Below are 55,712 nucleotides of genomic sequence, written 5' to 3'. Positions count from 1 at the left end.
CGGTGGCCGATAGGCGCGCTGCGCCCACGCGTTCCAGCCGATGATGTGCAGGTCGGTGCCGCAGATCCCGGCCTTGCGGATGCGCACCAGCGCCTCGCCCGGACCGACGGCGGGAAGCTCACGCACCATGAGCTCCACCGCGTCCCGCTCCGGGCGGGCGAGAACCAGACTGCGGGTTTCCATCGCCGCTCCTCCTCGGATGGTCACGATCGCCACCGGCGAACCGATCGCGCCGCGATTCTTCTTGTTGCCCCCCTCCCGCGCCAAGGGCGCGAGGGGTGTCGATCTCGCTCTCGCCGCGCGGCTCGCGGGCCAGAGCCTTCGGCGCGTCGCGTCATGCCGTTTTCGTCGCCCCCCGCTTGGCGATCCGGGAGTTGATGATGACGGAGGCGTCGGCCTCGATCTTCGCCGCCGCCTGCTTCAGGAGCCCGACCACCCACGCGAGCCGCTCGCCGCCGAGGCGGTCGGCGATGGCGGCGAGGCTGAGCGCCGCCACTGCGCGCCCGTCGGCCCGGCAGATCGGCACGCCGACGCCCGACATCCCCTGGATGAGACGCCCGTCGTTCATCGTGTAGCCGCGCGCACGCGCCTCTTTCAGCGCCGCTTCGAGCCACGCGTCGTCGATGCCGTAGCTCTGCCGGCGCGCCCGGTCGCGCGCGAGAATGTCGGCGATGAAGGCGTCCTCCTGGAAGGCGAGCAGCGCCATGCTGCCGCCGCCGACGCCGAGCGGCCGACGGTCGCCGAGATTGAGCGTCAATGTGCGGATCGGGAAGGAGCCCTCGCGGCGGTCGACGCACACCGAATCGTCGCCCGACGGCAGGCTGAGATAGATCGTGTCGCCCGTCTCCTTGGCGAGCTGTTCCAGCGGCCCCTCGGCGCAGCGGGCGATGCCGTGGCGCTCGGTGGCCCCCGCCGTCAGCGACAACAGCTTGAGCCCCAGAAAGTACCGATTGGTCTCCGCGTCCTGGTCGACCAGCCCATAGGCCACCATGCCGGCGAGGAGGCGGTGGGCGACAGCCACGCTGAGGCCCGACGCCTCGACCACATCGATGAGCCGCAACCCGTCGACCGACGCCGCCATCAGCGTTTCGAGCACCAGCACCAGGCGCGCGGTGTTCTGGTGCTCGCCCTTTCGCACGGAGGGTTTGCTGGGGTCGTTCGGCATTCGGCCCTCGTCTCGGCGCGCTTGGCGGATGGTTGACAGGTCGTCGGTTGGCAGATTATTTTCATCTAAACGATAATAATATCCGGTCAACGGAAATGAAATCCCCCACCGCCACCGATCTCAGCGTTGTGACCCCCGCGCCGGCTTTGAGGAGCCGGGACCGTCGCCGGGGTGACCAAGCCTTGACGCGCATCGATCGGCGACACGCGGGCGACCGGGGAACACCGTCCGCTCCCCCAGCGACGACGCTGCCGCGCGAACGCCTTGCCGGCGCGGCTGCGCACCCCGCCACGACGATCGCCGAAGCAACCTCGAGGGCCTGACCGCATGAACGCTCCCGTCCCCATCAACTCGAGCGTCACGCTCACCGGCGGCGAGGCGATCGTCGAGATCCTCGAGCGCGCGGACGTCGGCCCGATGTTCGGCATGGGCGGCTTTCAGCTCCTGCCCTACTACGACGCCGTGCGGCGCAAGAATCTCGCCCACCATCTCATCAACGACGAGCGCGTCGGCTGCTTCGCAACAGATGCGTGGGCGCGGATGACCGGCAAGCCCGGCGTGTGCGACGCGACGCTCGGCCCCGGCGCCACCAACCTCGTGACGGCGCTCGTGGAGAGCACCAACGCCGGCATTCCGCAGATCGTCTTCGTGGGCGACACCCACCGCGACTACTCCTGGCGGAACATGACGCAGGAGGCGCGCCAACTCGACATCCTGCGCCCGGCGGTGAAGGACGTGATCCGCATCGAGAGCGCCCGCCGCGTGCCCGAGCTCGTGCGCCGCGCCTACGCGGTGGCGACCTCGGGGCGGCCGGGCGCCGTCGTCGTCGACGTTCCCGAGGACGTCGCGCACGGCACCTTCGACTTCGACGCCGACGACCTGTGGATCGACCCGAGGACCACCCGCTATCCGGCCTATCGCTCCCGGCCGGACGGCACGGCGATCGAGGAGGCCGCCGCACTCATCGCGGGTGCGGAGCGTCCGCTCATCCTCGCCGGCGGCGGCGTCCACATCAGCGACGCCACCGCCGCCCTCCTGGCGTTCGCCGAGGCGCACGCGATCCCCGTCGCCCACACCCTTTCCGGCAAGGGCGCGATCCCCTGCACCCACGAGCTCTCCGCCGGCCTCTTCGGCCGCTTCGCCCGCATCGCCAACGAGCTGATCGAAGCCTCGGACTGCCTGATCGTCGTCGGCTGCAAGCTCGGCGAGATCGCCACCAAGCGCTTTCAGCTCTTCAACGACCGCACGCCGCTGATCCATCTGGAGGTGACGGCCGAGGAGATCGGCCGCACCACCCACGCCGACCACCCGCTGGTGGGCGACGCACGGCTCGGCCTCGAAGACCTCGCCGCCGCGCTTCACGGCGACGCCGCCGCGGCGCGGGCGAAGCGGGCCGGCTACGTCATGGAAATCGGCCGGCGCATGGCGAAGTGGCGCGACGGCGCCCACGAGCGCCTCCACTCGAGCGAAAGCCCCATCAACATGGGGCGGATGCTCAACGAGCTGAACGAGGTGATGCCGGCCGACAGCGTGCTCATCGCCGACGGCGGCTTCGCCGCCCACTGGGCCGGCCTCTTCTACGACACCAAGAAAGCCGGCCGCAGCTTCCTCGCCGACCGCGGCTTCGCCTCCATCGGCTACGGCCTGCCGGGCGCCATGGGCGCGCAGCTCGCCGTGCCCGATCAGCCCGTGGTGGCGATCACCGGCGACGGCGGCTTCAACATGGTGATCGGCGAGCTCGAGACGGCGCGGCGGGTGGGAACCCCGTTCACCCTCCTCATCGTCAACAACGCCGCCTCCGGCTACATCAAGTCGCTGCAGCACGCGATGTATGGCGGCTACCAGTCGAGCGACCTCATCGAGATGGACTATGCGGTGCTCGCGCGCGACTTCGGCTGCCACGGCATCCGCGTCGACGATCCCGACGCCCTCGCCCCGGCGCTGCGCGAAGCGATCGAGGAGCGCTCCCGCCCGTCGGTGATCGACGTGGTGGTGACGCGCGATCCCGCCAAGATGCTGCCCGCGGCCGACAGCCGAACGCTGAAGGTCACCAAAGGCGACAGGCCGGTGTAATCCGATGGCAGTCGTCGACCGCATATTGCGTGCCGTGGAGGCCGTGCTCGTCTGGATCGCGGCGGCCACGACCGCCGTCATTCTCGCCCTCGCGACCGCGGAGATCCTGGCGCGCGGCCTGTTCAACGCGCCGATCCGGGGTCAGCTCGACCTCATCACCCTCGCGATGCCGTTCGCCGCGATCCTCGGCATCTCGCGCGCCCTGACGCGCAACGCCCACGTGCGGATGCCGCTGGTGGTCGACGCCCTGCCGCAGCGGGCCCGCCACATCGTCGAGGCGGCCGGGATGGGGCTCGGCGCGTTCATCTGCGCGGTGCTCTCCATCGGCGCCTACCAGTTCTTCGAGCGTGCCCTCGCCTACTCCGACAACACCCCCGACCTGCGCATACCGACCTGGCCGGTGAAGCTGATGATCTCGGCGAGCCTCGCCCTCCTCGCCGTCCGGTTCGCCCTCTACGCGCTCGTCCACCTGCGCCTCGTCCGCGATCCGGCCGACGCCGCCGCCGAGGCGCTCCTTCCGGCGCATCGCACGCTCGAGGATGTCACCGAATGAGCCTCACCGATCCAGCGATCCTCGGCGTCCTGAGCGTCGTCCTGCTGCTGACGCTCGTCGGCCTCGGCGTCCGCATCTTCGTGGCGGCCGCCCTCGTGGGGTTCGCCGGGCTTGCGGCGATGCGCGGCTTCGGCACGGCGATGGCGCTCGCCGGCCTCACCCCTTACGCGAAGACCGCCACCTACGAATTCAGCGTCCTGCCGATGTATCTCCTCCTCGGCTTCCTCGCCTTCTATGCGGGGATGACGCGTCAGGTGTTCGAGGCGGCCCGCATCTGGGTGGGTCAGCTGCGCGGCGGCCTCGCCCTCGCGACGGTGGTGGCGACGGCCGGTTTCTCCGCCGTGTCCGGCGCGAGCACCGCGACGTCGGCGGTGTTCACCCGCATCGCGCTGCCGGAGATGATCCGCGCCGGCTACGCGGTCTCGATCTCGGCGGGCGTCGTCGCCGCGGGCGGAACGCTCGCCTCGCTCATTCCGCCGAGCGGCATCCTGGTGATCTACGGCATCATCGCGGAGACCTCGATCGGCAAGCTGCTCCTCGCCGGCTTCATCCCCGGCGCGCTGTCCGCCCTCGTCTACGTCGCGACGATCGCGGTGCTGTTCCGCCTGAAGCCCGAGCTCGGGCCGGTCGGGCAGTCCTATACGCTCCGGCGCAAACTCGCCGCCACGCGCAACCTCGCCGGCATCGCCCTCGTCATCGCGATCGTTCTGGGCGGCCTCTACTCGGGCTGGCTGACGCCGACCGAGACCGGCGCGGCGGGCGCCTTCGTCATGCTCGTCTTCTGCGTGTTCAAGACCGGCTTCCGCCTCGCCAACCTGCGCGACGCGCTGATCGAGACGGCGCAGGTCTCGGCGATGATCTTCGCGATCATCTGGGCCGTGCTCATCTACGTGCGCTTCCTCGGCTTCACCGGGCTGCCGGGCGACATCGCCGAATGGGTCCTGGGGCTCGACGCCAACCGCTACGTGATCCTGATCGGGATCCTGCTCGTCTACGTGGTCCTCGGCATGTTCATGGACGCGATCGGCATGCTGCTTCTGACGCTGCCCTTCGTGCTGCCGACCATCGACGGCCTCGGCTTCAACGAGATCTGGTTCGGCATCATCCTCGTGAAGATGGCCGAGATCTGCCTCATCACGCCGCCGATCGGGCTCAACGTCTTCGTCGTCCACGGCGTGCGGCCGGACATTCCGGTCAACACCATCTTCCGCGGCGCCTTCCCCTTCTTCATCGCGGACGTCGTCACTGTGATTCTGCTCATCCTCATTCCGGACATCGTGCTTTGGCTGCCCAACCAGATGTCCGGATAACAAAGCAAAACGGGAGGAACGACCGATGAAACTGCGCACCATCGCCTTTGCCTGTCTGACGGTGTTCACGGCAGGCGGGGCAACCGCCCAGGAGGTGGTCGAGGGGCCGAAGGTGACCTGGAACGTCTCGCTCTGGGGCAATCCGCGCGCCTTCACCCAGCCGGCCGAGGACTTCAAGCGTCTCATCGCGGAGCGGACCGACGGGCGCTTCACCTGGGAACTCTTCTACGGCGGCCAGCTCTCCGGCCCGCGCGAGAACCTCGACGGCCTGCAGATCGGCGCCTTCGAGGCGGCCTACTACTCCTCCGCCTTCTCGCCCGACAAGAACCCGATCGCGATGGGGCTCGACCTTCCCTTCCTGCCGATCCCCGACCTGCCGACGCGCGAGAAGGTCATCGAGACCTACTTCGCCCAACCCGCGGCCGCGGCCGAATGGGACGGGCTCGGCGTGAAGCGCCTCTATACGGTGCTCGTGCCGCAGTTCGAGTTCATGGGCGTCGGCGAGCCGCCGATCGAGCTCGAGGACTGGAACGGCAAGCGCATCCGCGCGCTGAGCGGCCTCGCCGATGCGATGTCGGCGCTCGGCGCCTCGTCGAGCTCGATCTCTCCGCCGGAGGTCTACACCTCGCTGGAGCGCGGCGTGATCGACGCGGCCTCCTTCCCGTTCAGCTATGCCCACGGCGCCTACGGGCTGCACGAGGTGTCGGACTGGTACACCGCGAACCTCAACCCCGGGGTGAACCACGCGCACATCTTCGTCAGCAAGGAGGCGTGGGCGGCCCTTCCCGACCAGTACAAGACGCTGATCGAGGAGGTGAAGCAGGAGGTCTACGCCCTCAACATGAAGGCGATGGACGACGCGGACGCCAAGTGGATCCCGATCTTCAAGGACGCGGGGCTCGTGGCGATCGAGTACACCGACGAACAGCGGGCGCCGTGGATCGAGAAGGTCGCCCGCCCGGTGTGGGACCGCTGGGTGGAGGAGCAGGAGGCCGCCGGCCGGCCCGGCAAGGAGCTTCTCCAGGTGATCCTCGAGACCGCCAACGGGTCCTGACCGCCGCCATCCCACAGGCGGCGACGCCGCTCGGCGCCCCGGCCGCCGGCGTCCGCGACGTCCGGGCCGGGGCGAGAAGAGAGGACATTGCGATGCTTCAAGACGTCACCGTGGTGACGGGCGGCTCCAACGGCATCGGCCGCGCGATCGTACAGCACCTCCTGTCGCGCGGTCGGGCCGTCGTCAACGTCGACCGCGCGGCCGAAACAGAGCCGTCCGGCGCGCATTACATCGAGGCCGACCTGTCGGACGCCGACACGATCGGCCGCGTCTTCGACGACATCGCCGGGCGCTTCGCCATCGTCGGCCTCGTGAACAACGCGGGACGGGCGATCGCCCACAGCCTGGAGGACACGACGCCGGACGACTTCAACCGCCTCGTGCCCATCAACATGGTGGCCCCGACGATCTGCGCCCAACGCGCCGCCCGCTCGATGAAGGCGCGCGGCTGGGGACGGATCGTCAACATCGCGAGCCGCGCGGCGACCGGAAAGGAGCTGCGCACGGCCTATGGCGGCACCAAAGGCGCGCTCCTGTCGATGACGCGGGTGTGGGCGCTGGAGCTCGCGCCCCACAACATCACCGTCAACGCCATCGGACCGGGGCCGATCGCGACCGAGCTCTTCCGCGCCGTCAACCCGGACGACAGCGAGCGGACGCAGGCGCTGAAGCGCTCGATCCCGCTCGGCCGGGTCGGCTCGCCGGACGACATCGCCAACGCCGCCGGCTTCTTCCTCGCCGAGGAGAACGGCTACGTGACCGGCCAGACCCTCTTCGTCTGCGGCGGCCTCACGATCGGCGTCGCCGGGATCTAGGTCGCCGGGATCTAGGTCGTTGGGATCTAGGTCGTTGGGATTGGGCGGAGACCGCCGGGCGGAGCCGCCCGACGGTCGATCGCGTGATGCGGCGGCGCGCTCAGGCGCCGATCTTGCCGCCGCCCCGCTTGGTGATCGCGACCACGGACGGGCGCACCGGCATGTCGTCCCGGAAGTCGGGCCAGCGGGTCGACAGATCCTCGTAGTAGGACGGGCGGCCGAACCCGTCCCAGTCGTCGCCGCCGTCGCCCGGGTGCTGCACCGCCACGAAGAACGTGGTGAGGTCAGGCGTCGGCCGCGGGCCGCACATCTCGGCACCCACCGGCACGCGGTAGAAGAGCTTCGAGGTGCCGCGCGCCGCACCGTCGATGTCGACGGCCCACAGACCGTCGGTGCGGCCGGTGGCCTTCGGCGAGTTGCCGTCCGTCGACACCCAGAGGCGCCCGTCGCTGTCGACGGCGCAGTTGTCGGGCATGCCGAACCAGCCGTTCTCGGTCGTCGCCGTGGAGAAGGTGGCGCCCACCTCGGCGACCGACGGATCGCCGCACTGGAGGAGGACCTCCCAGGTGCCGCGCGTGGCGGCGAAGTCGCCGTCCGCTTCCGCGATCTCGATGATGTGGCCGAACGCGTTGTCGACGCGCGGGTTGGCCGCGTTCGCCTCCTTGCGCTTGGTGTTGTTGGTCAGCATCACATAGACGCGGCCGTTCTCGCCGTTCGGCTCGATGTCCTCGGGGCGGTCCATCGGGGTCGCGCCGAGGAGGTCGGAGGCGCGACGCGTCTCGATGACGACGTCGGCCTGGCTCGCGAAGCCGTTCTCGGCGGTCAGCGGACCCTCACCGTGGAGGAGCGGCAGCCACGTGATGGAGCCATCCTCGTCAAAGCGGGCGACGTAGAGCGTGCCCTCGTCGAGAAGGTCGAGGTTGGCGGCCCGGTTCTGCGGATCGTAGGTGCCGGCGGTCACGAACTTGTAGACGTAGTCGAAGCGCTCGTCGTCGCCGAGATAGAACACCACCTGGCCGCCGGGAGCGACGATCGATTCGGCACCCTCGTGCTTGAAGCGGCCGAGCGCGGTGCGCTTCTTCGGCGTCGACGTCGGGTCCTCGATGTCGACCTCGACCACCCAGCCGAAGCGGTTCGGCTCGTTGGGCTCCTTGGCGAGGTTGAAGCGGTCGTAGACGTTGCCCCACTCGTAGGAGCCGCCCGGCACGCCGTAGCGCTTGTAGTTCGCCGCCTCGGGATGGCCCTCGGGCAGCTCGCCGAGGAAGTATCCGTGGAAGTTCTCCTCGGACATGATGTAGGTGCCCCAGGGCGTCACGCCGCCGGCGCAGTTGTTGAGGGTGCCGAAGACCGCGCGGCCGGTGGCGTCGGCGCTCGTCTTGAGGCGATCGTGGCCGGCGGCCGGGCCGGTGATCTCCATCGGGGTGGTCGCGGTGATGCGGCGGTTCTGGCGGCCGTCGAGCACCGGCGTCCAGTGGCCGTCTTCCTTGCGGATCTCGATGATGGTGCCGCCGTGCGCCGCCATCTCGATGTCGACACGGGCCTTGTCCGCCGGCGCGATGGTCGGCTTGCCGTCGGTGATGGTGACGATGCCCGGGAACATCAGGTGTTCGTTGGTGTACTCGTGGTTGACCACGAGGATGCCGTGCTCGGACGAGCCGTCGATGGGCACGAAGCCGACGAAGTCGTTGTTGTAGCCGAACTGGCGCTCCTGCGCTTCCTTCGACTGGTTGGTCGGATCGAACTCCGGCGCGTCGGCGAACACCTTGTCGCCCCAACGCAGGAGGACGTCGGCATCGTAGCCCTCGGCGACGTGATGGTCGGCGTCGACACCGGCGGCGACCTCGGAGAAGCTGAAGGCGGACGTCCCGTCCTGCGCCTTCGCCTCGCTCGCCGCCATGAGGGCGATGGGGCTGACGGTGGCGGTGATGGCGGTGGCGGCGAGGGAGCCCTTGAGGAGGCCACGACGGGAGAACCGGGCGGCGATGATCTCGCCCATGGTGCGGTTCTGGGTCGGGTTGGAGCCCGGCCCGTCGGCCTCTTCGAGAAGGCTGGTCTTGAAGTCGTTGTGCGCCGACATGGCGATGCTCTCCTGCTGGAAAGGCAGCCGGCGTCCGCGGTCGGGAGATCGATGCACCCGGCCGCGGCAGGCAGGCTACTCTGGAACAGGAGCAATTAAATTATACAACATAACAGCCGAATGACGGTCCCGGCGCGTTTCCACCTGCGCGCCGACCGGCGCGGGTTTCCGCCCTGGCATGCCCTCACTTCGACAACCATCTGCTATAGGATGGGTTGCGGGGACGATTGACGGGGGATCAGGATGAAGCGGTCTCGAGCCGGCGGCCGAAATGTCGAGCAGGTCTACGATGCGCTGCGCTCGTCAGGCCGGCCGATGAGCGCCTATCAGGTGCTCGACAGCGTGCGCGAGCACGGCATCTCGGCGCCGCCGACGGTCTATCGGGCGCTGGGACAGCTGGTCGATACGGGGCAGGTGCATCGGCTCGAATCGATGAACGCCTACGTCGCGTGCTCCGATCCGGGCCACCAGCACGACGTCGCCGTCTTCGCCATCTGCACGCAGTGCAAGGGCACGGAAGAGCTGAACGGCGGTGTCGTGCGCGCGGTGCTCGACGACCAGGCGGAGCGCGTGGGCTTCGCCGTCGAGCACGCGACGGTCGAGCTCAAGGGCCACTGCGCCCGCTGCCGCACGGACACTTAGGCCGCAGGCAACGGCGGAGCCGATCCAAGATGATCGGCCATCGTCACAAATGTTATATTGTACATGGAGACGTGGACCGCTACGGATAGACCGGAGCGCAGCTCCCCTTAGGCCCAAAACGACCGAGGACGCCCTTCATGTCGATCAAGCTCATCCTGTCCGCCGCAACCGCCCTCACCGCCATGACGCACTTTGCTGCCGCACAGGAGCACCGCGAGCTTGGCGCGCACGTCCACGGCGTCAGCACCCTCGAAATCGCCATCGAGGGCGGCGAGATGACGCTTAACCTCCTGTCTCCCGGCATGGACATCGTCGGCTTCGAGTACGAAGCGACGAGCGATGAGGACAAGGATGCGGTCGAGGCGGCCATCCGCCAGTTCACCCGCCCCGAAGAGCTCTTCGTGCTCGACGAGGGTGCCCACTGCCGGCTAGCGGAGGTTCTCACCCATCTCCATTCCGGCGACCATGACCATGCGGACACGGACGAGCACGCCGCCCACAGCCACGAGCATGAAGAGCATGCCGACGAGGCCGAGGAGCACGATCACGACGGCGAGGAGGAAGAGCACGAGCACGGCGAGCATGAGCACGAGCATGGCGAGCACAGCGAGTTCCATGCCCGCTACGAGTTCGCCTGCGACCATCCGGACGAGCTTCAGGCGATCGCCTTCCCGTTCTTCGACATCTTCGCCAACGCGCAGGAGATCGAGGCGACGATCGTGACCGACACCGGCGCCTCGGCCGTCGAGATCGGCCGCGACACCCCTACCCTGTCGCTGCCCTGATCGCAGGCTGAGCGCGCCCCCGCCGGCCGCCGCCCGTCAGCCGGCGAAGCGGGCGAACACGCTGCCCCAGCCCGTCACCCGGCTGGGGTCGAGGCCGACGAGGCGCATCGTCGCCGCCGCCGTCACCGACACGCTGTCGATCACCGGGATGCCGGTCTCGGCCTCCAGCGCCTGCGCGAGCGGCGCGCCGCGGAAGTTGGTGCAGATGATGGCGATCGCCTCCGGCTTTGCCATCGCCACGCGGCGCACCAGCTCTGCGACGCGCTCGGGCGTCACCTCGGCGAAGGTGAAGTTCTCGCTCGTCTCCAAGTGCTCCTCGGCGACGACCTCGACCCCCTGCCCCGCATAGTTGGCGACGATACGGTTCTGGATCTCCGCGAGGTAGGGCGTCACGAGACCAAGACGGGAGAGCCCCATCGCCCGCCACAGCTCGTCGTAGGCGAGCATCGTGGAGAAGGCGCGCACCCCTGTCGCCGCCTCGATCCGGGCGCAGAGCTCGCGGTCGGTGTCGAGCCCCAGCCAGCCTGCCGACGTGCCGTTCCAGGCGATCAGGTCGACCCGCGCCTCGGCGAGGCGCTCGGCGGCCTCGAGGATCGGATCGAGCGCGAACTGGTTCTGCGAGGCCGCCGACATCGAGATCTCGACCACGCGGAAGCGGGCATAGTGCACCGAGCCGGTCTCGCCGAACGGTGCGAACATCGCCGACGTATAGGGTTCGAGCACGGTGTTGGACGATGGCGTGAGCATGCCGACGCGGCGCTGCGTCATGGGGCGTCCTTTCCTGTCATCCGCGGGGGGATCGAAACAGCGTCTTGAGATCGACCTCGCGCTCCACCGGCTCGACGAGGTCGAGGTGGGTCTCGATCTCGTCGAGATGCTCCGCCAGGGCGGCGCCAAAGGCGTCGGCATCGCGCCTTTCGAGGATGTCGACGAGGTGGGCGTGGATCGCGTGCGAGCAGTGCTCCACGCCGGGCCGCTCGTAGATCGCCGTCACCAGCGCGGAGCGAACGAGAAGCTCGGCGAGGAAGCCCTCCACCACGCTGTTGCCGGCGAGGCGGGCCACCTGCATGTGGAAATCGTGCGACGTCTTGAGGCCGCGATAGCGGTTGGGCGCGAGCTCCGTCTCCCGCTCCAGCGTTACGTGGGCGCGCAGGTGGGCGAGAGCGGCCTCGTCGAGGCTGTCGACCACGGCGGGCGCCAGCGCCACCTCGATCAGCCGACGCGCGGCGAAGATCTGCCGCGCCTCCTCCGGCGAGGGCTTGGCGACGAAGGCGCCGCGGTTGGGCTCGAGCACCACCACCTTGTCGTGGGCGAGCTCCTGCAGCGCCACCCTCGCCCGCGCCCGGCTGACGCCGAACACCTCGGCGACGTGCTCCTCCGGCAGCCGCGTGCCGGGCGGCAGGCGACCATCGGCGATCGCGTGATGGATCTCCTCGCGCACCCTGTCCTCGGGTCGTTGCGGCGCGCGCGCCGGCAAGCGCCGCTTGGTGGAAGGCCGGGAGCGAACCGAGGCAGTCATCGAATCCCTATACTGCAAGCGCCCGGTCGGCGGCGACCGCCATCCACGACACACGGCAAGCAGCCTTGGAGCACCGTCTTCATCCGTGCAAGAGGCTCGGCAGCCAGTTCACGAGCCCCGGGAAGGCCATCGTCAGCCCGACGAGGACGAGGATCGCCGCCAAGAAGGGCAGAACGCCGACGATCACCGTGCCGATCGACCCCCGCCCCCGCACGCTCTGGACCACATAAAGGTTCATGCCGACCGGCGGCGTGATGAGGGCGAGCTCGCACATCAGGACGAGGAAGATGCCGAACCACACCGCATCGAACCCCAGATGCTGCACCACCGGCCAGACGATGGGGATGGTCGCGATCATCATCGCGAGCGCATCGAGGAAGCAGCCGAGCACGAGGTAGAGGACGATGAGGAGCACCATCATCAAGGCGGGCGACACGTCGAGCTCTGAGATGGCGCTGGAGACCGCCGCCGGCACGCCCAGAATGCCGAGCACGAAGTTGAGGTAGAAGGCCGCCACCAGGATCAGCAGCGTCATCGCCGTGGTGGCGACGGTGGCGAGCATCGCGTCGCGGACGAGGCGCAGCGTCAGGCAGCGGTAGCAGGCGACGAGGATCATCGCGGCCACCGCGCCGACGCCGGCCGCCTCGGTGGGCGTCGCAAAGCCGGTATAGATCGACCCCATCACCAGGGTGAAGACGACGAGCGGCGGCAACAGGTCCGTCAGCCGCTTCCGGCGCTCCGGCCACGGGGCGAGCTTCTCGCGCTTGCCGGCGATCGAACTGTCGAGGCTCGACCAGACGATGATGAGCCCCATGAAGAAGGTCATCAGCAGGAGCCCCGGCAGGATGCCGGCGGTGAAGAGGCGTCCGATCGAGGTGTTGGTGATGGCGCCGTAGATGATGAGGTTGATCGAGGGCGGGATGAGGATGCCGAGCGTCGCCCCCGAGGCGACGGAGCCGACCACCCAGGCCTCCTTGTAGCCGCGCTGGCGGAAGGCCGGAAAGGCGACGGTGCCGATGGTCGCCGCCGTCGCGACGGACGAGCCGGAGATCGCCGCGAAGATCGAGGAGGCGGCGATGTTGGTGTGGAGGAGGCCGCCGGGGAGCGGATTGAGCCAGTCGGCGAGCGCCCGGTACATGCGCTCCGTCACCCCGCCGCGCACCAGGATCTCGCCCATGAAGACGTAGAGCGGGATCGCCACCAGGAGGAAGTTGTTGAGCGTCCCCCACATCATGGTGCCGAAGGGGCGGAACATCGCATCGCCGAAGAACCACCAGGCGCCGAGGGCGGCGACGAGGAAGATGGACGTCGCGATGTGGAGGCCGATGAACATCAGCCCGAGGAGGAGGACGAAGCCGAAGGCCGCGTCGGTGACGTCGAGCATCCTCAGACCTCCGAGCGCGGCAGCATGGGCTTGTCCTCGACATATTCGCCGACCTCGTCCTCCACGCTGAGCGGTCCGTAGACGGCTTCGACGGTGGCGGGGGCGAGGAAGAGGCGGCGCAGCGCGTCGAGGGTGAGGATGCTCGCCGTCAGCGCGAAGAAGCCGGTGCCGGCGACCCACAGCGCCTGCGGCCAGGCGAGCGGCGTCTGGAGCGGCGTGTTGGTGATGGTGCCGTAGGTGAGCGTCGTGCGCAGCTCCGCCACGGCGTGCACGGTCATGAAGATCGCGAACCCCGCGAGCGCGGCGTAGGCGAGGACGTGGAGCGCGGCACGGGCGCGACGCGGAAAGCGGCGCAGGAAGATGTCGACGCGGGGATGGCCGCGTCGCATCAGCGCGTAAGGCAGACCCAGCGAACCGACGAGCGCGAGCGTGTACCCGCCCAGCTCGTCGGTTCCCTGGAGCGAGTAGCGCAAGGCGGTGCGGCTCACGATGTCGACCACGATGAGCACGGAGAGGACGGCGACCGCGACGCCCGCGAGGAGCGCGCACAGCGTCGCGAGCCCATCGAGGCCGCGGATGACGAGCGGTTGTTTCACGACTTGCGCCCCGATCGCGTCAGTCGAGCGACAGCCCGCGCGCCGCACCCACGGTCTGCGACCAGATGGTCTTGCACTCCGGGTAGGCCGCGGTGCAGCGCTCGGCCCACTCCGGCAGGATCTTTTCCTTGGCGATGGTGGTGACGAGCGCCTTGTCGGCCTCCGACACCGGCACGAGCGTGTTGTCGTAGACGTTGTAGATGCCGCCGGGGCAGGAGTCCTGTCCGGTGGTGCAGGCGAGCGCGTCCTCGTTGGACTTCGTCGCGAGCTCCCAGAGGGCGGCCTCCATGTCGGCCATCGCGGCGTCGAGGGCGGCGCGCTTGTCCGCCGGCAGGCCGTTGTACCAGGCGAGATTGACGAGGTGAGCCTGGACCGAGCCGGACACCGACAAGGGCATCACGTGGGTCGTGACCTCGGGCCATTTGCCGGTGTTCGACGACGTCGGCGAGGTGACGCCGCAGGAGGCGACGCCGCGCTGAAGCGCCGGATAGACCTCCGGGAAGGAGAGCGTCACCGGCGTCGCGCCGAGTTCCGACAGAAGCGTCGACATCGAGGCGGTGAAGGAGCGCACCTTGAGCCCCTCGAGATCGGCGAGCCCGCTGATCTCCTGATTGCACAGGAAGACTTGGGGACCGAACGGCCAGATCGCGAGCGCCTTCACGCCGAAGCGCTCGGCGAGGCGATCGTTGAAGGCCGTGCGATAGGCTTCGACGGCGTCCTTCAGTTCGCCCATGTCCGTCGACACGCCGATGAGGTCGATGCCTTCCAGGAAGGGATCGTCCTTGGCGACGCTGCCGACCTGGGTCGACACGATCTGGAAGACACCAGTGCCCGCAAGGCGCAGCGCGTCGGTGAGATTGAGGCCGAGAGCCTGGAACTCGTTGCGGTCGACCGCGAAGCCGGCGGCGCCGACCGCCTCGACCGCCGCGGCCTCGGCCGGATACTGGGCCTGCTGCTGCTGCGTCTGGCTGAGCCAGCGCACATTCTGCGCCATGCCGGGACCCACACCCGCGCCGAGCGCCACTCCCACCAGTACAGCCGTCGTCAGTCGCTTCATCGCTTCACCCCCCATGCGGCCATCCGGCCCCTGCGGAGGCACCAAGCAATTGCAGTGCCACGGCGATAAACTTCTATTTTTCAAATAGTTGGAATGAAATCCTTCAATATCGTCGACAATCTAAACATGTATTGTTGGCAAAATAGACAAAAAATGGCGCCAATTCGCGCTTTGCCGGGGGCGGCGGAGCGTCCAGACTCGCGCCATGCGATTGCTCCTCCTCAATGCCAACACGTCCGCGGGCGTGACCGAGCTGTGCGCCGCCGCCGCGCGGACGGCGCTGCCGCAGGGGTGGGACATCCTCGCTCTCACCGCGCCCTTCGGTGCCAAGATCATCGAGAGCCGCGTCGAGAACGTCATCGGCGCCTACGCGCTCCTCAACATGTTGGCCGAGCACCACGCGGCGGCTGACGCGGTGCTGATCGCCGTCTCCTACGACACCGGCCTCGCGGCGCTGCGCGACGTCGCGCCCTGCCCGGTGGTGGGCATGAGCCAAGCGAGCCTCCTGACGGCGAGCCTCCTCGGCGACCGCATCGGCCTCGTGACCTTCGGCACGCCGCACCTTTATCGCGAGCTCGCCGCCTCCTACGGGGTGGGCGAGCGGGTCGCCGGCATCGAGGTCGCCAAGGCGCGCGCGGCCGAGGCCTACGGCGCCCCTCACAAGGTGCGCGAGGCGGCTCACGAGGCGATCACGCGCCTTGTCGAGCGGGACGGGGCCGACGTGGTGGTGCTGTGCGGCGCCGCCTTCGCCGGCATGGCCGAGGGGCTCGCGAGCGAAGTCGCCGTGCCGATCCTCGACGGGGTGACCTGCGGCACGCGGCTCTGCGCGATGCTCGCCGGCCTCGCCCTCCCCCGCGGATCCGCGAAGGCCCCCGTCACGGGACGCGAGGGGACCGGCCTTTCCGCCGCCCTCGCCGCAATGCTCTACGGCCCCGGCCGCTGAATGGATCGCCGACGATCCTCAGCGATCCGGCGACACCGACAGACGATCTCTACCACCCCCGCCGGCGACCGCCGGACGGGGAGACGCACGCCGACCGCAACCCGCAACCCATTCTTTTTTGGATGGCTGGAGAACGTTCATGACAGCACATTATCTCGGAACTCCCGAGCAACTGCGTGATCCGAACTATACACCACCGCTGACCCAGGCGATCCCGCTGGGCATCCAGCACGTCCTCGCCATGTTCATCTCGAACGTCACACCGGCGATCATCATCGCCGGCGCGGCAGGCTTCGGCTTCGGCTCGAACTCGCCGGACTTCCCCGCCCTCATCTACATGATCCAGATGTCGATGCTGTTCGCGGGGATCGCGACGCTGTTTCAGACCATCGGCTTCGGGCCGGTCGGGGCGCGCCTGCCGATCGTCCAGGGCACGAGCTTCGCCTTCCTACCGATCATGATCCCCCTCGTCGCCGGCAAGGGCATCGATGCACTTCCCGCGCTCTATGGCGGGGTTGTCGTCGGCGGCCTCTTCCACAGCCTGCTCGGCACCGTCATCGGCAAGATCCGCTTCGCCCTGCCGCCGCTCGTCACCGGCCTCGTCGTCCTCCTCATCGGCCTGTCGCTGGTGCGGGTCGGCATCCAATATGCGGCCGGCGGCGTCGCGGCGATGAGCCAGCCCGAATATGGTAGCTTCCTCAACTGGCTCGTCGCCATCACCGTGATCGTCACGACGCTGGGGCTGAAGTTCTTCGCCCGCGGCATCTGGTCGGTCGCGGCGATCCTCATCGGTCTGCTGGCCGGCTACGTCCTCGCCCTGCTATTGGGGATGGTGAGCTTCTCCAACGTCGCGAGCGCCGGCGTCTTCACCGTTCCGGTCCCCTTCAAGTACGGCATCGCCTTCAGCCTCAGCGCCATCGTGGGCTTCTGCCTGATGGCCTTCGTGTCGGCGGTGGAGACGGTGGGTGACGTGTCCGGCATCACCAAAGGCGGCGCGGGCCGCGAGGCGACCGACAAGGAGATCGTCGGCGCGACCTATGCCGACGGCCTCGGCTCGGCGATCGCCGGCGTGTTCGGCGCCCTCCCCAACACCTCGTTCAGCCAGAATGTCGGCCTCATCGCGATCACCGGGGTGATGAGCCGCATGGTCGTCACCTTCGGCGCGATCTTCCTCATCATCTGCGGCCTGTTGCCGAAGGTCGGGGCGCTGATCTCCACGGTGCCGATCGAGGTGCTCGGCGGCAGCGTCATCGTCATGTTCGGCATGGTGGCGGCGGCTGGCGTGCAGATGCTCTCCGACGTCCTGTGGAACCGGCGCAACATGGTGATCTTCGCCGTGTCGCTCTCCGTCGGCCTCGGGCTACAGCTCGAGCCGAAGGCGCTGCAATATCTGCCCGAGACGCTGCAGGTGCTGCTGGCCTCCGGCATCCTGCCGGGCGCCTTCCTCGCGATCGTCCTCAACCTCGTGCTGCCGCACGAGCTTCCGGGCGAGGCGCACGTCCCCGCCTCAACGGACGAGGAGAACCCCGTCGCGCCGGTCACCGCCGCCGAATGAAGCGCTGGGTCGCCGCCGAAAGGCTGCGGCCCATCATCCGTCCGCCGGCGCGAAAGCCGGCGGCTCGCCACGCGCCGATCGAGGCCGGGCCCGGCGGGGGTGCCGCAGGGCCCGGAAGCCCACTCAGTGGCTCAGGAGCAGCGGCAGATCGGACTCGCCGAGCATATATTCGGAGAAACCACCCACCAGCGATTCGCGCAGGACGCTGTGGCCGTAGGCACCCATCACCACATATCCGGCGCTGAGCTCGCTCGCCTTGGCGAGCACCGCCTCGCCGGCCTGGCGACCGTCGGTGTCCACCACGTGGAGCATCGCCTCGATGCCGTGGGCCGCGAGATAGGCGAGCGCGAGCTTCTGGTCCTCCGGGACCTCCGTACCCGACCCCTTCTCGGTGGTGACGAGATGGACCCGCGAGGCCTCGCCGAGGAGCGGCGCCGCGTTGACGAGCGCATGCATCGCTTCGGGGCTGTCGTTCCAGGCGACCACCGCGGGGGCGCCGGTCACGGTGGCGGGGGCGTCGTTGTCGCTCGGCCGCACCACCAGCACCGGACGGCGGGAGGAGAACAGCGCGAGGTCCGTCACCGACTGGGACAGGATGTCCCCCACCCCCTTCTCGGACGAGGTGACGATGAGGTCGACGAGGCTCAGCTCGCGCAGGAGGGTGCGGTTGTAGGCGTTGCGCAGGCTGACGAAGAAGAGGCTCGGCCCTTCCGTCGCGGTCGCGTCCAAGGTCAGCCCCTCGCGCTCGGCGACGGCCTCGGTCATCTTGCGGGCATTGGCGAGACGCGCCTCGTTCTGCCGCTCGATCTCTTCTTCCCAGCCCATGCCGGCCACCGACGCCTCGCCGAAGATGCCGGCGTAGGACTGGGCGATGGAGTTGACGTGGAGCACGCGAACGTGGCCGCCGCTCGCCTTGGCAAGCGCGATGGCGGTGTTGAGACCGCTCAGCTCGTGATCATACCCATTGAAGACCGCCAGTATCGACCGTGCCACCATGTTTGCTCTCCCTGGCCGGCCCCTGCCGGCATTCGTCCCTGAAGCGCCGCAGATCAACCGGTCTCGCGGCGGCGGCGCCAGACCCCTCTTCCCCTCCTACGCGCCTGACGGCAAGGGCGAATTGATTTCGATCAAGCTTCGTAAGGTCTGGTGACGCACTCATCGCGGTGCGCCACGGCGCGGCGGCGGGCGCTGTGCCGTCCGCGCCACCGGCGCGAGGTAGCCGAGCGCGGCCATCGCCACCTCGTCGGGCTCCGCGTTCGCCGCGACGTCGATCCAGTCGATCGCCCCGAGGTCGCGATGGCTCTGCGCCTCTACGACAGCGACGTCGGCATCGGAGGCGTCACCGCTGCGGCCGGCGACGCGTTCGGCGAGGATCGCCCGCGGCGCCTTCAGCCAGATGCCGGCAAAGGGCACGCCGAGATGGTTGGCGAGCCGGCGCACGGCGGCCCGGTCGGCGGGATCGGCGAACGTCGCGTCGAGCACCACCGAGCTGCCCGCCCGCAGCGCCCGCGCCGCGTCGACGCGCAGGCGGCGATAGACACGCTCCGTGGTCACCGCGTCGTAGGCGGCCGCGCCGAGATGAACTTCCGGCGCGACGCCCCAGATGTGCTTGCGCACGGTGTCGGCGCGGATCACCACGGCGCCGAGCTCCGGGGCGACGGCGCGGGCGATGGTGGTCTTGCCGCTGCCCGAGAGCCCGCCGATGGCGTAGAGGTGGGGCGCGACGGCACGCTCGGCGATCGCCCGCGCCGCGGCGATGTGGTCGGCGACGGGCCGGCCCTTCGTCGCCCCCGTGAGCGCCCGCACCATGTGCCGCTGCGACTTGTAGAGGGGCAGCGCGGCGAGGCCCGAATAGTCCCGCGTCGCGGCGAGATAGCGCGACAGGAGGCGGGTCGCGAGGTCACCGCGCCCGCGATGCTCGAGATCCACCAGCACGAAGGCGAGGTCGTAGAGCACGTCGATGACGGCGATCTCCTCGGAGAACTCGATGGCGTCGAACGGCGTCGGCCGCCCCTTCCAGAGGCAAATGTTGGAAAGGTGCAGATCGCCGTGGCAGCGCCGCACGAAGCCGTGGCGGCCGCGCCGGTCGACCCGCGCCGCATCGCGCATCAGCCGCTCGCTCGCCTTGTGCGTCCAGAGCGCGACGTCGGCCTTTTCCTCCGCCTCGGTGACGGCGGCGGCGACGTCGCGCGAGAGCTGACGGGTGAGGCCGGCGACGATTCGGCTCTGGTGCGGCCGCCGCACGATGGGCGCGGTGCGGTGCATGTCGGCGACGACATCCGCGGTCATGTCGATCAGCTCGCCGGTGATGGTGCCGTCGTCGACGAGGATGTCGAGCTCGCCGGCGTCGTCGAACCGGGCCATCTCCACCACGTAGTCCACCACCTCGCCGGGACCGTCGAGGGCGAACCCCGCCCCCTCGCGGGTGATCGCGCGCACGTCGCGGTAGATCTCCGGCGCGAAGCGGGCGTTGATCGTCAGCTCCTCGCGGCAGAAGCGCTCGCGCTGGGCGAGGGTCGAGTAGTCGACAACGCTCCAGTCCTGCGCCTTCTTCAGCTTCAGCACCCGCTCGCGGGTCAGGAAGACGTGCGAGAGGTGGGTTTCCTTGTGCTCTGGCGTCTCGCCCCCATGGGCGGCCGGACTGGCGAGAAACCGGATCACCTCGCGCTGGAGGCAAGCGTCATCCGTCGGTTCCGGGGCTGCCACGGCGGCTCCTTCCTGTCTCCCCTAGAGCATCCCGCGCTTCATCGAGCCCGGACAAGACGCTCTATCTCGTTGAATGCGAGCGCGGTTTTCCGCCCAAGCGACTCCACTTGAGCGGGACGCGCTCTACGCGTTCAAACGGCGCGGGCGAAGCGGCCGGTGTCGAGCAGCGCCTCGGCGCGAACCTCGGCGAAGCGGCACATGTCCTTCGACAACAGCAACACGAACGTCACGTCGCCGTCGTGGACGAGGCCGGTGACGACCCAGACCACGCGGACTTCGTCGACCGCACGATACTCCTGACCGACAGCGAGGTCCCCCACCACCGTCGCCTTCCGTGTCGCGGAACGTTGCCTTCCCCTGCCAGGAACGCCGCTTGCCGACTCGCGCAGCGCGGCGGTGCGCGCCATGCCGATGCCGCCTCATCGTCCGCTGCGATGGAGCGTATTGGTCGCCGGCAGAGCCACCGTCGGTCGCGTTCCCTTTTGATGCTGTTTTGCACGCCGTGCGCGCCGTTGTCGATGGCCCCTTCCGCCGCGCCCGTCAGCCGAAGCCGGAGAGGAGCCACCCCACCAGCCACGCGAGCCCCGCCGCTCCCGAGCCGATCGCGAGGCTCTCGCCCACCGAGCGCACGAGCGGCCGGCCCGCGTGGAGCGCCTTGAGCGCGCCGACGCCGAGAAAGGCGATCGCGGTGAGGATGGTCGCGGCGAGAAAGGGCGAGGGCGCGGCCACCACGTAGGGTGCGAGCGGCACCATCCCGAAGGCGAGGAAGGCCCCGAACGTCGCGATCGCCGCGCGCCAGGGGTCGCGCCCGCTTTCGGCAAGGCCGTATTCGCCGAGCATCATGAGGTCGACCCAGCGGCGGTCGTCGGCGGTGATGCTGCGCGTCGCCGAGGCGAGCGCGTCGCCGGACAGGCCCATGTGGGCGAGGATCTCGTGCACCTCGAGCCGCTCCCCGTCGGGATGCTGGGCGAGGTGGCGCTCCTCGATGCGGCGCAGCTCGGCGTAACGGTCGGCGTCGGCCTTCGCCGACAGATAGGCGCCCGAGGCCATGGAAAAGCCGTCGGCGAGCACGTTGGCGAGGCCGAGGATCAGCGTGACCGAGGTCGGCAGCGACGCCCCTGCGACACCGGCGACGATGGCGAATGTCGTCACCGTCCCGTCGAAGCCGCCATAGATGCTGTCCGCCGCGTAGGAGGGGCGCAGCGGGGCCGCGAGGCGGGCCTTAACCGCGCTCGGATGGTGCGAGTGCTCGAACCGTCCATCGACGTAGTGGCGGCCGAACAGGGGCCGCGGAAAGCGGCGGATGAGCCGCGTCACCCAAAGCATCGTCGCGTTTCTCCCCCGCCGGTTTTGACCATTAGGCAGGATTGGGGCCAACGATAACAACCGCACAACAAGGAGTGAGTCGCTTGGTCGCCATCGCAAGCATCACCATGAATCCGGCCGTCGACGTCTCGACGACCGCCCCCGGCATCGCGCCGACGGTGAAGATCCGCTGCAGCGAGCCCCACGTTCAAGCAGGTGGCGGCGGCATCAACGTGGCCCGCGTGGCGACCCGCTTCGGCGCCGAGGCTCTCGCCCTCTTCACGGCCGGCGGCCCCAACGGCGACCACCTCTCTAAGCTCCTGAAGGACGAGGGCGTGCCGATCGAGCCGATCCCCATCGCGGCCGACACGCGCGAAAGCCTCACCGTGACGGAGGCGACGAGCGGCGATCAATATCGCTTCGTCTTCCCCGGCCCGACGATCTCGCCAGAGGAGGAGAAGCGGGTGCTTGCCGCCGTCGACGCGCTCGCCGCGCCGCCCTTCCTGGTGGTGAGCGGCAGCCTGCCCTCCGGCCTCTCCGCCGGCTTCCTCGCCACCCTCGCCGAGCGGGCGGCGGCGACGGGGGCGAAGCTCGTCGTCGACGGGCCGGCGCCGGTGGTGAAGGCGAGCCGCGGCGCCTTCCTGGTGAAGCCGAACATCACCGAGCTCGAGGACATCGTCGGCGCCCCCCTTCCCGACGACGGTGCCCGCGTCGGCGCCGCCCGCCGCCTCATCGAACAGGGGATCAGCACGATCGTGCTGATCTCGCTGGGCTCCGACGGCGCGCTGCTCGTGAGCGACGACGCGGCGCGTCTCTACACCTCGCCGCCGGTGGATCTCGTCAGCGCCGTGGGGGCGGGCGATTCCATGGTCGGCGGCCTTCTCGTCGGCCTCGCGCACGGGGCGAGCCTCGAAGACGCGGTGGCGATGGGCGTCGCGGCCGGCGCCGCCGCCATCCTCACCCCCGACACCGAGCTCTGCCGGCCGGAGGACGCGAGGCGCCTCCTCGCCGACGTCACCTCAAAGCCCGTCGCGTAGAAGCCGCACCCGGCGGCCGGATCCCGGCGCGGGCGGCGGTCGCTCGCCCGCGCCTCAGGCGACCTTCGCGGCGGCGAACTCGGCGCGCAGCGTCGCGCCGTGCTCGTCCTTCGCCGGTACGGGGCCGAGGTCGTCCTCCCGCCCCACCACGCGGCTCGCCGGCGCGAGGAGTTCCACCGGGCCGCTCTCCGTCTCAACCGTGGCGTAGCGGTTCTGGGGATGGACGAGCAAATCGTCGAGATCGTTGAGGCAACCGAAGGCGATGCCGCCCTTTTCCAGGAGCGCCATCATCGCGGCCCGGTCGCGTGCGGCGAAGACGGCGCCGATCACGCGGTCCACCTCGGCGCGATTCGCGACGCGCTCGATGTTGGTGGCAAATCCCGGCCGGTCGGCGAGATCGGCGTCGCCCAGCACGTCGGCGCAGAGGCGACGCCACTCGCGCTCGTTCTGGATCGAGATCAGCAGCGACTTGCCGTCGGCGCACTCGTAGGCGCCGTAGGGGGCGATGGTCGGATGCTTCAGCCCGACGCGACCCGGGGTGAGGTGGCCGTAGCGGTGCTGCAGGTAGGGCACGTTCATCCAGTCGGCCATCGCGTGGTAGAGCGAGACCTCGATGGCGCGTCCCTCGCCGGTGCGCTCGCGAGCGTAGAGCGCCTGAAGGATCGCCTGAAAGGCGGTCATCCCCGCCGCGATGTCGCACACCGAGACGCCGACGCGCGCCGGTCCCTCCTCGGTACCGTTGATGGCACAGAGGCCGCTCTCGGCCTGGATGAGGAGATCGTAGGCCTTCCAGTCGCGCCGCGGGCCGGACGAGCCGTAGCCGGAGATGGAGCACGTGATCAGCCGCGAATTGCGCGCCCGCAGTGCCTCCACCGGGATGCCGAGGCGGGCGAGCGCGCCGGGAATGAGGTTCTGAATGAAGACGTCGGCCTCGTCGATCATCCGGGTCAGGATGGCGAGATCGTCGGGGTTCTTGAGGTCGAGGCAGACCGATTCCTTGCCGCGGTTCAGCCATACGAAATAGGCGCTGGAGCCGTTCACGGCGGCATCGTAGCGGCGGGCGAGGTCGCCCTCCGGCCGCTCCACCTTGATCACCCGCGCCCCCGCATCCGCGAGCCGGCCCGACACGTAGGGCGCCGCCACCGCCTGCTCCACGGAAACGACCAGGAGGCCCTCGAGATCCTTCATCACCCACCCATTCCAAGCTGATCCCATCGTGCGAAGCATCGCCACTCGGCGAGCGAGCGCAACTAGCCATTTCTTTCAGGCGTGATAGCGTGCACCTATACCCGTCTCCCTATGGTGGCAGGCATGGAAACGCGTCAGATGCGCCAGTTCGTGGCGATCGCCGAAGAGGGCTCCCTCTCGGCGGCGGCGGCCCGGATCGGCATCGCCCAGCCCTCCCTCTCCCAGCTCGTCAAGCAGATGGAGGACCGGCTCGGCGTCCCCCTCCTCATCCGCTCGCCGAAGGGGGTGGCGCTCACCGACGCGGGCCAGACCCTCGTCGCCCGCGCGCGGGAGATCATCGCCGCCACCGACCGGGCGATGGAGGAGGTGCGCCTCGCCGGCACGGTGACGTCGGGGCCGGTGTCGTTCGGCCTGCCCTCCTCGGTCTCCATGGTGCTGTCGGTGCCGCTCGCCGAGACGGTGCGCCACTCGCTGCCCCTCGTCTCGCTGCGCGCGGTGGAGGCGATGAGCGGCTTCATCCGCGACTGGCTGCGCGAAGGCGCCCTCGACCTCGGCATTCTCTACGAGACCGACCAGCTGCGAGGCGCGACGGCCCAGCTCGTCATGACGGAGGATCTGCACCTCTTCGCCGCACCCGACGCCTGGCCCCTCTCCTCGCCGCCGGGCGAGCCGGCGCGGCTTTCGGAGATCGCGGCGACCGACCTCATCCTCCCCTCCCCCAATCACGGGCTGCGGGCGATGATCGACCGCTTCGCCCGCACCAGCGGCGTGCGCCTCAACGTGGTGCTGGAGATGGACGCCCTCACCCAGATCAAGGCGCTGGTCGCCCGCGGCAGCGGCGCGGCGATCCTCTCGCCCGCCGCCGCGCACGACTTCCGGGCGAGCGGCCAGCTCGTCAGCGCCCCCATCGTCGAACCGGTGCTCAGGCGACCCGTCTATCTGGTGCGCAACCCGGTGCGCCCCATCAGCCGGGCGGGCCTCGAGGTGGAGCGCATGACGCTCGACGTCATCGAGGATCTCGTCAGGCGGGGTATCTGGGAGGCGACCCCGGTGGAGGCCCGGCATCGGACAACGGGAGGGACATAAGCGACACCTATATCGCTGATCGCAATTGGATATGGACAAGGCGGCCCCCGAAGGCGCTAGCCTTGGGTCGATGGCGTGGGAACAACGCCACGCAAGAATGACATCGGGAGGAGACTATGCGTTCCCTTGGAATGGCCGCTGCCGCCATCGCGTTCGCCGCGACCGGAGCATTCGCCGCCGACAAGCCGGACGAACTGAAGATCGGCATCACCACCTTCCTGTCCGGCCCCGCGTCGGTCTTCGGTGAGCCGGCCAAGGCCGCGGCGGACATGATCATCGAGCAGATCAACGCCGACGGCGGCATCGACGGCGTGCCCATCGCCGCCTCCTATGTCGACGAGGGTGCCGGTGGCGAGGCGCTGGTGTCCGAGTATCGCCGCCTGGTGGAGGACGTCGACGTCGACCTGATGCTCGCCTCGATCTCCTCCGGCAACTGCAACCAGCTCGCCCCCCTCGCCGAGGACCTCAAGGTCTTGAACCTCATGTGGGACTGCGGCACCCAGCGGATCTTCGAGGAGAACGACTACCGCTATGTCTTCCGCACCCAGGCGAACGCCACGCCGGAGATGCTCGCGACCGTTCTCTATCTCCTGAAGACCAAGCCCGACTTCTCCACCATCGCCGTCGTCAACCAGGACTATGCCTGGGGCCGCGACAGCTGGGACATCTTCCAGACCGCGCTGAAGGCGATGAAGCCGGACGCGAAGGTGGTGGCCGAGTTCTTCCCGAAGTTCGGCGCGCCGGACTTCTCCACCGAGATCTCGCGCCTCCAGGCGCTGCGGCCGGACGTGATCCTGTCGACCTCCTGGGGCGGCGATCTCGACACCTTCGTGCGCCAGGCGGCTCAACGCGGCCTCACCAACACCTCCACGCTGGTGCTGCCGCTTGCTGAAAGCTCGCTGCAGCGGCTCGGCTCGGCGCTGCCTCCCGGCCACATCGTCGGCGGGCGCGGCGACCACTATTTCCTCCATCCCGAGCGGGTGGGCGACCCGGCCTTCGACGACTTCATGAAGGCCTTTCACGACAAGACCGGCGCCTATCCGATCTATCCCGTCTTCCACATGAGCCAGGCGCTCGCCGCGGTGAAGGCGGTCTATGCGAAGGCGATCGAGGCGAACGGCGGCGAGTGGCCCGACCGCGAGCAGGTGGTCGACGCCATGGACGGCCTCTCCTTCCAGGGTCTCGGCAACGAGGTGACGATCCGCGACGACCATCAGGGCCTCGAGGACCAGCTTCTCGGCACCACCGCCAAGTCGGACGAGTACGGCTTCGCGATCCTGAAGGACATCATGCTGTTCGACGCGGAGGACATCACGACGCCGGTGGGCGAGGAATCCATCGAGTGGCTGAAGACCCTCGGCCCCGATTTCGTCGCCAGCGTCGAGCCCAAGACCTACGCCGACTGACGATGCGTCCGCCGCCGCCCGAACGGGCGGCGGCCTTCCAACGACCGGAGTGGCTTCAGGGTGAACCTCCAACTCTTCGCGCTCGCCTTCTTCGACGGCATCGCCTACGCGGCGCTGGTCTTTCTGGTGGCGGTCGGGCTCACGCTGATCTTCGGCGTGCTGCGCGTCCTCAACGTGGCGCACGGCTCGTTCTATGCGATGGGCGCCTACGCGACCGCCTCCACCGTCGGGGCGATCGTCGCGGCGGGCTATTCGCCCTGGCTCGCCTTTCCCATGATGATCATCGCCTCGGCGCTGATCGGCGGGCTCATCGGCGGCCCGGTCGAAAAGCTGCTGCTGCGCCGGATCTACGACATGGAAGAGGTGCTGCAGATCCTCGTGACCTTCGCAGTGTTCATGATCCTGGAGGACGTGCAGCGGCTCGTCTGGGGGGTGCAGCCCTACTTCGAATCCTCCGCCCTGATGGTGCTCGGCACGGTCGACGTGCTCGGCATCACCTACACCGCCTACCAGCTCATCCTGTTGCCGGTGGTCGCCATCCTCGTCCTCGTCGGGCTGCGCATCTTCCTGCGCCATACCCTCTCCGGCAAGCTGATCCTCGCCGTGACGGAGGACCGGGAGGCGGCCACCGCCATCGGCGTCAACGTCGACCGCGTCTATCTCGTGACCTTCGTGGTCGGCGCCTCGCTCGCCGCCTTCGGCGGGGCGCTCGCCTCGGCCACCACCTCGGTCATCCCCGGCATGGGGGCCGACATGATCGTGCTCTCCTTCGCCGTGGTGGCGACGGCGGGGCTCGGACGCATCGAGGGCGCGGCGATCACCGCCCTCCTCATCGGCCTCGGCCGCTCCTTCGCGGTCTACCTCGCCCCCGAGCTCGACGTGCTCGTGCCTTATCTCATCATGCTGGCGGTGCTTCTCGTCCGCCCGGAGGGCCTCTTCGGCATGGCCCACACGCGTAAGATCTGAGGCGGCGATGCGCTCCATTCTCCCCGCCCTCATCGTCCTTCTCGTCGCGGTGACGCCGGTGCTCGCGCCGACGTCGCAGGTCCTCCTCACCCTCGCCTTCGCCAAGGGGCTCGCCGTCCTCGGCATCATCGTCCTGCTGCAGGCGGGGCAGGTCTCGTTCGGCCACGCGCTCTATTTCGCCGTGTCGGCCTACGTCGCGGCGAGCGTCGCCCGCTCGTTCGGCGGCGAGCTCGTCACCACCCTCCTCGCCGGCGTCGCGGCGGCGGCGGTGGTGGGTCTCGTGGTGGGCGTCTTCGTGGTGCGCTACCGCTACATCTTCTTCGCGATGCTGAACCTCGCGGTGTCGATGATCTTCTTCGCGCTGCTCGAGAAGTTCTACTACGTCACCGGCGGATCGGACGGGCTGCAGGTGCCGCGCCCGACCGTCGTCGGCCTCACCCTGGAGCGCGGCGAATTCGAGACGATCCTCTTCTACGGCGCCCTCGTCCTCTCCCTGCTCGCCGCCTGGGGCACCCACCGCTACCTCGCCTCGCCCCTCGGCAACATGCTGAGGGCGATCAAGACCAACGAGGTGCGCCTCGAATATCTCGGTGTCTCGGCCCGCTCCACCCTCCTCAGCGGCTATGTGCTGTCGGCGGCGCTGTGCGGCCTCGGCGGCGCGCTGATGGCGGTGGCGCAGGGGATCGTCACCCCCGAATACGCCTACTGGGTGCGCTCCGGCGAATTCGTCTTCATCGCGATCCTCGGCGGCTCCGGCTCCGTCGCCGGCGCCTTCGTCGGCGCGCTCATCTACGAGGGCGTGCGCACCTACGCCGCCGCCTTCGCCTCCGACATCTGGCAGATGGTGCTCGGCATCGTGCTTCTCGTCATCATCATCTTCGGCCCCTCCGGCGTCACCGGCCTCTACCAGCGCCTGATGGACCGCCTCGTGGGGCCGGCGCGCCCCCGCGGCGCCGGCGACAGCGAACGCGCACCGGGAGCGGCCGAATGAGCAGCAAGGTCCTGATGGCCGCGAAGGGCCTCGAGATCCGCTTCGGCGGCGTGGTGGCGGCCGACGACGTCAACATCGAGATCCACGAGGGGCACAACCTTGCCATCATCGGCCCGAACGGGGCGGGCAAGACCACCTTCCTCAACATCTGCACCGGCTATCTGAAGCCGCATCGCGGCAGCGTCACCTTCGACGGGCGCGACGTGACGGGCCTCGCCCCGCGCCGTCTGGTGCGCATGGGGGTGGCGCGGGCCTTCCAGATCCCGCAGCTCTTCACCGAGCACACGGTGATCGAGAACCTCCTGATCGCCGCCGCCGCGCAGGCGCGGCGATGGTCGCCCCTCACCCCGATCGCGACGATCCCCGAGCGTGGCGAGATGCTGCATCTTCTCGACATGGTGCGCTGCGCCCACATCGCCGACCGGCCGGTGTCGGAGCTGCCGGAGGGGCAGCGCAAGCTCATCGACATCGCGCTGGCGCTGGCGCTGAAGCCCAAGCTCCTCTTCATGGACGAGCCGACCTCCGGCGTCGCTTCCTCCGAGAAGTTCGAGGTCCTCGACATCATCGCGAAGGCGCTCGCCGAGGCGAAGGTGACCGCCGTCTTCGTGGAGCACGACATCGGCATCGTGGAGCGCTTCGCCGACGAGGTTGCGGTGTGGAACCGCGGCGAGGTGCTGTTCCGCGGCGTGCCGGGCGAGATCCTCTCCCATCCGGACGTCATCCGCGACGTGATCGGGGAGACCGTCTGATGCTCGAGTTCCGCGACGTGACGGTGACCCTCGGCGGCGTGCGCGTCTTGCGCGACGTCAGCTTCCTCATCAACACCTCCGACACGGTGGCGCTGATCGGCGCCAACGGGGCGGGCAAGACCACCACGCTGCGCTCCATCATGGGCTTCACCCACATGACGGGCGAGATCCGCTTCCTGCGCGAGGACATCACCAAGCTGCCGCCCGCCAAGCGTCCCGGCCTCGGCATCGGCTACGCGGCGGAGGACCGGCGCCTCTTCTCCGCGTTCACGGTGGAGGAGAACATCCTCATGCCGGCGCAGGTCGCCCGCCTCACCGCGCAGGAGACCACGCGCCGCCTCGGCCGCGTCTACACCATCTTGCCGGAGCTGAAGGAGATGGCCGGCCGCCCGGCGGGCTCGGTCTCCGGCGGCCAGGGCAAGATGGTCGCGCTCGGCCGCGCGCTGATGATCGGCACCCGCCTCATCATGCTCGACGAGCCCTTCCAGGGCCTCGCCCCCGCGCTCGCCCGCCGCTACGCCGAAGCGCTCAGGACGCTGCGCGACCACGACCCGGACGTCACGCTGATCATCACCGAATCGAACCCCGGCCTGCTCCGCCGCTTCGCCGACCGCGCCCTCGTGGTCGAGCGCGGCGAGATGCGCGAAGGCTCCCTCGCGGAGGACGCGCCCGACCCCCTGCACCCGGCCTCGCCGGCAACGACACCATGACGAAGGATGGAACGACCATGCGGCTGAAGGACAAGACGGCGCTCGTGACCGGCGCGGCATCGGGCTTTGGCAAGGAGATCGCCGAGCGTTTCGCCGCCGAAGGGGCGAGGGTCGCCGTCGTCGATCTCAACGGCGAGGGGGCGAAGGCGGTGGCGGGCGCCATCGGCGAGGCGGCCGTCGCCTTCACCTGCGACGTCGCCGACGGGGCCCAGGTCGCCGACACTGTCAACGAGACCATCGCCGCCTTCGACCACCTCGACATCGTGGTGAACAACGCGGGCTGGAGCCACAAGAACCAGCCGCTTCTCGACACCGACTACGACACCTTCCGCAAGGTGTTCGCGATCAACGTCGATTCGATCTACCACATGACCCAGGCGGTGGTGCCTCACTGGCGCTCGCTGGGGAGTGGAGTCATGATCAACATCGGCTCCACCGCGGGCATCCGGCCGCGGCCCGGCCTCACCTGGTACAACGCCTCGAAAGGAGCGGTGAACCTCATGACGCGCTCCCTCGCCGTCGACCTCGCGCCGGACAAGATCCGCGTCAACGCGCTGGCCCCGGTGATGGGGGCGACGGGCCTCCTCGGCCAGTTCATGGGCGTGCCCGACACGCCGGAGAACCGGGCGAAGTTCATCGCCACCATTCCGCTCGGCCGCATGAGCACGCCGAAGGACATCGCGAACGCCACGCTGTTCCTTGCAAGCGACGAGGCGGAGTTCCTGACCGGCGTGGTCCTCGAGGTGGATGGTGGGCGTACCATCTGAGATCTCCGGCGAGGCGGCCTTCGCGCGCCTCTTCCAGCTCGGTCCCGACGGGACCGAGTACCGCCTCCTGTCGCGCGGCGGCGTCGCCGCGAGCCGCTTCCGCGGCAGCCGGCTCCTCACGGTCTCGCCGGAGGCGGTGGCGCGGCTCGCCGAGGTCGCCTTCGCCGAAGTCTCCCACCTCTTCCGCACCACCCATCTCGAAAGCGTGCGGGCGATCCTCGACGATCCGGAGGCCTCGCCCAACGACCGCTTCGTGGCGATGGAGCTCCTCAAGAACGCCGTCATCTCCGCCGCCGCCCAGTTTCCGAGCTGCCAGGACACCGGCACCGCCATCGTGGTGGGCAAGAAGGGAGACCGCGCCTTCGTCGACGGCGACCTCTACGACGCCCTGTGCACCGGCATCGCCCGGGTCTGGCAGACGCGCAACCTGCGCTTCTCGCAGATGGCGCCGCTGACGATGTACGAGGAGAAGAACACCGGCACCAACCTGCCCGCCCAGATCGACGTGGAGGCGGTGCCGGGGCATGCGCTCGACTTCCTGTTCATCGCAAAGGGCGGCGGCTCGGCGAACAAGACCTTCCTCTATCAGGAGACCCGGCGGGTGCTGGAGCCCGACCGCCTCCTCGCCTTTCTCGACGAGAAGATCCGCACCCTCGGCACCGCCGCCTGCCCGCCCTATCACCTCGCCATCGTCGTGGGCGGCCTCTCCGCCGAACAGACGCTGAAGACGGTGAAGCTCGCCTCCACCCGCGCCCTCGACACGCTGCCCACCACCGGCGACATCACCGGCCGCGCCTTCCGCGACCTCGCGATGGAGCGCAAGGTGCACGCCCTCACCCGCAAGCTCGGCCTCGGCGCCCAGTTCGGCGGCAAATATTTCTGCCACGACGTGCGCGTCGTCCGCCTGCCGCGCCATGGCGGCAGCCTGCCCATCGGCATCGGCGTGTCGTGCTCGGCGGACCGGCAGGTGAAGGGGCGGATCGACAGCAACGGGGTGTGGCTCGAAAAGCTCGAGACCGACCCCGCCCGCTTCCTGCCGACCGTCGAGCTCGCCGCGGCGACCCCCACCCCGATCGATCTCGACCGTCCGATGGAGGAGATCCGGGCGGCGCTCTCCGCCCTCCCCGTCGCCGCTCCGGTGCTCCTGTCGGGCACCATGGTCGTGGCGCGCGACCTCGTCCATGCCGAGCTCGCCAAGCGGCTCGCCGCCGGCGAGCCACTCCCCGCCTATATGCGCGACCACCCGATCTACTATGCCGGACCGGCGAAGACGCCCGAGGGCTTCGCCTCCGGCTCCTTCGGCCCCACCACGGCCGCCCGCATGGACCCTTACGTGCCGCCGTTCCAGGCGGCGGGGGGAAGCCTCGTCACCATCGCCAAGGGCAACCGGGCCCGCCCCGTGCGCGAGGCCTGCGCCGCGCACGGCGGCTTCTATCTGGGCTCCATCGGCGGCGCCGCCGCCGTCCTCGGCCAGGACGTGATCAAGTCCATCGAGCTCATCGACTACGCCGACTTCGGCATGGAAGCCGTCTGGCGCATCCGCGTCGAGAACTTCCCCGCCTTCATCATCATCGACGACAAGGGCAACGACTTCTTCTCCACCATGCTCGGCTAGGGCCATAGCTTGGACCGATAGCCGCTAAAGGTGAAACCACCGCTTCAATCCATCGCTCTAGTGAGCGCCGGCGCGCTGCCATAGGCTCGCCCAATACCAACGAGGACAAAACACGACCGTGATGATCGAGGATCCCACCGCCCACTACGCCGACATCCGCGAGGGCGTCGCCCAGGTCTGCGCTCGCTTCCCGGGCGAATATTGGCGGGACCTCGACGCCCGCCGCGCCTATCCGCTCGACTTCGTCGCCGCGCTCGCCGAGGCGGGCTACCTCTCCGCGATGATCCCCGAGGAATATGGCGGGTCGGGGCTCGACCTCACCGCGGCGGCGGTGATCCTGGAGGAGATCCACCGCTCCGGCTGCAACGCCGGCGCCTGCCATGCGCAGATGTATACGATGGGCACGGTGCTGCGCCACGGCAGCGAGGAGCAGAAGCGCACCTACCTCCCCGGCATCGCCGAGGGCACGCTGAAGCTCCAGGCCTTCGGCGTGACCGAGCCCACCAGCGGCACCGACACGCTGTCGCTCAAGACCACGGCGAAGAGGGACGGCGACCGCTACATCGTCAACGGCCAGAAGATCTGGACGAGCCGGGCCGAATATTCCGACCTGATGCTGCTCCTCGCCCGCACCACGCCGCGCGACCAGGTGGCCAAGCGCACCGACGGGCTGTCGGTGTTCCTCCTCGATCTGCGCGAGCTCGTCGGCAACGGCATCACCATCCAGCCGATCCGCACCATGATCAACCACGCTACCACCGAGGTGTTCTTCGACAACGTCGAGATCCCTGCCTCGGCGCTGATCGGCGAAGAGGGCAAGGGTTTCCGCTACATCCTGTCGGGCATGAACGCGGAGCGCATCTTGATCGCGGCCGAGTGCATCGGCGACGCCAAGTGGTTCCTCAAGAAGGGGTCGGACTACGCCCGCGAGCGCGTGGTGTTCGGCAACCCGATCGGTAAGAACCAGGGCATCCAGTTCCCCCTCGCCAAAGCCTACGCCCACATGCTGGCGGCCGAGGCCATCGTCTACCGCGCGGCGGCGATGTACGACGGCGGCAAGGATCCGGGGGTGGAGGCGAACTCGGCGAAGATGCTCGCCGCCGACGCCTCCTGGGAGGCGGCCGAGGCGTGCATGCAGACGCACGGCGGCTTCGCCTTCGCCGAGGAGTACGACGTGGAGCGCAAGTTCCGCGAGACGCGCCTCTATCAGATCGCGCCGATCTCCACGAACCTCGTCCTCGCCTTCATCGCCGAGCGGGTGTTGGGCCTGCCGAAGTCCTACTGAGGGCCGATATGACGACACCCGCCATCGACCACCTCGCCGCCCTCGCCGCGCTTCCCGCCGGCGCCCTCTCCGAGGCCGGTCGCCGCCTCGCCCGCTTCTCGCTGTTCGACTGGATCGTCGTGGCGCGCGGCGGCGCCGGCGAGCCGCTCGCCGCCATGATCCGCGACTATGTGGTGGACGAGGCCGGCCGCGGCGTCGCGACCGTCGTCGGCGCGGCCCAGAGGGTGCCGGCCCGCGCCGCGGCGCTCGCCAACGGCACCATCTCCCACGCCCTCGACTACGACGACACCCACTTCGCCCATGTGGGTCACCTCTCGGTGGGGGTGATGCCCGCCGCCCTCGCCGTGGGCGAAGAGGTGGAGGCGGAGGCCGACGAGGTGCTCGACGCCTTTCTGGTGGGCGCCGAGGCCGCGATCCGCGTCGGCCTATCGCTCGGCCGCGGCCACTATCTGAAGGGCTTCCACCAGACCGCGACCGCCGGGGCGTTCGGCGCCACGGTGGCGGCCGCCCGCCTCTACGGCCTCTCGCCGGCGCAGGTGCGCAACGCGATCAGCCTCGTCGCGACCCGCGCCTCGGGCCTCAAGTCGCAGTTCGGCACCATGGGCAAGCCCTACAACGCCGGCATCGCCGCCTCGAACGGCGTCGAGGCCGCCGCCCTCGCCGCCCGCGGCTTCGTCTCCGCCGACGACGGGCTCGACGGCCCGCAAGGCTTCCACGAGACCCACGCCGACACCCCGCCCGATCCCGGCGCCTGGGCCGATCCGCCGCCGGAGCGCTTCATCTTCGAGGACAACAAATACAAGCTGCACGCCTGCTGCCACGGCACCCACGCCATGATCGAGGCGCTGCTGTCGGCCCGTCGAGCGCGCAACTTCGCACCCTACACGGTGGAGCGGATCGACGTTCAGGTGAACCCGCGCTGGCTCAAGGTGTGCGACATCAAGGCGCCGCGCACCGGGCTGGAGGTGAAGTTCTCCTACGCCTTCCTCGCCGGCATGGTGATGAACGACATCTCCACCGCCGCCGACGTCTCCTACCGCGACGCCCTGTGCAGCGATCCGGCGCTGAAGCAGGTGGCGGAACGCGTGGTGGTGCGCGGCGACGACGCCCTGTCGGACACCGACACCCACGCCGAGATCGTGTTCGCCGACGGCGAGCGGGTCGCGACGCGCCACGACCTCGCCGACCCCATGCCGCCCGCCGAGCTCGAGGCGGGGCTTCTCGCCAAGGCCCGCGCCCTCCTCGGGGCACAGCTCGCCGATCGCATCTACGCCGACGTCACCGGCGTGCGCCATCTGTCCGCGCGCGACGTCGCCAACCTCCTCAACATCCAATGACCGTCGACCCCTCGAGCTTCGCCGACTGGATCGGCCGCCGCACCGTCCGCACGGACCGCATCACCGACCGCACGGTCGCCGAGTTCCGCGCCACGTTCGACCCGCTGATCGCCCCCGTCGAGGCGACCGGCGACGTGCCCGCCGGGATCTTCTGGTGCCTGTCGCCGGACATCGCCCCCGCCGCCGATCTCGGCCGCGACGGCCACCCGCGCGTCGGCATCTTCATGCCGAACGTGGGACTGCCGCGGCGCATGTGGGCGGGCGGTGAGATCGCCTTCCACGGCGCTTTCGCCGTCGGCGATCAGGTGGAGCGCACCAGCACCGTCGAGGACATCAAGGTGAAGTCCGGACGCACCGGGACGCTGGTGATCGTCGCCGTGCGCCACCACTACGCCGTCGACGGGCGCCTCCTCGTCGACGAGCGGCAGGACATCGTCTACCGCGAGGATCCGGACCCCGACGCCCCCGCCCCGACCCCGCCGCCGGCCGAGCCGCTGACGGGCGCCGAAGGCTGGTCGCTCACCCCCGATACGACGCTCCTCTTCCGCTACTCGGCAATGACCTTCAACGGCCACCGCATCCACTACGATCTCCCCTACGCCCGCGACGTCGAGGGGTATCCGGGGCTCGTGGTGCACGGGCCGATCCAGGCGACGCTGATGCTGAACCTCGCCGTCCAGCGGCTCGGCGCTCTGCCCTCCCGCTTTGCCTATCGCGGCCTCTCACCGCTTTCGGCCGGCACGCCGATCACCGTCGAGGCCGCCCTCGGAGCCGACGGCACCGTCACGGCGCGGGTGGTCTCGGCGGCCGGGATCGCGACGGCGGCGGCCACCGCCTCGCGCTGACCCGTCGCTCGCCGCCGCGATCGAAGCCTCGCGGCGGTTGACGGACCTTCTCGCCGCGGCGTCTATTCGAGCGACCGATCGATGGATGTTCGAGGCGGCCGGACGCGACGTCCGAGCGCCCACACGGCACGGTCGGTGCGAGAAGAGGCGGAGCTTCACCACCACGAGGACGAGATTGATGGACAAGGCCGCGCTTGAGGCCCTCAACGCCCGCTTCGGTGGCGAGAACGAGCGCACGATCTACGACGAGGGCTTCGCTTCCGTCGCCCAGAAGCTGTTCAACCCGGCCGGGACCCGCGTCGCCCCCTATGCGGGGCTGCCGACCTTCCTCGCCCTGCCCTACCGCCCGGTGGATTGGAGCGCGCCGGACCTTTCCGGCCTCGACGTCGCCCTCATGGGCGTGCCGATGGACCTCGGCGTGACCAACCGCAACGGCTCGCGCTTCGGCCCGCGGGCGGTGCGCGCGATCGAGCGCATCGGCCCCTACAACCACGTCCTGAAGACGGTGCCGGGCACCGACCTCGCCTGCGCCGACATCGGCGACATCCCGTTTCGCAGCCGCTTCAACCTCGACCAGTCGCACGAGGACATCGAAGCGGCGGCGGCGAAGGTGGTGGCGGCCGGCGTCCTCCCCCTCTTCGTCGGCGGCGACCACTCGATCAGCCTGCCCACCCTGCGCGCCGTCGGCGCCGCCCGGCCGGTCGGCATGATCCACATCGACGCCCACTGCGACACCTCCGGGCCCTTCGACGGCACCAAATTCCACCACGGCGGCCCGTTCCGTCAGGCCGTGCTCGACGGCGTGCTCGACCCCTCCCGCACCATCCAGATCGGCATCCGCGGCTCCTCCGAATATCTCTGGGAGTTCTCCTACGAGAGCGGCATGAGCGTGATCCACGCCGAGGAGCTGGAGACGATGGGCCTCGACGCGGTCGTCGCCCGCGCCCGCGCGGTGGTGGGCGACGGCCCCACCTACGTCTCCTTCGACATCGACAGCCTCGACCCCGCCTTCGCCCCCGGCACGGGCACGCCCGAGATCGGCGGCCTCACCTCGCGCGAGGCGCAGGCGATCCTGCGCGGCCTCGCCGGCATCGACATCGTCGGTGGTGACGTCGTGGAGGTCGCCCCCCAATACGACGCCACGACCAACACCGCCCACGCCGGCGCTCAGATGCTCTTCGAAATCCTGAGCCTCGTCCCCTTCCGCCCCCGCTGATCCCTCCCCCGCTGATCCCGCCGAGGTCCAAGAATGCTGACGATCAACGCCGACAGGTTGTGGCGAACTCTCATGCGGTCGGCCGAGATCGGGCCGGGCGTCGCCGGCGGGCTGAAGCGCCTCACCCTGACACCCGAGGACGGCGAGGTGCGCGACCAGCTGAAGGCCTGGGCCGCCGAGGACGGCTTCGCGGTGACGGTGGACGGCGCCGGCAACATGTTCGTCCGCATGGAGGGGGCGAGCGACGGCCCGCCGGTGCTCATCGGCAGCCACCTCGACACCCAGGTGACCGGTGGCCGGTTCGACGGCATTCTCGGCGTTCTCGGGGGCCTTGAAGTGCTGCGCACCCTCAAGGACCTCGGGCACGTGCCCAAGCGGCCCATCGAGGTGGTGAACTGGACCAACGAGGAAGGCGCCCGCTTCTCACCGCCGATGATGGCGTCGGCCGTGTTCTGCGGCGTCGAGACGCTCGACTGGCTCTACGATCGCGTGGACGACGACGGGGTGCGCCTCCTCGACGCGCTGGAGGCGATCGGCTACCGCGGCGAGGCGCCGGTGGGAAAGCCGGTCGACGCCTACTTCGAGCTCCACATCGAGCAGGCCCCGGAGCTCTACGACGAGGGCATCGACATCGGCGTGGTGACGGCGGGCTATGCCGTCCGGGGGCTTCTCATCCGCTTCACCGGCGAGACCGCCCACACCGGGCCGACGCCGATGGATCGGCGCAAGAACGCCATCATCGGCGCCTCCTACGGCGCCGTCGCCACCAACGAGGTGGGCCACGCCTATGCCCCCCTCGGCAAGGCGACGGCCTCCCGTCTCGTCGCCTGGCCCAACAAGCCCGGCATCCTGTCGAGCTTCGCCGAGCTGACGGTCGACGTGCGCCATCCCGAGACCGAGGCCGCCGACAGGATGCGCGACGAGATCCTCGCCCGCATCGCCGAGGGAGCGGAGAAGGCGAAGGTCAAATGGGAGGTGGTGAGCACCTGGACCTACGGCGAGGAGAGGTTCGACCCGGCCCTCGTCGACCTCTACCGACAGGCCGCGAAGGGCCTCGGCCTCAGCCAGAAGGACATGATGAGCCAGGCCGGCCACGACGCCTACTATATGAGCCGCGTCGCTCCCACCGCGATCCTGTTCAGCCCGTGCATCGACGGCATCACCCACAACGAGGCCGAGGACATCACGCCGGCCCACGCCACCAACGCGACCAACGTGCTCCTCAACGCGGTGGTGGCGCGCGCCGATCGGGACTGAGCTACTCGGCGGCCTCGGCGCTCCCCACCGCCTCGCCGTCGGGGCCGTCCGCCTCGCCGCCGCGCCGTGCCTCGTGCGCCGGCCGGCCGCCGCGGCGAGCACCCGCGCCACCGCGGCTCGGCGGGTTCTCCACCAGCGCCACGCGATCGCGCGGCAGCATCGAGGGCTGCTCCATCGCCGCGATCTCGGCGAGGAGGCGCTCGCGCACGCGGCAGTGGAGGTCCCAGGCCGCCGTCGGGTTCTCGGCGCTGCAGTAAAAGCGCACCGCGATGCCCTCGCTATCCTGGCCGATCACCTGCACCTTCGCCTCCGCTCCCGCCAGCCAGTCGGGATCCCGCGGCGCGAAGTCCTCGAAGATGCGTCGCAGCGCGTCCACGTCGGTGCGGTGGTCGAGCGTCAGGTGCACCGGCAGGATCATCTGCGGGTCGGCCATCGTCCAGTTCTCGAAGGGGTTCGACACGAAGTGCTTCACCGGCACGATGAAGCGCTTCTGGTCCCAGGTCCGCAGCTGCACGTAGGTGTAGTTGATCTGCTCCACGTAGGCCCAATGATCGTCGTAGTAGACGGCGTCGCCGATGCGGATGGGCTTGGCGAGGGCGAGCTGCAGCGAGGCGAAGATGTTGCCGAGCACCGCCTGTGCCGCGAGGCCGAACGTCGCCGTCGCCACGCCGGCGGAGACGAGGAGGCTCAGCCCGAACGACGAGAACACGTTGAGCGATGAGAAGGCCGCGGCGAGGCCAATGATGATCACCAGCATCACCCCGATGCGCTTCGCCGCCGAAAGGTTGGTATACCACCGCCGGGCGCTGGTGTTTCCGGGATCGTCGATGGTGGCGAGATAGCGGTTGGAGGTGACGTCGATGATCGTGTCGAGCACCCGCGACACGCCGTAGACGAGCGCCAGGACGATGAGCGTCCAGAACAGCGTGGAGATCGTCAGCGAGGTGCGCGCGGAGAACACGAAGAGAGCGGAGACGATCGTCTCCAGGAAGACGCCGAGGGCGAGCAGGATGACGGGCAGACGCGCGCGGCGGATGCCCGCCTTCAGCCCCTCCCCCGGCACGCGCACCGCGAGCGCGCTCAAGAGCTTGAACAAAAACACGGCGATCGCCGCAACGGCCGCGAGAATGAGGGGAACGGTGATGAGCTCCCACCACAGGATGCCCCAGAACGCCTCGCTCCTGAGGCCGCTCGGCAGCCACTTCTCGAACTCCGTCGGCCCGAAGGCGGCGTAGAGCGTGTCGATGTGGTCGACGGTCTGCTGGGCGAACACCCACACCGGCGCCTCCCCCGACGCGGCGATGCGGTTGAGGCGGATCGATACGGCGAACGGGTCCACCTCGAGGGTGCCGAGAAGGAGGCTCTTGCGCGGCTCGCCCACCATCGGCTCTCGGTCGCTGCCGGTGGTGTCCATGCCATCGGGCCGGTCGGAGATGGCGGCGTAGTCGAGCGGCACCTTGCGCTCGATCACGTAGGCGAGCCGGCGGGCGAGGCGCGCTCCCTCCTCGCGCTGCTCGCCGGGCTCGATGCCGTCGAGGTCGAGAAGGTGGGCGGCGCTCGCATAGTCGCCGCGATCGGTGAGGCGGCGGAAGCCCTCCAACGCCGAGCGCGGAGTCGAGCGGTCGAGCCGCTCGGGCGGCGCGCCGAGGCCGGCGTTCAGCGTCTCCACCTCGAAGGCGACGGGTGCCTCCTGGGCCCGCGCGCCGGACATCGCGACGATGAAGGCGACGATCGCGCAGAGAAGTGGCGCCACGATCCCGCTCGCCCTCGTCTTGGTCGCCGTGTCGTTGGTGGCCATGTCGTCTCCCGTTCCGGCTTGCGGCGTTACCGCCACTCAGTCGACGCACGGGAGGGCGAAGCGTTCCGCCCAGGACGACGAAAGGGGCGCCGAAGCGCCCCTTGTTCCACCGATCGCTCTGCCTCCGAGCGGGTCAGGCCTTGGCCTTCTCCGGCGCCTTCGTCGGCTTCGGGGCGCTCTTGGCAGAACCCTTCGCGTCCTCGCCCTTGGCCTCGCCCGAGAGGTCGGCCTCGGCGGTTTCCGTCGCCGCCTTCACCACCTTCTCGGCGCGTTCGGCGAGCGTCGGCCCGTCCTCGGAGGGCATAAGCCCCTCCTTCTTGGCCTCCGCCTTGGCGGCCTCGTAGGAGTGCTCCGCCGCCTCTTCGGCCTGGTGGACCTTGTCGGTGGCGTAGCCGTAGGCCTCGTCGCGCAGGTTGTCGCGATAGGGGCCGACCCACTCGTCCTCGCGGCGGGTGGAGGGCAGCAGCGCGCCGATCGCGGCACCCGCCGCGAGCCCGATGGCGGCGGCGATGATCGGCTCCTCGGTGATGAAGTCCACCACATTGCGGCGCGCCCGCCGGCCGTAGGCGTTGGCGGTGTGAGCAGCCTCCGCCGCCGCCTCGTAAGCGCTGTCGTAGGCCTGGCTCGCCGCGCTCGACACGGCGTAGGCGCCGCTCTTCAGCCGGTCGCTCACGTAGGCGGCGCCGTGGCGCGCCTCGTCGGCCATCAGCCGGGCCTGATCGTAGAGAACGTCGGCGACCTGGTATGCGCCGTCCTGCACGCTGTAGGCGCCGGCCTTCAGCTGATCGACGGCGTAGCGGGCGCCGTGGCTCGCCTCGTCGGCGGCGAAACGGGCCTGATCGTAGACGGCGCGGGCCACGCCGCGGGCGGCATCCGACACCTCGTAGGCGCCGGCCTTGAGCCGGTCGGCGGCATACTCGGCCCCGTGCTGCGCCTCGTCGGCGGCAAAGCGGGCCTGGTCGTAGGCCGCACCCGCGGCACCGGCCGCGAGCGCGGATACCCGATAGGCGCCCGACTTCAGCTTGTCGACGGCATAGTCGACACCGTGGGAGGCCTCGTCAGCGGCAAAGCGGGCCTGGTCGTAGGCGGCACGCGCGCCGGCCTCTAGGCTCGCGGAGGCGGCATAGCTGCCGCTCTTCAGCCGCTCGGCGGCATATTGGGCGCCGTGCTTGGCCTCGTCCGCGGCGAAGCGGGCCTGATCGTAGATCACCCCCGCGGCCTCGCCGGCCGTCGCTTCGATCCGGTAGGCGCCGGCCTTCAGCTGATCCGCGGCATATTTCAGGCCGTGGGCCGCCTCGTCCGAAGCGAAGCGGGCGCGATCATAGGCGGAGCGCACTCCGTCGCCGGCGCTCGAGGACGCGGCATAGGCGCCGTTGCGGAGCCGCTCGACGGCGTAGGCGAGACCGTGCTTCGCCTCATCGGCGGTGAACATCGCCTCGTCGTAGATGGCGTTCGCCGCCGTGCGGGCCGTGTCGCGCGCCTCGTAGGCGCCGGCCTTCAGCCGATCCAGCGCATACTGGGCGCCGTAGCGCGCCTCGTCGGCCCGATAGCGGGCGTAGTCGTAGGGGCGTACGTTCGGCAGCGGCTGATAGGGTACCGGAAGATTGGACTTCTTCGGCTTGTTCTGACTCATCAGCAGCCACGCGAGACCGAGGCCGGTCAGCGCGATCGGCAACGGGTTCTCTTTCACCTGACGACCGAGGTTGTTCATGAACTCATTTCCGTGCTGACCCGCGCCCGTCAGCGAGCGGGTCACGCTGTCGATGATCTGGCCGGTCGAGAGCTTGGCGCGGAGCGCGTCGAGGGTTTCCTCGACCTCGTAGCGCTGGGCCTCGACCTCGCGTTCGATCTGGGTCGTGGGACGGTTCATCGTAATTGCTCCTTGGCGAGCTCGCCATCTCGGCGCATCTGCTGTGCGGTCCGATCCGGCGTGAGATTGTCAACGTGGAGATCGGTGGTCCCGCTGCGCACCAGGAAGGCGCCGATCGCGGCGAACACACCACCCACGATGAGGGCAGCCCATCCGGTGTTGTTGTCGGAGACCTCCACCGTGCCGATCAGCTCGGCGACGGCGACCACGAGGGCGTCGGCGAGCACGATCAGCGCCACGAGAAGGGTGATGCCGCCGGCGGCGATCTTGCCGACGCCGACCTGAAGCTGCGTCACCTTCTCGCTCAGCTCCGCCCGCACCAGCTCCCCTTCCTTGCGGAAGAGGTCGGTGAGGTCGCGGAAGAGCTTGGCGATCAGCTCCGGCACCGAGCGGGTGTGAGCGAGCGTGTCGGCCATCGGCCCCGGATGGTCGCCGCGGTTGGGATTGTAGGTCATGGTCACCTCACTTCATGGCCGGTCGGCCGGGCGCGACGGGGCGCGGCGGCTGACTCGTGGGTGCACCATACGCCGACTGGGGCGTGGGCTCGGCCCCGTGACTGCGTTCCGATGTCGCTTTGACAAAGCGGCCGACGGCGAGCCCGGCGAGTACCGAGCCGACGACGAAAGCGCCGGGATTGCGCCGCGCGAAGCGCTGCACCGAGCCGACCATGTCGTCGACCGAGGTGTCGGAGATCGACTGGGCCACCTGTTCGAGACCCTCGGCGGCCTCGCCGACGAGGCGGGCGGCGATGGTCTGGTCGCGGGTGGACAGCTCGTCCCCGGCCCGGCGGACGGCGTTGGCGAAATCGGCGATGTGGCCGGCCGCGGTCCGCTTGCCTTCCTCAGCGTAGGACTGGGCGGCGCGCTGGGCGTCGGAGGCCGCCGCTTCGGCGCGCTCTCTCACGGTCTGGGCGGCTTCGGACATCTTCGCTTCGGCCGATCGCGCTTCCCGTTCAATGGTATCTTTGGTCGACATGTCGTGAACTCCTGAGCATTGCAGGGTCGTTATTCTTGAAGTCCGGCGGAAGCGTCAGGCGAGGCCAAGCAGACTCAAAATGAAAAGCACGACCACGACGAGGCCGACGAGGTAGATAAGGCTGTGCATCGGCGTTCCTTCCGAACTGAAATTTGAGTGACTGCTATCCGAAGAACGTTGCCCACCGCGAGGGAGTTCCCGGCTGCCGGCACCGCACAATAGCGCTCAAAGCCCGCCCTGGGTGGGCGATGCGCAGGATTTTTCCGATGGGCCGCCCGCCGGCGGGACGGGTCAGGCCTCGTCCGGCCAGAAGGCGTAAAAGTGATGCACCGGGCCGTGGCCGTGGCCGATGTGGAGCCGGTCGGCGGCGGCGATGGCGGCCGAGATATAGTCCTTCGCCGCCCGCACGGCGGCTTCGAGCGGCAGGCCGCGGGCGAGGTGGGCCGCGATGGCGCTCGACAGGGTGCAGCCGGTGCCGTGGGTGTTCCGCGTCGCGACGCGGGGCGAGGTCAGGATCTCGACGCCCTTGTCGGTGTAAAGGACGTCGACGCTCTCGGCGCCCGTCATATGGCCGCCCTTGAGGAGGATCGCGGTGCCGCCGGCGGCGAGCGCGCGGGCCTGGTCGCGCATCTCCCCCTCGGTCTCGGCCGGCGGCTCGCCGAGGAGCACCGCCGCCTCCGGAACGTTGGGCGTCGCGATGGTGGCGCGGGGGAAGAGGTCGCGCCGCAGCGCGGCCACCGCCTCCACCGGCACCAGGCGGTGGCCGGAAGCGGCGACCATCACCGGATCGAGCACCACCGGGATCGCGACGTCGGCGAGGCGGCCGGCGAGGTATTCGATCACGTCCACGTCGGCGACCATGCCGATCTTGATGGCGCGCACGTCGAGATCGCCGAGCACGGCGTCGAGCTGGGCGGCCACCATGTCGACGGGCACCGCGTGGACGCCGGTGACGCCCATGGTGTTCTGGGCGGTGATCGCGGTGATCACGCTGGCGCCGTAGACGCCGAGGGCGGAGAAGGTCTTGAGGTCGGCCTGGATGCCGGCGCCGCCACCCGAATCGGAGCCGGCGATGGTGAGGGCGATCATGACCGCCCCTCCCCGACCGCGTCGCGGATGACGGCGGCGGCCGCCGCCGGGTCGTCGGCCCGCGTGATGGCGCTCATCACCGCGACCCCGTCGGCACCGGCCGCGACGAGCTCGCGTGCCCGCGCCGCGGTGATCCCGGCGATGGCGCAGACCGGCATCGGGCGATGCCGCCGCAACCGCTCGGTGATCGCCCGGAACCCCTCCACGCCGATCGGCGGATTGGGGTTCTTCTTGCTGATCGTCTCGTAGACGCCGCCGACGGAGGCGTAGTCGATCGGCGCACCCTCCGCGGCGTCGGCCTCCGCGAGGCTGTGCACGGTGAGGCCGACGATCGCCGCCTCGCCGACGAGCCGGCGCGCCTCGGCCGACGTCAGATCGCCGTGGCCGACGTGGACCCCGGCGGCCCCGGCGGCGAGCGCCACGTCGACGCGGTCGTTGACGAGCACCGGCACGTCGGTCGCGGCGACGAGGCGGCGCACCGCGGCGACCTGGTCGGCGGTGCTGCCGGCCTTGTCGCGCCACTGGATGAGGCTCACGCCGCCGGCGACGGCGCGGCGGACGAGGCCCACCGGATCGGCGACGTCCGGCCCGAGCACCAGATAGCAGCGAAGATCGAGCGGCCCGGGCGCGAGGCGCAGACCCGCGGCGACGGCCGTCCCGTCCGCAGCGGCGAGCGCGTCAATCAGCCCCGCCGCGAAGCTCCCCGGTCCCGCGGCGCGAACGGCGGCGGCCTCGGCCGACACCGTCATCAGCCCGAGCCCCGCCACGGCCGCGGTAAAGGCGTCGCGGGAGCCCGGCAGCATCGCGGCGATGAGCATCCCAGTGGCGCAGCCGGTGGCGATGACGCGGTCGAGGAGTGGCGTCCCGTTGGCGAGCCGCAGCGCCGGGCCGCCGCCGCACCGGCGCACCGTGTCGACCGCCCCCGTCGTCACCGCGACCGTCCCCTCGGGGAGCGGCCCGAGCGCCGCCATCTCGCCGGCGTTGCCCTTCACCACCCTCGGGCCGAGCGCCAGGAGCTCGCGGGCGAACGCGAGCCGGTCCGGCACGCGGTCGACCTTCACCGGATCGAGCACGAACGGCCGTCCCGTCGCCACCGCGGCCAGGATCCCCGCCCGCCGCGCCGGCTCCAGCATGCCGAGATTGACGAGCAGCGCGTCCGACCCGGCGGCCATCGGCCGCACCTCCTCGGCATCGATCGTCATCGAGATGTCGATGCCGAGCGCAGCGCCGATGTTCGCCGACAGCGGCTGCGCCACCGGTGACATCAGCGCGTGGATGCGCGGCCGCCGCGACAAGAGCGCGTCGATGGCCTCGGCGAGGGCGGGACGGTCGAGGCGAGACGGCAGCGTCAGCGCGTCCATGGCGTCCCCCTTCCCCTCGTCGTGGGACGATCGGCACGCGGTGGGCACCCTGCGGCGCGATCTGGTCGGCGCCCTTCGGCGTAATCTGGTCGGCGCCCTTCGGCGCGATGATGTGGCATGATCCAATCCCTCCGCCGGCATGACCCGGATCAGGTTCATGGGGTCGGCACCTGCCTCTCAGCCCGAAGGCACCCCCTTGGAAGCCGCTTCCCTTAAAGCGCGCGAAGCCTCGGAGCAAGGGCTTGTGGCGAGGCGCAGTTTCGGCTTCTTGGGAGGTTGCGGTCATCGGCGCCACCGCCAGCGCCGCACACCGCGTGCGAGGAGAACGAGATGACGCCGTTTTTCGTGATGATCAAAGCACAGCTCGGGCGGGCCTACGAGGTCGCCAACGCGCTCGCCGATGCCGAGATCGCCTCGGAGATCTACTCCACCGCCGGCGACTACGATCTGCTGGTGAAATTCTATGTCGACCGGGACGCCGACATCGGCCACTTCGTGAACGAGAAGGTGCATTCGATCCCGGGCATTCTCGACACCAAGACCATCATCACCTTCAAGGCCTTCTGAGCGGCCGGGCCGCCCGCCGCCTCAGGGGAGCGGGATCGTGCGGGCCATCTCCTCGCGCGACTGGCCGGCGTAGGTGGCGCCGCCCGGAACCGGCAGCGGGCGCATCGACACGGGCTGGGCGCGCTGGCGCTGCTGCACCGTCTGTGAGCGGAGCGGCATCGCCTGGGCCACCGCGCCCGGCGGCGGTGACAGGAACTGCACCGCGTTCACCACCTGATTGCCGTCCTTGCAGGTCACCGAGACGCGGATCACCGCGGCCTGCTTCTGCGCCACCATCAGGCGCCCGGTCTCGTAGAGCCACTTGGGGCGGGAGCGCTCGTAGACATATTCGTTGGACGGACAGGAGCTGAGCGGCGACTGTTCGAGCAGCGCCACCGTCACGTCGCCGTCCACGAACACGTCCGAAACCTGGGTGTCGACGAAGAAGCGCTCGGTGTTCGCCGTCACGGGAGCCGCCGGCGGAACGTCCGACATGCTGGTGCCCCCGGCGGCCGCGGTGGTCTCCTGGGCGAGCGCCGGCGTCGCCGCAGCCATCGCCAGCATCAGCACGGCCTCTGCCGTCTTCAGGCGCTTCATCCCGTTCTCCCACTCTCAACACCGATACGTCGCCGCACCGTGCAACCAATCTATTGCCGAATAAGTGAACTTTTCCAGCGACAAAGCACCGCAGCCGGCACGGGGATTATATTTTGGTTAACCTTCCCCAACCTCGCCGAGCACCCGAGCCACGTGCCGCCGCAAGGCCGGAACAAGCTCGGCCTCGAAGAACGGGTTGCGGCGGATCCAGACATTGTTGCGCCACGAGGGATGGGGCAGCACGATGAGGGGGCGCGGCGCCGTCGCCGCGGCGATCGCCCGCCAGTCGCGCACCACCGCCCAGAGCGACTCCCGCCGCCGCTCAGGCAGGTGGTAGGCGATCGAATATTTGCCGATGACGAGAAAGAGGCGCAGCTCCGGCAGGATCGAGAACAGCCGGTCGTGCCAGTGGGTGACGCACTCGGGGCGCGGCGGCAGGTCGCCGCCATGGCGATCGTAGCCGGGAAAGCAGAAGCCCATCGGGATGATCGCGATGCGGCTCGCGTCGTAGAAGGTCGCCTCGTCGAGCCCCAGCCAGTCGCGCAGACGCACCCCCGACGGGTCGTAGAACGGCACCCCCTTCTGGTGGGCGATGTTGCCGGGCGCCTGGCTGCAGATCACGATGCGCGCGGTGCCGCTGACCTGCAGAATGGGCTGCGGAGCGTGGGGCAGCGGCGTCTTCTCGGGTGCCTCGCGGCAGACCCGGCAGGCGTGGATCGCCGCCATCAGCCGATCGAGCGAGGGCGCCTCCGCCTGCACCCCGCCGGCCTCAGACGGGGCCGTCGACACCCGCCTCGGCGAAGGTCGACATACCGGAGTGGCAGGCCGCCGCCGCCCGCAGGATGCCGATGGCGAGGGCTGCGCCGGTGCCCTCCCCGAGCCGCATCCCGAGATCGAGGAGCGGGCTGACCCCCATCGCCTCCAGCGCCCGGCCGTGGGCGGCCTCGGCGGAGCGGTGGGCGAATAGGCAATGGTCGATCGCCTGGGGCGCGATCTTGTAGGCGACCGCCGCGGCGGCCGTCGACACGAAGCCGTCGATCACCACCGGCACCTTCTGGCTGCGCGCGGCGAGAATCGCGCCGACCATCGCCGCGATCTCCCGCCCGCCGATGCGCGTCAGGAGGACGAGCGGATCCTCCTCGCCGGCGACGCGGGCGAGCGCCTTGTCGACGGCGGCGATCTTGCGCGCCATCGCCTCGCCCGAGACGCCGGTGCCGGCGCCGCACCAGTCCGCCGCCGTGCCGCCGATCAGCGCCGCATAGAGCGCCGCGGCGACAGTGGTGTTGCCGATGCCCATCTCGCCGAGGGCGAGGCAGTCAACGCCGTTGGCGATCGCTTCGAGGCCGAAGGCCATGGTGGCGGCGGCGGCGCGCTCGGAGGCGAAGGCGTCCTCCACCGCGATGTTGCCGGAGGGAATGTCGACGGCGAGGTCGAAGGCGGACAGGCCGATGCCGTAGGCGGCGCAGATCTGGTTGATCGCGGCCTTGCCGTCGCGGAAGGAGGCGAGCATCTGGGCATTAACGCTCGAGGGATAGGCCGATACCCCCTCCTCGGCCACCCCGTGGCTCGCCGCAAACACCACCACGCGCGGATGATCCACCGTCGGAGGCGCCTTGCCGGTCACGGCGGTGAGCCATTCGGCGAGCTTCTCGAGCCGGCCGAGCGAGCCGGCGGGTTTCGTCAGCGCCGCCTCGCGGGCGCGGGTCGCCGCGAGCGCGTCGCTATGGTCGGGCCGCGGCGCGCGGGCGAGTGCACGGAAGTCGTCGAGGGGCGAGACGTCGGCGTCGAAGTGGGACATCGGGGCAGCGTAAACCTTTCTGCGAGGATCGGCTCAGGGAATTAGAACCAGCCGGTCGCGGCGCACATCATAGCCGGAGAGGCGGTTGAGGAAGCTCATGCCGAGGAGGCTGCGGTCGAGCTCGCCCGGGCGGGCGACCGCCGCGCGCACCGACTCCATGCGGATCCCGCCGATCGCAATGTCGGGAAGGCGCACCGGGGCAACCTCCGTCATTCCGCCCGCGGTGACAACGGGCACGCGATAGTCGAGCGCATCGGGATCGAAGCCGGCGCGGGCGGCGTCCTCGGCGGACAGCACCACGGTGCTCGCGCCGGTGTCGAACAGGAAGCGCACCGGCGCGCCGTCGACGGTCCCCTCGATCTCGAAGTGGCCGCCGAAGGAGCGGCGCACCACCACGCTCTCGCCGTCCTGCACGGTGACGCCGGGCACGAGAACCGCCGCCACCTCGCGCCCCACCGACTGGAGCGGTACGCGGTAGGCGTAGAGGCCGACGAGCGCGACGATGGCGATGAGCCAGAAGAGAGAGGTACGGACGATCTCCGGCAGGCGGACGCTGCGCATCGAGAGCAGCACCACCACGAAGACGACGAGGAGGACCACGAGCTTCACCGCCTGGGGGGCGGTGCTGTCGATGTCCATGGTGGGGATCGACTGGGCGAGGGCGGGTCCCGTCGCCACCATCAGAGCGGCGGCCGCGACGGCGCTATGGCGGGCGATGCGGCGGGCGCAGCCGGCAGGATGTGACGCCGTCCTCTTCACCGCTCCTCGCCCCTCCCCGCTCAGAGGCAGATAGTGATCGCCGCAAGATATGCCAGATCGCCGGCGACCACTGCGGCACCGATGACGTCGCCGGTGTGTCCGCCGATGAGGCGGTCGGCGAGCGAGGCCACCCCCTTCGCCGCCGCCGCCGCCGCGACGGCGCCGAGGATGAAGCCGAGCGGTGTGATCCAGCCGACGAGCACCAGCGTCACCACGACGGCGAGGACGAGGGCACGGCGGAAGGCGGCGGTGCTCGGCCGGCCGGCGGCGACGGCGAGCCCGTCGTCCCGGGCGTTCGGCAGACCCACCCAGGGATAGAGCGCCACCGTACGCCCCGCGACGGCCGCGGCGACGAAGATCAGCGCCGCCCGGAACGGCCCTTCGGCGAGCGCGCTCTCAAGCAGCGCAACCTTGATCAGCACCACCGTGACGAGCGCGAGCACGCCGTAGGTGCCGATGCGGCTGTCGCGCATGATCTCGAGCCGCCGCGTCGCCACCGCCCCACCCCAGAAGCCGTCAACGCAGTCGGCGAACCCGTCCTCGTGCAGTGCGCCGGTGACGGCGACGAGGGTGGCGGTGGCGAGAACCGCGGCGAGGAAGGGGCTCGCCCCGAGCGCCGCCGTCAGCCACAGCACCAGCGCCGCCGGCAGCGCGACGAGGACCGCCGCGATCGGCAGCATGCCGACGCTGTCGGCCACCCCGAGGCCGTGGCGGCGCGGGGGAGCTGGCAGGCGGGCGTAGAAGGCGAGGAGGGTGGCAAGTTCGTCGCGCCAGCGGATCATGCGGCGATGGCATCCTTTTCGGCCGCGCGGCGGGCGGCAGTGTCGGCGGCTCTCTCGATGGCCTCGAGAGCCGCCCTCAGAAGGTCGGGCTCCGCATCCGGAGCCTGACCGGCGACCGTGAGGGTGCGGCGGTAGGCACGCGCCCCCGGCTCACCATGAAAGAGCCCCAGCATGTGGCGTACCACATGGGCAAGACGCCCACCGGCGGCGATCCACTCTTCGGCATAGTCGGCCATGGAGCGGGCGACGGCGAGGCGATGGCGGAAGCTCTCCTCCCCCCGGTAGCCGGCGAGCTCGGCGAGGAGGCCCGGGCGCTGGTAGGCCGCGCGCCCGATCATCACCCCGTCGACGACGGCGAGCTCGCGCGCCACCGTGGCGGCATCGGCGATCCCGCCATTGATGCCCACGAAGATGTCGAGGCGGGCCTCGAGACGGTGGACGCGGTCATAGTCGAGCGGCGGCACGTCCCGGTTCTGCGCCGGCGAGAGGCCGGCGAGCCACGCCTTGCGGGCATGCACCCAGATCGCCGAGACGCCGGCGGCGACGGCTTCGTCGGCAACGGCGTCGAGAGCGGTCTCGGTATCCTGATCGTCGACGCCGATGCGGCACTTGAGCGAGACGGGAAGCCCGCCCTCGCCCATTGCGGCGAGACAGTCGCCCACGAGCGCCGGCTCCGTCATGAGGCATGCGCCGAAGCGACCGCCCTGCACCCGATCGGAGGGGCAGCCGACGTTGAGGTTCACCTCGCCGTAGCCCCATTCGGCGGCGATGCGGGAGGCGGCGGCGAGTTCCCGCGGATCGGAGCCGCCGAGCTGGAGCACCGGCGCCCCCTCCTCCGCGCTGAAGCCGAGGAGGCGCGCCCGGTCGCCATGGATCACCGCCTTGGCGGTGACCATCTCCGAAAACAGCTGCACCGCCGGATTGAGCCGCCGATGGAACACCCGGCAATGCCGATCGGTCCAGTCCATCATCGGCGCCACGGCGATCGTATGTTGTTGATATAATTTCATTTTTTAGTAGTATCAAATCGTTAGGTCGGGTCGTGTGCACTCATTTCTACGCCATGACGCGACGCTATTCGCCCCGGTTCGACGCCTGGGTGCACACGGAGCGCACACGTCGTGGCCACCGTCACGCGGCTCAAGTCTGGTTCCTGGCCAGTCCAGGTGCGACGTAAGGGGAAATATGTCAACGGCACCTTCCGTCGCCGCAAGGACGCGGAGGAATGGGCTCTCGAGATCGAGCGCCGGATTGATCGCGGCGAGCCTGCCCTCCCCTGCGCTGGCCATGGCGCCAAGACACTCGGCGATCTCACACGTCTACACCGAGAAGACCTCCAGGAAGTCGGCAAGCCCATCGGTCGGTCGAAGGCCGCGAGTCTCGCTATGCTGGAGCGCCGGCTCGGCCGGGTGCGCCTAGGCGATCTCGACCGGCAGAGGGTCATAGATTTCGGAAAGGGCCGCGCCTGCGAGGGGGCGGGTCCTGTTGCGGTCGGTATCGACATTGGATACATCAAGACGATCCTCTCAGACGCCGCCGCTGTGCATGGCGTGATCCTCTCGACTGAGCCTGTCTCGCAGGCACGGATCGCCTTGACGCGTCTCGGACTCGTCGGAAGAGGTGATGAGCGTGATCGGCGACCGACTCAGGATGAGCTTGACCAACTAATCTCAACACTCGGCGCAAATCCGCTTCAGCAGATCCCAATGGGGCGGATTATTCGGTTTGCTGTCGCGACGGCAATGCGCCAGGACGAGATATGCCGCGTCGAATGGACGGACTTCGATCCCGTGAAGCGGATGCTTCTCATCCGTGATCGAAAAGACCCGCGAAGAAAAAGCGGGAATAACCAGCGCATACCACTGTTAGACGTCAGCGGCTACGACGCTGCGGAAATTATTCACGAGCAGGGCGAACTTTCATAGCAGCACGTAGGACGGATCTTTCCTTACAATAGCCGATCGGTCGGAACTGCCTTTCGGCGAGCATGTCGTACGTTGCGTATCGATGACCTCTATTTCCACGAGCTTCGCTATGAAGGAACGAGCCGCTTGTTTGAGGCCGGCTTTTCTATTGAGCAGGTTGCACTGGTGACGGGTCACCGAGATTGGAGGATGCTCCGCCGGTATACACATCTTCGGCCGGAAGGCTTGCATGCGATCGCTCGAAAGGCAGCATAAGGGTCGGCGAAGGCCACTGCCCCGGGGGTTCGAGTCGGCGGAGCGCTACCGTCGATCCCCCCGACAGAATCTTCCCGCGTTCACAATCGAATTGCCTTACTCAGAATTGGCGAAGCGACCTAGGATCACTTGCGCGACATCGTTGGCGAATTCCTCATGCAGCCCGAGTTTTCCGCGCGGAAGGAGGGTCGGAGCGATGCTAGCCGCAGCTGCGAGCGCCTCCATTTCCGTTTTTGATTTCCGGGGCGTTTCCTCGCCCCAGATCAGCTGTAGACGGTCCTTCGGCATCGCCGCCGCGGCGGAACGGGCGTCGTCCGCCACATCGAACGGATCGAGCGCACCGGTTACGAACCGCACGGAGGCGAAGCGGGCACCTGCGGCGCGCGCAACATGGCGCTTGGCCGCCAAGCTTTCCAAGGTAAGCCATCCCGGGTCAGAGTAGACATGCCCCCTTGCCATCCGCCCGATCACCAGATCGTTCAAATTGAGCATGTAGAGCGCCGGACCGGCAACCGGCATATCCACGGCAGCCCGGACGCAGGCAAGCCAGCTGGGTCGTCGTCCCATCATCGTCGGCAGCGGCCCGCGCCAGGTCGGTGCGACCAGCACGATATGCAGTGAGCGACCGGGATTGTCAGCCAAATGCCGCAGAAGGTATCCCGCGGCATGGCCTGCAGCGACGATCAAGGCCGGATCCGGAACGACGGCGCTTAGAACATGGTCAAGCCACGCCGCCATCGCCGCAGGTGTCCAGGCAACGCGCGGCTTGTCGGTCGTCCCGAAACCAGGCCAGTCTAGCGCAACGGTCTCGAAACGTGCTGCCAGAAGCCTCTGCAGAGGCGCCATCTCGTCGCGAGTAGCGATCGAGGACAGCGCCGGCAGAAGAACCGCGCGTGGTCCCGTTCCCTCGCGCGTGAGAGCGCAGGACAGCTCGACGCCGTCCCAGGCCCATTCGAAAGTCTCGTCGTGTCTTGCCGGCGGCGTTCCGTTCACCGCTCCGCCTCCAGCGCGTCGATGTCGCCGGCATCGATCTCGGCGAGCGATTTGTGGATACGCCAGATGCGGTCCCCGCCATCGTGCCCATGCACTGTCACGACGGTTTCAATGGGCGGGCAGCCGGGTTCGTGACAGGCAAGCTCCGCGATCGTCAGCAGATCGGCTTCGGAAAGCCCGAAACGCTCTGCCACCCAGCCCTTGACCATTCCGGCGCGGCCCGGAGCGGAACGGCGCACGAAGAGGTTCCTCACGCTTCGTCTCCGCCGAGCCGAACCCAAAGAGTGCGCCCGACTCTTCGCCGACGAAAAGCCAACCTTCGGGGGTTAGTGCGAGTGCGGCGACCGGCGATCCGCTGGATCCCTTAACGACAAGGTCCTCCAACGCGCTGTCGGTCGACAAGCGCCCGGCGAGTACGCTGCCATCAGCGAAACCGGCAAGGACCCCGTTATGCCCAACCAGCCCTGTGACCGCCGTGCAGAGCTGTTTGTCACCGTAGGCGCAGGTAGACGGCGGGCGCCCCAGGGGTCCGCCTTTGCCGTCGAAGGGCCAGCAGGTCGCCTGGTCGGAGCCGGATGTCGCAAGGTAGGGCGCACTGCCGACCCAGGCGAAGCTCTTTGCCTTGGCGGAGTAGCCCGACATGCGCATGTCGGCCTTGTCGCGCAGACGCCAGCCGTGCAGCGCGTTCTCCTGCATCGCTGTCACCAAGTACTTTCTGTCCGGGCTGAACGCGATGGCGCCGTGCGAGCCTTTCCAAACGAGCTTTGAAGACTTCCATCGGCGTTCGTCGCGTTCCCAGACAGTCGCACCGCCCTAATGCGCAACGGCCAAGCGCCGAGCCTTTGCATCGAATGCAAGTCCGCCGACCGTGCAGGGGTGTTCGAACGTCCTCGGGGTGCTGTCGCCGGCACACCAGACATAGGCTGTGCGGCCCGAGGTGCAGGCAATGCTACCAGAGGCGGTGGCGACGCAATCCACCCAGCGCGTGCCGAAGCTCGCGATCTCTTCGATCGTCCCGTCCAGAAAAATGCGTAGGAACCGACCGTCGTCGCCGCCCGTGAGCACGGCGCCCGATGCCGCCTCCGTCGCAAGACACAACACGGCGCCGCCGTGGGCTTCGACGATCGTTGGTGGTTTATCCGGACGGAAGAACCGCACCACGCCGTCTCCGAACCCCGCCGCGACGGCCGTGCCGGTTGATATGGCACCAGTAACCGGTGCGCCGGTGTCGAGCGTGAGGCCCTGACGTTGGAGCTGGGTCTCTCCGAAGCCCCTCAGGCGTGGGTCTTGGCGCGCCGCTTCCGTCGCTACGCCGCCCGGCATGCGGCGAACCCGTCTTCGAGACCCATCGTGTCAAGGTTGCGGCCGATGAACACCAGCCGCGATTGCCGGGCGCCCTTCGACCACGCCCCCATCGGCGCGCCGTCCATCAACATGTGGACGCCCTGGAACACATAGCGTTCCGCCTCGCCCTTGAAGTCGAGGATGCCCTTCGAGCGCAGGATGTCCTGCCCGCGCGTCTGGAGAAGCCGGCCGAACCACGTCTGGAACTTGTCGAGATCGAGCGGCACTTCCGACACCAGCGAGATGCTTTTTACGTCGTCGTCATGCTCGTGGTCGTGATCAGAGGTCAGGAAGTCGGGCTCGACCGCCAGCACCCTGTCAAGACTGAACGCATTGAGCCCGATCACCTCGTCGAGAGACGCCGAGCATCGTTCCGTCCGGATGATCTTGGCGTAGGGGTTGATGCGCCTGATGCGATCCTCAACTCGGCCGAGGCCGTCCTTGTCGACGAGGTCGGTCTTGTTGAGCAGGACGACGTCCGCGAAAGCGATCTGTTCCTCGGCCGCGTGGTGTTCGCCGAGCTGAGCGTCGAGATGCACGGCGTCGGCCACCGTCACGATCGCGTCGAGCCGTGTGCGGTCAGCCACATCCTGGTCGACGAAGAAGGTCTGCGCCACCGGCGCGGGACCCGCCAGCCCCGTGGTCTCGACAATGATCGCGTCCAATTTGTCCGCGCGCTTCATCAGTCCGCCGAGGATACGAATCGGATCGCCCCGGACGGTGCAGCAGATGCAGCCGTTGTTCATATCAAACACTTCCTCGTCGGCATCGACCACGAGGTCGTTGTCGATGAAGGCCATGAGCTGATCGAGCGTCATGCCGTCCTCGGCATAGACGTCGAGGAGCTTCGGGGACACGGCAGCAAGCTTCAGCCTCTGCTTGACGATGGCGACCGAGACGAAGAAGGCGGCAGCGATCTCCTCCTCGCTCTGTCCCTTCTCTCTGAGCGCAACGAAGGCGCGGAACTGGTCGAGCGGGTGGAGCGGTGCCCGCTGGACATTCTCGGCGAGCGAATCCTCCTCCGCCAGGCCTTCCGTGCGGACAACGCAGGGGATCGTGGCACTCCGGGCGAGACGCTTCTGCTTCACCAGCAGCTCCAGTGCCCGGTAGCGGCGGCCGCCGGCCGGAACCTCGAACATCCCGGTCTCCGCGCCGCTCTCATCGAGCACCGGCCGGACGTTCAGGCTCTGCAGCAGCGTACGGCGGGCGATGTCCGCGGCAAGCTCCTCGATCGAGACGCCGGCCTTGATCCGGCGGACGTTCGCCTGGCTGAGCACGAGCTTGTTGAAGGGGATGTCCCGCGAGGCGCTGAGACTGATCGGTTAGGATTTGGCCATGATGGTTCTCCGTGACGGGCCGGTCAGGAGCCACTCTCCTCGCCTTCTCAGCCCGTCATGAAGACCCCCGCCCTCCTCTTCCTCTGTGAGCGCCGACGCGAGACAGATCGCGCCGGCGCTGCGGGCTCGGGCAAACTAATTTGGGAGCCATCCGCATAGCCCGACGCCGGAGGATCACTCCGCGGCATCCCTGACAGCCGGGCCGGACTCGCCCTCCGCGGCGTCCTCTGCTTCGGCCTCTGGCCGGAATGTTGCCGCCGCTGGAAAACTGACCCGGTCGCCGACTGAA

At 69.2% G+C, this 55,712-nt stretch carries 54 protein-coding genes, 1 pseudogene and 1 riboswitch (1 of these 56 running past the window's edge); of the genes and pseudogenes, 26 read left to right on the top strand and 29 right to left on the bottom strand.

What is annotated here, in order from left to right; translation table 11 throughout:
- On the bottom strand, window positions 1-183 hold the start of the coding sequence (locus JCR33_RS20200) for an alcohol dehydrogenase catalytic domain-containing protein (protein WP_198883933.1). It extends 834 nt beyond the left edge of the window; only the first 183 of its 1,017 coding nucleotides appear in the window; its start codon is at window positions 181-183; the stop codon falls past the left edge of the window.
- A 151-nt stretch (window positions 184-334) separates the two neighbouring features.
- Window positions 335-1,165: an IclR family transcriptional regulator gene (locus JCR33_RS20195; RefSeq protein ID WP_198883932.1), complete on the bottom strand. Its 831-nt coding sequence runs from the start codon at window positions 1,163-1,165 to the stop codon at window positions 335-337.
- Between the two features lie 327 nt (window positions 1,166-1,492).
- Here JCR33_RS20195 and JCR33_RS20190 point away from each other — a divergent pair, with 327 nt between their 5' ends.
- The 5 genes from JCR33_RS20190 to JCR33_RS20170 all read left to right on the top strand — a co-directional run bounded on the left by JCR33_RS20190 (window position 1,493) and on the right by JCR33_RS20170 (window position 6,970).
- Window positions 1,493-3,238 carry a thiamine pyrophosphate-binding protein gene (locus JCR33_RS20190; protein WP_198883931.1) on the top strand — a complete coding sequence of 582 codons (1,746 nt, stop codon included), beginning with the start codon at window positions 1,493-1,495 and terminating at the stop codon, window positions 3,236-3,238.
- A gap of 4 nt (window positions 3,239-3,242) precedes the next feature.
- Window positions 3,243-3,791: a TRAP transporter small permease gene (locus tag JCR33_RS20185; protein WP_198883930.1), complete on the top strand. Its 549-nt coding sequence runs from the start codon at window positions 3,243-3,245 to the stop codon at window positions 3,789-3,791.
- Window positions 3,788-5,101, top strand: coding sequence for a TRAP transporter large permease (locus tag JCR33_RS20180; RefSeq protein ID WP_198883929.1), 1,314 nt, complete (start codon window positions 3,788-3,790; stop codon window positions 5,099-5,101). Before JCR33_RS20185 ends, JCR33_RS20180 begins: the two co-directional genes overlap by 4 nt.
- 25 nt (window positions 5,102-5,126) lie before the next feature.
- A complete protein-coding gene (locus tag JCR33_RS20175) occupies window positions 5,127-6,155 on the top strand; it encodes a TRAP transporter substrate-binding protein (RefSeq protein WP_198883928.1) in 1,029 nt (342 codons plus the stop codon).
- 92 nt (window positions 6,156-6,247) lie between these two features.
- Window positions 6,248-6,970 (top strand): SDR family NAD(P)-dependent oxidoreductase, encoded by a 723-nt coding sequence (locus JCR33_RS20170; RefSeq protein WP_198883927.1) that lies wholly within the window; start codon window positions 6,248-6,250, stop codon window positions 6,968-6,970.
- Between the two features lie 100 nt (window positions 6,971-7,070).
- Here JCR33_RS20170 and JCR33_RS20165 read toward each other — a convergent pair whose 3' ends face one another.
- The gene (locus JCR33_RS20165; protein WP_198883926.1) at window positions 7,071-9,047 is read right to left on the bottom strand and encodes a PhoX family protein; all 1,977 of its coding nucleotides are present in this window, start codon (window positions 9,045-9,047) and stop codon (window positions 7,071-7,073) included.
- Between the two features lie 243 nt (window positions 9,048-9,290).
- Here JCR33_RS20165 and JCR33_RS20160 point away from each other — a divergent pair, with 243 nt between their 5' ends.
- The gene (locus JCR33_RS20160) at window positions 9,291-9,689 is read left to right on the top strand and encodes a Fur family transcriptional regulator (RefSeq protein WP_198883925.1); all 399 of its coding nucleotides are present in this window, start codon (window positions 9,291-9,293) and stop codon (window positions 9,687-9,689) included.
- Between the two features lie 137 nt (window positions 9,690-9,826).
- On the top strand, window positions 9,827-10,474 hold the full coding sequence (gene zrgA / locus JCR33_RS20155) for a zinc uptake protein ZrgA (protein WP_198883924.1): 648 nt from the start codon (window positions 9,827-9,829) through the stop codon (window positions 10,472-10,474).
- 36 nt (window positions 10,475-10,510) lie between these two features.
- Here zrgA and JCR33_RS20150 read toward each other — a convergent pair whose 3' ends face one another.
- From JCR33_RS20150 to JCR33_RS20130, 5 genes are all read right to left on the bottom strand, one after another.
- A complete protein-coding gene (locus tag JCR33_RS20150) occupies window positions 10,511-11,242 on the bottom strand; it encodes a maleate cis-trans isomerase family protein (RefSeq protein WP_198883923.1) in 732 nt (243 codons plus the stop codon).
- A gap of 16 nt (window positions 11,243-11,258) precedes the next feature.
- The gene (locus JCR33_RS20145) at window positions 11,259-11,993 is read right to left on the bottom strand and encodes a GntR family transcriptional regulator (protein ID WP_211110458.1); all 735 of its coding nucleotides are present in this window, start codon (window positions 11,991-11,993) and stop codon (window positions 11,259-11,261) included.
- Between the two features lie 79 nt (window positions 11,994-12,072).
- A complete protein-coding gene (locus JCR33_RS20140) occupies window positions 12,073-13,377 on the bottom strand; it encodes a TRAP transporter large permease (protein ID WP_198883921.1) in 1,305 nt (434 codons plus the stop codon).
- 2 nt (window positions 13,378-13,379) lie between these two features.
- Entirely contained in the window at window positions 13,380-13,973 is a 594-nt protein-coding gene (locus tag JCR33_RS20135) for a TRAP transporter small permease subunit (protein ID WP_198883920.1), read from the bottom strand.
- A 19-nt stretch (window positions 13,974-13,992) separates the two neighbouring features.
- Window positions 13,993-15,030, bottom strand: a complete 1,038-nt coding sequence (locus JCR33_RS20130; RefSeq protein WP_198883919.1) for a TRAP transporter substrate-binding protein — start codon at window positions 15,028-15,030, stop codon at window positions 13,993-13,995.
- Between the two features lie 205 nt (window positions 15,031-15,235).
- On the opposite strand from JCR33_RS20130, the gene JCR33_RS20125 reads away from it, so the two are divergent.
- Window positions 15,236-15,973, top strand: a complete 738-nt coding sequence (locus JCR33_RS20125) for an aspartate/glutamate racemase family protein (RefSeq protein WP_198883918.1) — start codon at window positions 15,236-15,238, stop codon at window positions 15,971-15,973.
- A gap of 139 nt (window positions 15,974-16,112) precedes the next feature.
- A complete protein-coding gene (locus tag JCR33_RS20120; RefSeq protein WP_198883917.1) occupies window positions 16,113-17,528 on the top strand; it encodes a uracil-xanthine permease family protein in 1,416 nt (471 codons plus the stop codon).
- 123 nt (window positions 17,529-17,651) lie between these two features.
- Here JCR33_RS20120 and JCR33_RS20115 read toward each other — a convergent pair whose 3' ends face one another.
- From JCR33_RS20115 to JCR33_RS20100, 4 genes are all read right to left on the bottom strand, one after another.
- Window positions 17,652-18,524: a universal stress protein gene (locus JCR33_RS20115; protein WP_198883916.1), complete on the bottom strand. Its 873-nt coding sequence runs from the start codon at window positions 18,522-18,524 to the stop codon at window positions 17,652-17,654.
- Between the two features lie 159 nt (window positions 18,525-18,683).
- Entirely contained in the window at window positions 18,684-20,234 is a 1,551-nt protein-coding gene (locus JCR33_RS20110; protein ID WP_198883915.1) for a bifunctional aminoglycoside phosphotransferase/ATP-binding protein, read from the bottom strand.
- A gap of 131 nt (window positions 20,235-20,365) precedes the next feature.
- Window positions 20,366-20,641, bottom strand: a complete 276-nt coding sequence (locus JCR33_RS20105) for a hypothetical protein (RefSeq protein WP_198883914.1) — start codon at window positions 20,639-20,641, stop codon at window positions 20,366-20,368.
- 133 nt (window positions 20,642-20,774) lie between these two features.
- Complete coding sequence (locus tag JCR33_RS20100; RefSeq protein ID WP_211110457.1) at window positions 20,775-21,551, bottom strand: VIT1/CCC1 transporter family protein; 777 nt, start codon at window positions 21,549-21,551, stop codon at window positions 20,775-20,777.
- 92 nt (window positions 21,552-21,643) lie between these two features.
- Between JCR33_RS20100 and JCR33_RS20095 the strand changes: the two genes are divergently transcribed.
- The gene (locus JCR33_RS20095; protein WP_198883912.1) at window positions 21,644-22,576 is read left to right on the top strand and encodes a 1-phosphofructokinase family hexose kinase; all 933 of its coding nucleotides are present in this window, start codon (window positions 21,644-21,646) and stop codon (window positions 22,574-22,576) included.
- A gap of 54 nt (window positions 22,577-22,630) precedes the next feature.
- On the opposite strand, the gene JCR33_RS20090 is transcribed toward JCR33_RS20095, so the two are convergent.
- Complete coding sequence (locus JCR33_RS20090) at window positions 22,631-23,767, bottom strand: CaiB/BaiF CoA transferase family protein (RefSeq protein WP_456298328.1); 1,137 nt, start codon at window positions 23,765-23,767, stop codon at window positions 22,631-22,633.
- A gap of 120 nt (window positions 23,768-23,887) precedes the next feature.
- Here JCR33_RS20090 and JCR33_RS20085 point away from each other — a divergent pair, with 120 nt between their 5' ends.
- The 13 genes from JCR33_RS20085 (at window position 23,888) to JCR33_RS20025 (ending at window position 37,994) form a co-directional block, all read left to right on the top strand.
- On the top strand, window positions 23,888-24,850 hold the full coding sequence (locus JCR33_RS20085) for a LysR family transcriptional regulator (protein ID WP_198883911.1): 963 nt from the start codon (window positions 23,888-23,890) through the stop codon (window positions 24,848-24,850).
- Window positions 24,851-24,966: 116 nt separating this feature from the next.
- Window positions 24,967-26,256, top strand: a complete 1,290-nt coding sequence (locus JCR33_RS20080; protein ID WP_198883910.1) for an ABC transporter substrate-binding protein — start codon at window positions 24,967-24,969, stop codon at window positions 26,254-26,256.
- Window positions 26,257-26,316: 60 nt separating this feature from the next.
- Window positions 26,317-27,222, top strand: coding sequence for a branched-chain amino acid ABC transporter permease (locus JCR33_RS20075; RefSeq protein ID WP_198883909.1), 906 nt, complete (start codon window positions 26,317-26,319; stop codon window positions 27,220-27,222).
- A 7-nt stretch (window positions 27,223-27,229) separates the two neighbouring features.
- A complete protein-coding gene (locus JCR33_RS20070) occupies window positions 27,230-28,213 on the top strand; it encodes a branched-chain amino acid ABC transporter permease (protein ID WP_211110456.1) in 984 nt (327 codons plus the stop codon).
- Complete coding sequence (locus JCR33_RS20065; protein ID WP_198883908.1) at window positions 28,210-28,962, top strand: ABC transporter ATP-binding protein; 753 nt, start codon at window positions 28,210-28,212, stop codon at window positions 28,960-28,962. The genes JCR33_RS20070 and JCR33_RS20065 overlap by 4 nt, the downstream gene beginning before the upstream one ends.
- On the top strand, window positions 28,962-29,672 hold the full coding sequence (locus JCR33_RS20060) for an ABC transporter ATP-binding protein (protein ID WP_198883907.1): 711 nt from the start codon (window positions 28,962-28,964) through the stop codon (window positions 29,670-29,672). The genes JCR33_RS20065 and JCR33_RS20060 overlap by 1 nt, the downstream gene beginning before the upstream one ends.
- 17 nt (window positions 29,673-29,689) lie before the next feature.
- Window positions 29,690-30,439 carry a glucose 1-dehydrogenase gene (locus JCR33_RS20055; RefSeq protein ID WP_198883944.1) on the top strand — a complete coding sequence of 250 codons (750 nt, stop codon included), beginning with the start codon at window positions 29,690-29,692 and terminating at the stop codon, window positions 30,437-30,439.
- On the top strand, window positions 30,420-32,054 hold the full coding sequence (locus JCR33_RS20050) for a FumA C-terminus/TtdB family hydratase beta subunit (protein WP_198883906.1): 1,635 nt from the start codon (window positions 30,420-30,422) through the stop codon (window positions 32,052-32,054). Before JCR33_RS20055 ends, JCR33_RS20050 begins: the two co-directional genes overlap by 20 nt.
- A gap of 121 nt (window positions 32,055-32,175) precedes the next feature.
- Window positions 32,176-33,339, top strand: coding sequence for an acyl-CoA dehydrogenase family protein (locus tag JCR33_RS20045; protein ID WP_198883905.1), 1,164 nt, complete (start codon window positions 32,176-32,178; stop codon window positions 33,337-33,339).
- 8 nt (window positions 33,340-33,347) lie between these two features.
- On the top strand, window positions 33,348-34,676 hold the full coding sequence (locus JCR33_RS20040) for an MmgE/PrpD family protein (RefSeq protein ID WP_198883904.1): 1,329 nt from the start codon (window positions 33,348-33,350) through the stop codon (window positions 34,674-34,676).
- Complete coding sequence (locus JCR33_RS20035) at window positions 34,673-35,521, top strand: FAS1-like dehydratase domain-containing protein (RefSeq protein WP_198883903.1); 849 nt, start codon at window positions 34,673-34,675, stop codon at window positions 35,519-35,521. Before JCR33_RS20040 ends, JCR33_RS20035 begins: the two co-directional genes overlap by 4 nt.
- Window positions 35,522-35,699: 178 nt before the next feature.
- Window positions 35,700-36,737, top strand: coding sequence for an agmatinase (gene speB / locus JCR33_RS20030; protein ID WP_198883902.1), 1,038 nt, complete (start codon window positions 35,700-35,702; stop codon window positions 36,735-36,737).
- Window positions 36,738-36,770: 33 nt separating this feature from the next.
- Window positions 36,771-37,994 (top strand): Zn-dependent hydrolase, encoded by a 1,224-nt coding sequence (locus tag JCR33_RS20025; RefSeq protein WP_198883901.1) that lies wholly within the window; start codon window positions 36,771-36,773, stop codon window positions 37,992-37,994.
- Between the two features lies 1 nt (window position 37,995).
- Here the strand turns inward: JCR33_RS20025 and JCR33_RS20020 are convergent, their stop codons facing one another.
- The 6 genes from JCR33_RS20020 to thiE all read right to left on the bottom strand — a co-directional run bounded on the left by JCR33_RS20020 (window position 37,996) and on the right by thiE (window position 45,087).
- On the bottom strand, window positions 37,996-39,792 hold the full coding sequence (locus tag JCR33_RS20020) for a mechanosensitive ion channel family protein (protein ID WP_198883900.1): 1,797 nt from the start codon (window positions 39,790-39,792) through the stop codon (window positions 37,996-37,998).
- A 133-nt stretch (window positions 39,793-39,925) separates the two neighbouring features.
- On the bottom strand, window positions 39,926-41,662 hold the full coding sequence (locus JCR33_RS20015) for a DUF3618 domain-containing protein (protein WP_198883899.1): 1,737 nt from the start codon (window positions 41,660-41,662) through the stop codon (window positions 39,926-39,928).
- Entirely contained in the window at window positions 41,659-42,117 is a 459-nt protein-coding gene (locus JCR33_RS20010) for a phage holin family protein (RefSeq protein ID WP_211110455.1), read from the bottom strand. The genes JCR33_RS20015 and JCR33_RS20010 overlap by 4 nt, the downstream gene beginning before the upstream one ends.
- A gap of 7 nt (window positions 42,118-42,124) precedes the next feature.
- A complete protein-coding gene (locus tag JCR33_RS20005) occupies window positions 42,125-42,637 on the bottom strand; it encodes a hypothetical protein (protein WP_198883898.1) in 513 nt (170 codons plus the stop codon).
- 291 nt (window positions 42,638-42,928) lie between these two features.
- Window positions 42,929-43,726, bottom strand: coding sequence for a bifunctional hydroxymethylpyrimidine kinase/phosphomethylpyrimidine kinase (thiD, locus tag JCR33_RS20000; protein WP_198883897.1), 798 nt, complete (start codon window positions 43,724-43,726; stop codon window positions 42,929-42,931).
- On the bottom strand, window positions 43,723-45,087 hold the full coding sequence (gene thiE / locus JCR33_RS19995) for a thiamine phosphate synthase (protein ID WP_198883896.1): 1,365 nt from the start codon (window positions 45,085-45,087) through the stop codon (window positions 43,723-43,725). The genes thiD and thiE overlap by 4 nt, the downstream gene beginning before the upstream one ends.
- Before the next feature lie 109 nt (window positions 45,088-45,196).
- Window positions 45,197-45,293, bottom strand: a riboswitch (TPP riboswitch).
- Between the two features lie 124 nt (window positions 45,294-45,417).
- Here thiE and JCR33_RS19990 point away from each other — a divergent pair.
- Window positions 45,418-45,654: an Lrp/AsnC ligand binding domain-containing protein gene (locus JCR33_RS19990; protein WP_198883895.1), complete on the top strand. Its 237-nt coding sequence runs from the start codon at window positions 45,418-45,420 to the stop codon at window positions 45,652-45,654.
- A gap of 21 nt (window positions 45,655-45,675) precedes the next feature.
- On the opposite strand, the gene JCR33_RS19985 is transcribed toward JCR33_RS19990, so the two are convergent.
- The 6 genes from JCR33_RS19985 to dusA form a co-directional block, all read right to left on the bottom strand.
- Entirely contained in the window at window positions 45,676-46,230 is a 555-nt protein-coding gene (locus JCR33_RS19985; RefSeq protein ID WP_198883894.1) for a hypothetical protein, read from the bottom strand.
- Between the two features lie 117 nt (window positions 46,231-46,347).
- Window positions 46,348-47,019, bottom strand: coding sequence for a uracil-DNA glycosylase family protein (locus tag JCR33_RS19980; protein ID WP_332461237.1), 672 nt, complete (start codon window positions 47,017-47,019; stop codon window positions 46,348-46,350).
- A complete protein-coding gene (gene cobT / locus JCR33_RS19975) occupies window positions 47,000-48,028 on the bottom strand; it encodes a nicotinate-nucleotide--dimethylbenzimidazole phosphoribosyltransferase (RefSeq protein ID WP_198883893.1) in 1,029 nt (342 codons plus the stop codon). The genes JCR33_RS19980 and cobT overlap by 20 nt, the downstream gene beginning before the upstream one ends.
- Window positions 48,029-48,061: 33 nt before the next feature.
- Window positions 48,062-48,787 (bottom strand): retropepsin-like aspartic protease family protein, encoded by a 726-nt coding sequence (locus JCR33_RS19970; protein WP_198883892.1) that lies wholly within the window; start codon window positions 48,785-48,787, stop codon window positions 48,062-48,064.
- 20 nt (window positions 48,788-48,807) lie between these two features.
- Window positions 48,808-49,569 carry an adenosylcobinamide-GDP ribazoletransferase gene (locus tag JCR33_RS19965; protein ID WP_198883891.1) on the bottom strand — a complete coding sequence of 254 codons (762 nt, stop codon included), beginning with the start codon at window positions 49,567-49,569 and terminating at the stop codon, window positions 48,808-48,810.
- Window positions 49,566-50,579 carry a tRNA dihydrouridine(20/20a) synthase DusA gene (dusA, locus tag JCR33_RS19960; RefSeq protein ID WP_198883890.1) on the bottom strand — a complete coding sequence of 338 codons (1,014 nt, stop codon included), beginning with the start codon at window positions 50,577-50,579 and terminating at the stop codon, window positions 49,566-49,568. The genes JCR33_RS19965 and dusA overlap by 4 nt, the downstream gene beginning before the upstream one ends.
- Window positions 50,580-50,690: 111 nt before the next feature.
- On the opposite strand from dusA, the gene JCR33_RS25110 reads away from it, so the two are divergent.
- On the top strand, window positions 50,691-51,494 hold the full coding sequence (locus JCR33_RS25110) for a site-specific integrase (protein WP_232372712.1): 804 nt from the start codon (window positions 50,691-50,693) through the stop codon (window positions 51,492-51,494).
- A gap of 15 nt (window positions 51,495-51,509) precedes the next feature.
- Window positions 51,510-51,749 (top strand): tyrosine-type recombinase/integrase, encoded by a 240-nt coding sequence (locus JCR33_RS25105; protein ID WP_332461239.1) that lies wholly within the window; start codon window positions 51,510-51,512, stop codon window positions 51,747-51,749.
- A gap of 96 nt (window positions 51,750-51,845) precedes the next feature.
- On the opposite strand, the gene JCR33_RS19950 is transcribed toward JCR33_RS25105, so the two are convergent.
- From JCR33_RS19950 to JCR33_RS19935, 4 genes and pseudogenes are all read right to left on the bottom strand, one after another.
- Window positions 51,846-52,742: an alpha/beta fold hydrolase gene (locus tag JCR33_RS19950; protein WP_198883889.1), complete on the bottom strand. Its 897-nt coding sequence runs from the start codon at window positions 52,740-52,742 to the stop codon at window positions 51,846-51,848.
- Window positions 52,739-52,996, bottom strand: coding sequence for a hypothetical protein (locus tag JCR33_RS19945; protein ID WP_198883888.1), 258 nt, complete (start codon window positions 52,994-52,996; stop codon window positions 52,739-52,741). The genes JCR33_RS19950 and JCR33_RS19945 overlap by 4 nt, the downstream gene beginning before the upstream one ends.
- A gap of 559 nt (window positions 52,997-53,555) precedes the next feature.
- Entirely contained in the window at window positions 53,556-54,065 is a 510-nt protein-coding gene (locus JCR33_RS19940) for a WD40 repeat domain-containing protein (protein ID WP_211110454.1), read from the bottom strand.
- Window positions 54,050-54,877: pseudogene (locus JCR33_RS19935) on the bottom strand (CobW family GTP-binding protein); the annotation flags it as partial. The gene JCR33_RS19940 and the pseudogene JCR33_RS19935, both read right to left, overlap by 16 nt.
- Between the last annotated feature and the right edge of the window lie 835 nt (window positions 54,878-55,712).

Source organism: Acuticoccus mangrovi (assembly GCF_016411865.1).
In the GTDB taxonomy this organism is placed as follows: domain Bacteria; phylum Pseudomonadota; class Alphaproteobacteria; order Rhizobiales; family Amorphaceae; genus Acuticoccus; species Acuticoccus mangrovi.
This window is presented reverse-complemented; position numbering and strand designations above follow the sequence as displayed.

What these genes read in the sequence shown, in the direction of transcription:
- JCR33_RS20035 (WP_198883903.1), top strand. Translation starts at nt 34,673, where the DNA reads ATGACCGTCGACCCCTCGAGCTTCGCCGACTGGATCGGCCGCCGCACC.
- JCR33_RS20170 (WP_198883927.1), top strand. Translation starts at nt 6,248, where the DNA reads ATGCTTCAAGACGTCACCGTGGTGACGGGCGGCTCCAACGGCATCGGC.
- JCR33_RS20045 (WP_198883905.1), top strand. Translation starts at nt 32,176, where the DNA reads ATGATCGAGGATCCCACCGCCCACTACGCCGACATCCGCGAGGGCGTC.
- JCR33_RS20105 (WP_198883914.1), bottom strand. Translation starts at nt 20,641, where the DNA reads ATGGCGCGCACCGCCGCGCTGCGCGAGTCGGCAAGCGGCGTTCCTGGC.
- JCR33_RS20080 (WP_198883910.1), top strand. Translation starts at nt 24,967, where the DNA reads ATGCGTTCCCTTGGAATGGCCGCTGCCGCCATCGCGTTCGCCGCGACC.
- JCR33_RS19985 (WP_198883894.1), bottom strand. Translation starts at nt 46,230, where the DNA reads ATGAAGCGCCTGAAGACGGCAGAGGCCGTGCTGATGCTGGCGATGGCT.
- JCR33_RS20130 (WP_198883919.1), bottom strand. Translation starts at nt 15,030, where the DNA reads ATGAAGCGACTGACGACGGCTGTACTGGTGGGAGTGGCGCTCGGCGCG.
- thiD (WP_198883897.1), bottom strand. Translation starts at nt 43,726, where the DNA reads ATGATCGCCCTCACCATCGCCGGCTCCGATTCGGGTGGCGGCGCCGGC.
- JCR33_RS20140 (WP_198883921.1), bottom strand. Translation starts at nt 13,377, where the DNA reads ATGCTCGACGTCACCGACGCGGCCTTCGGCTTCGTCCTCCTCCTCGGG.
- JCR33_RS20180 (WP_198883929.1), top strand. Translation starts at nt 3,788, where the DNA reads ATGAGCCTCACCGATCCAGCGATCCTCGGCGTCCTGAGCGTCGTCCTG.
- JCR33_RS19990 (WP_198883895.1), top strand. Translation starts at nt 45,418, where the DNA reads ATGACGCCGTTTTTCGTGATGATCAAAGCACAGCTCGGGCGGGCCTAC.
- JCR33_RS20070 (WP_211110456.1), top strand. Translation starts at nt 27,230, where the DNA reads ATGCGCTCCATTCTCCCCGCCCTCATCGTCCTTCTCGTCGCGGTGACG.
- JCR33_RS20175 (WP_198883928.1), top strand. Translation starts at nt 5,127, where the DNA reads ATGAAACTGCGCACCATCGCCTTTGCCTGTCTGACGGTGTTCACGGCA.
- JCR33_RS20055 (WP_198883944.1), top strand. Translation starts at nt 29,690, where the DNA reads ATGCGGCTGAAGGACAAGACGGCGCTCGTGACCGGCGCGGCATCGGGC.
- JCR33_RS20150 (WP_198883923.1), bottom strand. Translation starts at nt 11,242, where the DNA reads ATGACGCAGCGCCGCGTCGGCATGCTCACGCCATCGTCCAACACCGTG.
- JCR33_RS20190 (WP_198883931.1), top strand. Translation starts at nt 1,493, where the DNA reads ATGAACGCTCCCGTCCCCATCAACTCGAGCGTCACGCTCACCGGCGGC.
- JCR33_RS20020 (WP_198883900.1), bottom strand. Translation starts at nt 39,792, where the DNA reads ATGGCCACCAACGACACGGCGACCAAGACGAGGGCGAGCGGGATCGTG.
- JCR33_RS19965 (WP_198883891.1), bottom strand. Translation starts at nt 49,569, where the DNA reads ATGATCCGCTGGCGCGACGAACTTGCCACCCTCCTCGCCTTCTACGCC.
- JCR33_RS20085 (WP_198883911.1), top strand. Translation starts at nt 23,888, where the DNA reads ATGGAAACGCGTCAGATGCGCCAGTTCGTGGCGATCGCCGAAGAGGGC.
- JCR33_RS20010 (WP_211110455.1), bottom strand. Translation starts at nt 42,117, where the DNA reads ATGACCTACAATCCCAACCGCGGCGACCATCCGGGGCCGATGGCCGAC.
- zrgA (WP_198883924.1), top strand. Translation starts at nt 9,827, where the DNA reads ATGTCGATCAAGCTCATCCTGTCCGCCGCAACCGCCCTCACCGCCATG.
- cobT (WP_198883893.1), bottom strand. Translation starts at nt 48,028, where the DNA reads ATGTCCCACTTCGACGCCGACGTCTCGCCCCTCGACGACTTCCGTGCA.
- JCR33_RS20025 (WP_198883901.1), top strand. Translation starts at nt 36,771, where the DNA reads ATGCTGACGATCAACGCCGACAGGTTGTGGCGAACTCTCATGCGGTCG.
- JCR33_RS20050 (WP_198883906.1), top strand. Translation starts at nt 30,420, where the DNA reads ATGGTGGGCGTACCATCTGAGATCTCCGGCGAGGCGGCCTTCGCGCGC.
- JCR33_RS20120 (WP_198883917.1), top strand. Translation starts at nt 16,113, where the DNA reads ATGACAGCACATTATCTCGGAACTCCCGAGCAACTGCGTGATCCGAAC.
- JCR33_RS20115 (WP_198883916.1), bottom strand. Translation starts at nt 18,524, where the DNA reads ATGGTGGCACGGTCGATACTGGCGGTCTTCAATGGGTATGATCACGAG.
- dusA (WP_198883890.1), bottom strand. Translation starts at nt 50,579, where the DNA reads ATGAAATTATATCAACAACATACGATCGCCGTGGCGCCGATGATGGAC.
- JCR33_RS20005 (WP_198883898.1), bottom strand. Translation starts at nt 42,637, where the DNA reads ATGTCGACCAAAGATACCATTGAACGGGAAGCGCGATCGGCCGAAGCG.
- JCR33_RS20125 (WP_198883918.1), top strand. Translation starts at nt 15,236, where the DNA reads ATGCGATTGCTCCTCCTCAATGCCAACACGTCCGCGGGCGTGACCGAG.
- JCR33_RS20060 (WP_198883907.1), top strand. Translation starts at nt 28,962, where the DNA reads ATGCTCGAGTTCCGCGACGTGACGGTGACCCTCGGCGGCGTGCGCGTC.
- JCR33_RS20065 (WP_198883908.1), top strand. Translation starts at nt 28,210, where the DNA reads ATGAGCAGCAAGGTCCTGATGGCCGCGAAGGGCCTCGAGATCCGCTTC.
- speB (WP_198883902.1), top strand. Translation starts at nt 35,700, where the DNA reads ATGGACAAGGCCGCGCTTGAGGCCCTCAACGCCCGCTTCGGTGGCGAG.
- JCR33_RS20195 (WP_198883932.1), bottom strand. Translation starts at nt 1,165, where the DNA reads ATGCCGAACGACCCCAGCAAACCCTCCGTGCGAAAGGGCGAGCACCAG.
- JCR33_RS20165 (WP_198883926.1), bottom strand. Translation starts at nt 9,047, where the DNA reads ATGTCGGCGCACAACGACTTCAAGACCAGCCTTCTCGAAGAGGCCGAC.
- JCR33_RS20160 (WP_198883925.1), top strand. Translation starts at nt 9,291, where the DNA reads ATGAAGCGGTCTCGAGCCGGCGGCCGAAATGTCGAGCAGGTCTACGAT.
- JCR33_RS19940 (WP_211110454.1), bottom strand. Translation starts at nt 54,065, where the DNA reads ATGCCGGGCGGCGTAGCGACGGAAGCGGCGCGCCAAGACCCACGCCTG.
- thiE (WP_198883896.1), bottom strand. Translation starts at nt 45,087, where the DNA reads ATGGACGCGCTGACGCTGCCGTCTCGCCTCGACCGTCCCGCCCTCGCC.
- JCR33_RS20015 (WP_198883899.1), bottom strand. Translation starts at nt 41,662, where the DNA reads ATGAACCGTCCCACGACCCAGATCGAACGCGAGGTCGAGGCCCAGCGC.
- JCR33_RS20040 (WP_198883904.1), top strand. Translation starts at nt 33,348, where the DNA reads ATGACGACACCCGCCATCGACCACCTCGCCGCCCTCGCCGCGCTTCCC.
- JCR33_RS20185 (WP_198883930.1), top strand. Translation starts at nt 3,243, where the DNA reads ATGGCAGTCGTCGACCGCATATTGCGTGCCGTGGAGGCCGTGCTCGTC.
- JCR33_RS20145 (WP_211110458.1), bottom strand. Translation starts at nt 11,993, where the DNA reads ATGACTGCCTCGGTTCGCTCCCGGCCTTCCACCAAGCGGCGCTTGCCG.